Raw genomic sequence first — 55,669 nt, forward strand, 5'->3', positions numbered from 1 at the left:
GAGTACGCGATCATGCAGGCGTACGCCGAGGGCTTCGAGCTGCTCGAGGCCGCGGACATCGTGGACAACGTGCCGGAGACGTTCGAGTCCTGGCGCGAGGGCACCGTGATCCGGTCCTGGCTGCTGGACCTGATGGTGAACGCGCTCAAGGAAGACACCCACCTGGACAAGATCCGCGGGTACGCCGAGGACTCCGGCGAGGGCCGGTGGACCGTCGAGGCCGCGATCGACCACGCCGTACCGGTGCCGGCCATCGCCGCGTCGCTGTTCGCCCGGTTCGCGTCCCGGCAGGAGGACTCGCCGGCGATGAAGGCGATCGCCGCGATGCGCAACCAGTTCGGCGGTCACGCGGTGAAGGGTGCCGAGGCCGCCGACCCGTCGTACGCGACGCCGCCGATCAAGCACTGAGGTGTATGTCACCGCCCTGGGTCTGGTTGACTTCCGGTCCTACCCGCAGGCGGAGGTCCAGCTCACGCCGGGCGTCACGGCCTTCGTCGGACCGAACGGCCACGGCAAGACCAACCTGGTCGAGGCGATCCACTACACCGCGACCCTCGGTTCGCACCGGGTGGCGAACGACGCACCGCTGGTGCGGGCCGGTGCCAGCCGGGCGATCGTGCGTACCGAGATCCGCAGCCAGTACGACCGGGACGTGGTCGTCGAGCTGGAAATCAATCCTGGGAGGGCAAATCGGGCCCGGGTGAACCGATCACCGGTGCCGCGGCCGCGGGAAGTGCTCGGACTGCTCCGCACCGTGCTGTTCGCACCCGAGGATCTGGCCCTGGTGAAGGGCGATCCGTCCGAACGGCGCCGATTCCTGGACGAGTTGCTCACCCTGCGGTCACCGCGGATGGCCGGCGTCCGGCAGGACTACGACCGGGTGCTCAAGCAGCGGAACTCGCTGCTGCGCAGCGCGTCGATGGCCCGCCGGCAGAACCGTTCGAGCGCGGCCGAGGGGCAACTGCGCACGCTGGAAGTGTGGAACTCGCACCTCGCCCGGGCCGGCTCCGAACTGCTCGCGACCAGGCTCGAGTTGCTGGAATCCCTGCGCGCGCTGGTTTCCAGCGCGTACGACGCTGTTGCCCGAGGCAAGCATGATGCGCGGCTGGAGTACAAGTCGTCGGTCGTCCTCGAGCCCGGCGTGGTGTCGAGGGAGCAGTTGGCCGAGGTGCTGCTGAACGCGGTGAACGAGAAGCGGCAGGACGAGCTGGAGCGCGGGGTGTCGCTGGTCGGTCCGCACCGCGACGACCTCGTCCTCGGGCTCGGGGACTTGCCTGCGAAGGGGTATGCGAGTCACGGTGAGTCGTGGTCGTTCGCGCTCGCGCTGCGGCTGGCGTCGTACGAACTGCTCAGGGCGGATGGGGGTGAGCCGGTGCTGATCCTGGACGACGTGTTCGCGGAGCTGGACACCCAGCGCCGGGACCGGCTGGCCGAGCTGGTCGCTCCGGCCGAGCAAGTGCTGGTGACCGCGGCAGTGGGCGCTGACGTGCCCGCTGAGCTCAGTGGAGCGCGCTTCGACGTCGGTGACGGGGCCGTCAGCCGTGCCTGAACCCGGGAATTCCTCTGAGAGCGGCTTCGAGAGCGAGGCGGCTCCGGACCGCCCGGACGAACCTGAGCATGACAAGCAGGGGCTGGATCTGGCGAAATCGCTCGCCGGCCGGCTCAAGGGCATGAGCCCGGTCAAACCGGTCAAGCGACGCAAGCGTCCGCGGATCGACGGTGCGCAGATCAGTAGCGCCCGCCCGGACGACCGGGATCCGCAGAAGCTGACCAACACCCTCGGTCGGCTGATGCGCGACCAGGGCTGGGAGGTCGACGTCGCCGTCCACAGCGTGATGGCGCGCTGGTCGTCGATCGTCGGCCCGGAGATGGCCGAGCACTGCAAGCCGGAGACCTATCAGGACACCGAGCTCACCGTCCGCACCGACTCCACCGCCTGGGCCACGCAGCTCAAGATGCTCGCCCCGGACCTGGTCCGGCGTCTCAACGCGGAACTCGGCGAAGGCACCGTCACCCGCGTCAACGTGCAGGGCCCGCACGCTCCCAGTTGGCGCAAGGGCCCCCGCACGATCCGGGGCGGCCGCGGCCCGCGCGACACCTACGGCTGACCAAGCCACGAGCGAATTGCCGGAGCGACCCGGCGCTCCCCTAGGATCGGGCGCGATGCGCACGATCGTCGATGGATTCCGCGAGATGGTCCACCTGATCGGAGACACTTTCCGGCTCTGGTGGCGCAACCTGCTGCCCATGACGACCTGGTTCCTGGCCGGGTACGTCGGGTTCAAGCTGAGCATGTCCAGCGCGATCTGGCTGGCCGAGCACTCGCACTCGAGTATCGGCGTCGGCGTGTTCTCGGCCGGCGTACTGATGCAGATCGCCGCGTACGTCGGCATGATCCGGACCTGCGCGACGTCGCTGTACCGCTGGCGGGACGCGGCGAGCAACAAGGCAGAGGAGACCTCGGACCCGACCCAGCAGGGCCTGATGGAACTGCTGGCCGTCACGCTGCTGCCGCTGGTCGCGGTGTGGTCGGCCTGGGGCTATCTGGAGAACCAGGTCTCGCAGCTCACCGTGAGCAACCTGGTGGAACGTGGCATGCAGCCCGGGTCGGGGTTCTTCGACCTGGGCGGCGGCGCCTGGCACAAGTACCTGCCGGCGATCGTCATCCTGCTGGTGCTGCGCCGGGTGATCGAGGCGATCGACGACCGCTGGCCGAGCCGGCCGGCCAAGTTCGCCCAGGTCTGGGCCGAGGCCTTCTTCCTGCTGATCACCGTCGTGGTCACGCCGTTCGCGATCGAGGACGGCAAGCAGTGGTTCCAGGAGCGCACCTTCTGGTACTGGTCGGTGGACTGGTGGGGCGGTCTGAAGGACTTCTTCGCCGGGATCCACATCCCGATCCCGGCCGGTCTCGAGTTCCTCTGGGGCTTCTTCTGGGAGACGCTCTGGCCGCTGTTCAAACTCGGCGTCGCCGAGCCGCTGACCTGGCTGGCGATCACCACCGTGGTGTTCGGTCACCGGGTGCTGTCCGGCGGCGGGGTCGTCCGGGGCACCCGGCTGGAGCGTCGCTTCGGCGGTCAGGTCGAGATCGAGGCGCCGAAGAGCCGGATCGCGGCGCTCACCAACCGGGCGCCGAACCTGGTGCTCGGCGGGTTGCGGGAGAAGTTCTACCCGACGCTGAACGCGTTCCGGCTGCTCGTGCGGGTCGGGCCGGTGTTCCTGGGCGTGGTGTGCATGGTCTACACGTTCTGGCTGCTCGGTGAGGCGTGGGCGTTCGTCGGGATCCAGCGGGCGATCGGCATCCACGGCGAGCGCTGGGGCCTGATGAACCACGAGATCGCGGCGCTGATCAAGGACGGGATCTTCGAGTCGCTGCGGATCGCGCTGCTGGCCGCCGCCTTCGACCTCTGCATCTCGGTCAGTAGCGAGCGGCGGGCCGAGGCTGCGGCGGCGGAGGCCGCCGAGAAGGCGCAGAAGACCGCGCCGGCCTCTGCCTGAGCTGTCCTGAGCTGAGCAGCTGTCCTGTCAGGGAGTGATGAGGACCCGGCGGAAGCCTTCGCGGCTCTCGATGCTGACGCCGATGACATGCGGTACGGCCGAGACCGGGACGACGTAGATCTGGGCGACCTGACCCGGCTTGTTCAGCTCGAACTTGACGTCGTCGCCACCGAAGCAGGAGGTCGGCAGTTCCCAGTCGGAGGTGGTGGTGGCCGGCGCCCAGACGTTACCGCGATCGTCGAGCAAGTTCGCGCTGCAGCTGAAGCCGCCGTCCTTGAGGTAGAGGCCGTCGCGCGGGGTCGCGGTCAGCTTGGCGATCATCAGGATGCTGCCGGCCGGCGTGTTCATCCCGCCGATCTCTTCCTGCTCGTCGTCGACGATCCGCGTGTAGGGCTGCAGCGAGTCCAGCTTCCACTCGACATCGCCGATCGTCACCGGGCCGCCGTGATCGACGCGCTCGTTGACGTTGCCCTGGTTCCAGACCTGCTCCTCGTCACCGAGGTAGGTCCGGGTCAGCAGGTACACACTGCTCGCCAGCAGCGCCAGCAGCAGTGAGATCTGGGCGGCCATCCGGGTCGCTCGGTTCAGGCCCCTCATGACGACGCCACCCGAACCACCGGCTCCTGCAGCACGTACTGCGCCTCGGCGCCGTCGACGAGCTGCTGCGCGACCTCTTCACCCGGGATGCCGAGGTCGACCTCGACGTACGCGTTCAGCACGTTGTAGAGCATGCTCGGCCGGAGTTGCAGTTTGAGCCCCTTCAGGTCGGTCGGGTTCAGCTCGAAGACGACGGCACCGGTCTTCGCAAAGCCCGCGTTCGGGAAGTCGATGCCGGAGTCGTTCAGGCCGCCGATCGGCTCGTACACGGTGCCGCCGTCGGCGACCAGGGTGGCGCCGGCGTTCTGCGGCTTCGCGATGCCACGGACGGTGTCCCACTCGAGGGCGACGTACACGCCGTTGGTCTCGAGCGGCTTGTCGTCGTCGGAGCCGTCCTCCTCGACCACGGTCTTGGCGAACTTCATCCGGGTGATGGTCACGGTGGAATCGCCGTACTCGAGGTCCTCGCCGATCGTGCCGTGCACGACCTGCATGTTCTGTTCGTCGAACACCTGGTCCGGTGCGGCCAGCCGGGTGAGCCCGCCGAGCAGGACGAACAGCACGCCGACGGCCACGGTCGCGGGACGGTAGAGCTTCACTTGTCCTCCTGCTCCGTCGCGTCGACGACCGTGGGCTTCAGCTGTACGACGGCATCCGGCCGCGGGTTCTGCCAGTACGGATCCTCGTTCGCACCGAGCAGGCCGTTGTCGGACTCGTAGCGCTCACCCTGGATCCCGATCTCGACCAGGTCGGAGGAGAAGTCGGCCGGGACCTTGAAGGTGGTGAAGCAGCTCTCCGGGGGCAACCCGTAGACGACCACCCAGTTCAGCACCCCGTGGCACTCGCCGCCGTTGGACTCGACCAGGTCCTGCCCGCCACCCGGCACGAAGACCAGCAGCTTGCCCTGCAGGCTGTCACTGGTCTTCTCCTCCTCGTCGATGTTCTTCAGGTCGAAGTAGACCCTGAGCTCCGCCTCGGCCTCGCGGTACTCCGACTTCTTCCGGACCCTGATCTCGGCCTTCGTGACGTTGTACTCCCACTTGCCGGCCTCGACGGTCACGGGTGCGGTCAGGGTCGGCACCGTCCGGCCGACCTTCTCCTTCCAGCCGCCGGTGGCCAGGATCACCAGGGCGAGGACGACGACGAGGGCGATCGCGATCAGCCATTTGCGCCGGTGCCGGTGAATCACCCGGTCGGCGATCATGGCGTCGATGACGTCGTCGAGACTTTCCACGGCAGCGATCCTAAGGGGCCGTGGGTGCGCAACGGCCACCTGTCGGCCCGCCCTGTGAGTGGTCTGGACCGGTCGGCCGGGTCTCGGTGCTCAGACCGCCGATCACGAAATCCCCGGAGGCCACTGAGCGGCCGTGAGCGCTTTCTGGGCCCCCACCCGCGAGAGGGGACATGGCGACGAGGGAGAAAAGGCGCCCTATCCACAGTTTCAGGCGCCTGGTGGCCGGTTCTGCTTCGCTCGACAGGTAAGATGGACGGTGTAGGGCGAGCCGCACCTCTATTAACACTGTAGGGGGCGGTTTCCACTGTGCAGCGATGCCTTGCTCACGCGAGGTCCAAGGAGGACAACAGCCGGTGACCGACGAGCCGACCGAGATCGACGCCAACCAGTCCGCCGACCCCATCGGCACCGTCCTACCCGACAGTGAGATGCCCTCCAACGTCGTGGAGCGGGAGTACGACGCCAGCGCGATCCAGGTTCTCGAGGGCCTCGACGCGGTCCGGAAGCGTCCCGGTATGTACATCGGGTCCACCGGTGAGCGCGGTCTGCACCACCTCGTCACCGAGGTCGTCGACAACGCGGTGGACGAGGCGATGGCCGGGTTCTGCGACCGGATCGTCGTCACCATGCTGCAGGACGGCGGTATCCGGGTCGAGGACAACGGCCGCGGTATCCCGGTCGACATCGTCGAGTCCGAAGGCAAGCCGGCCGTCACCGTCGTACTGACCGTGCTGCACGCCGGCGGCAAGTTCGGCGGCGGCGGGTACAAGGTGTCCGGCGGTCTGCACGGCGTCGGTGTCTCCGTCGTGAACGCGCTGTCCACGCGCCTGAACGTCGACGTGAAGAAGAACGGCAAGGTCTACCACCAGTCGTTCACCGTGGGCGTGCCGGACGCGGATCTGGCCGAGCTCGATTCGTCGGACCCGAACGGTACGTCGGAGTCGACCGGTACGACGATCACCTTCTGGGCGAACCCGGACATCTTCGAGGTCACGACGTACTCCTACGAGACGCTGTCCACCCGGTTCCGCGAGATGGCGTTCCTGAACAAGGGCCTGGAGATCGTCATCCGGGACGAGCGGCCGGACCACACCGAGGACGGCAACCCGGTCGAGCAGTCGTTCAAGTACGAGAACGGCCTGGTCGACTACGTGAAGTACCTGACCGGGATCCGCGAGACCGTGCACCGCGACGTCATCTCGTTCGAGGCCGCGGCGAACGGTGAGAACAGCATGAGCCTCGAGGTCGCGCTGCAGTGGAGCGGCTCGTTCCAGGAGTCGGTGCACACCTTCGCGAACGCGATCAACACCCACGAGGGCGGCACCCATGAGGAAGGCTTCCGGGCCGCGCTCACCTCGCTGGTCAACTCGTTCGGTGAGGACCAGGGCATGATCAAGAAGAAGGAGGACCGGCTCACCGGTGACGACATCCGGGAGGGCCTGACCGCGATCCTCTCGGTCAAGCTGGCCGAGCCGCAGTTCGAGGGCCAGACCAAGACCAAACTCGGCAACACCGAGGTCAAGGGATTCGTCCAGCGGGTCGTGAACGACAAGCTCGGCGCCTGGTTCGAGCAGAACCCGGCCGAGGGCCGCGAGATCATCCGTAAGGCGACCGCCGCGGCGAGCGCCCGGATCGCGGCCCGGAAGGCCCGCGACCTGGCCCGCAACCGCAAGGGTCTGCTGGGCGGCGGCGGCCTGCCGGGCAAGCTGTCCGACTGCCAGTCGACCAACCCGGAGGAGTGCGAGGTCTACATCGTCGAGGGTGACTCGGCGGGTGGCTCCGCGAAGGGCGGCCGGGACCCGAAGTTCCAGGCCATCCTGCCGATCCGCGGCAAGATCCTGAACGTCGAGAAGGCCCGGATCGACAAGGTCCTGCAGAACAACGAGGTCCAGGCGATCATCTCCGCCCTCGGCACCGGGATCCACGAGGACTTCGACGAGGAGAAGCTCCGGTACCACAAGATCGTGCTGATGGCCGACGCCGACGTCGACGGCCAGCACATCCGGACCCTGCTGCTCACCCTGCTGTTCCGGTTCATGCGCCCGCTGATCGAGCGCGGTCACGTGTACGCCGCCCAGCCGCCGCTGTACAAGATCCGCTGGAGCAACGCGACCCACGAGCTGGCCTACACCGAGCGGGAGAAGGACGGCCTGGTCGAGGCCGGCGCCGAGGCCGGCAAGAAGTTGCCGAAGGAGAACGCGATCCAGCGGTACAAGGGTCTGGGTGAGATGAACGCCCAGGAGCTGTGGGAGACCACGATGGACCCGGCCAACCGGGTGCTGCTGCAGATCACCCTGGACGACGCGGTCCGCGCCGACGAGACGTTCCAGACCCTGATGGGCGACGACATCGAGGCCCGGCGCAACTTCATCCAGCGCAATGCCAAGGACGTCCGCTTCCTGGATATCTGACGGAGTTCGCCCGGCCGCTCCCCGGCCGGGACTCCGTCCGCATGACCACCCCGACGTACGACTGATTTGAACGGGACGAGCTTTTCATGACCGAGACCCCCACCTCGCCGGGCCACGACCGGATCGAGCCCCTCGATCTGCAGACCGAGATGCAGCAGTCGTATCTCGACTACGCGATGGCCGTCATCGTCGGCCGCGCGTTGCCCGAGGTCCGCGACGGCCTGAAGCCGGTGCACCGCCGCATCCTCTATGCGATGTACGACGGCGGCTACCGGCCGGACCGTGGTTTCTCGAAGTGCTCCCGCATCGTCGGTGACGTGATGGGTCAGTACCACCCGCACGGCGACTCGGCGATCTACGACACCTTGGTGCGGCTGGCGCAGCCGTGGGTGATGCGGGCGCCGATGATCCAGGGCCAGGGCAACTTCGGGTCGCCGGGTAACGACCCGGCCGCGGCGATGCGGTACACCGAGTGCCGGCTGGCTCCGCTGGCGATGGAGATGGTGCGCGACATCGACCAGGAGACGGTCGACTTCCGCCCCAACTACGACGGTCGCTCGCAGGAGCCGGTGATCCTGCCCAGCCGGTTCCCGAACCTGCTGGTCAACGGCTCCGCCGGTATCGCCGTGGGGATGGCGACCCAGATCCCGCCGCACAACCTGCGCGAGGTCGCCGCGGCCGCGAACTGGTGCCTGGAGAACCCGGAGGCCACCCAGGAAGAGGTCCTGGCCAAGTGCATGGAGTTCATCAAGGGCCCGGACTTCCCGAACGGCGCGCTGATCGTCGGCTACAAGGGCATCGATGACGCCTACCGCACCGGCCGGGGCTCGGTCGCGATGCGCGCGGTCGTCGACATCGAGGAAGACGCCAAGGGCCGGACCAGCCTGGTGGTCAGCGAACTGCCGTACATGGTCAACCCGGACAACCTGGCCCAGAAGATCGCCGAGCTGGTCAACACCGGCAAGATGACCGGTATCGCCGACATCCGCGACGACACCTCGTCCCGGACCGGCCAGCGCCTGGTGATCGTGCTGAAGCGTGACGCCCAGCCGCGCGTCGTACTGAACAACCTCTACAAGCACACGCAGCTGCAGGACACCTTCGGCTGCAACATGCTGGCCCTGGTCGACGGCGTGCCCCGAACGCTCAGCCTGGACCTGTTCATCACCCACTGGATCGACCACCAGATCGAGGTCATCCAGCGCCGGACCCGCTACCGCCTCCGCGAGGCCGAGAAGCAGGCCCACATCTACCGCGGCTACGTGAAGGCGCTGGACGCGCTGGACGAGGTCATCGCACTGATCCGCCGCAGCCCCGACGTGGACGACGCGCGCCAGGGCCTGATCAGCCTGCTGGACATCGACGAGGTCCAGGCTCAGGCGATCCTGGACATGCAGCTGCGCCGGCTGGCCGCCCTGGAACGTCAGAAGATCATCGACCGGCTGAACGAGCTCGAGGCCGTCATCGCCGACCTCGAGGACATCCTGGCCAGCCCGGAGCGGCAGCGCACCATCGTCAAGGACGAGCTGGCCGAGATCGTCGAGAAGTACGGCGACGACCGCCGTACGACGATCATCGCGGCCGACGGCGACCTGTCCGTGCAGGATCTGGTCCCGGACGAGGACGTCGTCGTCACCATCACCCGCGGCGGCTACGCGAAGCGGACCAAGACCGACCTGTACCGGACGCAGAACCGCGGCGGCAAGGGTGTCCGCGGCGCGCACCTGCGGGCCGAGGACGAGATCAGCCACTTCTTCGCCACCACGAACCACCACTGGATGCTGTTCTTCACCACCAAGGGCCGGGTCTACCGGGCCAAGGTGTGGCAGCTGCCCGAGTCCGCCCGGGACGCGAAGGGCTCGCACGTGGCCGGCCTGCTCTCGTTCCAGCCGGACGAGGACATCGCCCAGGTGCTGACGCTGCGCGACTACGAGCAGGCCGACTACCTGGTGCTCGCGACCAAGAAGGGCCTGGTCAAGAAGACGGCGCTGACCGACTACGACTCGGCCCGGCAGAGCGGCATCATCGCGGTCAACTTCCGCGAGGAGGACGACGAGCTGATCGGCGCCGACCTGGCCACCGCCGAGGACGACCTGCTGCTGGTGTCGCGGAAGGGACAGTCGATCCGCTTCACCGCGAACGACGAGCAGCTCCGCCCGATGGGCCGGGCCACCTCCGGCGTCACCGGGATGAAGTTCCGTTCCGGCGACGAGCTGCTGTCGATGTCGGTGATCCGGGCCGGTTCGGAGGAGGACATCCAGTTCGTCTTCACCGTGACCGACGCCGGGTACGCCAAGCGCAGCCGGGTGTCGGAGTACCGGCAGCAGGGTCGCGGCGGTCTCGGCATCAAGGCGGTCAAACTGAACGACGAGCGCGGTTCGCTGGTCGGCGCGCTGATCGTGGTCGACGAGGACCAGGTGCTGGCGATCAAGGCCAGCGGCCAGGTCGTCCGTAGCCGGGTGGACTCCGTGCCGGTCAAGGGTCGCGACACGATGGGCGTCCGGTTCGCCGGTGTCGGCGAGTCCGACGCGGTGGTCGCAATCGCCCGGAACACCGATCTGAGCCTGAACGGCAACGGCGACGAATCAGAGAGCGACGAAGCGGGTACCTCCGAAATTGCCCAGGATGTGGACGGATCGACAACCGAATCCACCCCTGAGAGCGTCCAGAATGATGACCAGCGTTCGACGGACGTCGACGGCGCGGCTACCGTCGAAGACGACGAAGCCGGCCAGGAGGGTAACTGATGACCAACCGCGCGAGGCCGACATGGCCCGACGGTGCGGCGGACAATCCCAAGACCCAGCGGCCATCGCAGGGCGGGAACAAGCAGTCCACTCCACCGGCCACCCCGGCCTCCAACGGTCGTTCCAGCGCCGCCCCCAGCGGTAACGGCCAGCAGAGATCAGGCGACTACCGTCCGCAATCGCGGCCTGGGGGTTCCCAGCCGGCCGGAGGGTCCCAGCCTGGTGGGGGTTCCCAGCCGAGGCCGGGTCAGTCTGGAGCGTCGCAGTCCGGGCCGGTACGGCCGCCGCAGCAGCCGCCGGTCCGTCCGGCTGCCCAGCCGGGATCCCGGCCGGCCAGTCCTGCGCCGGTCACTCCGAGTACGCCGGGACGCCCGGAGTCGTGGACGCCGGGTGCGTCGTCCGCCGGCGCGCCGTCAGTTGGTACGCCGTCCGCTGGTACGGCGGCTGCCGCTGGTGCTTCGTCGTACGGGCTGACCGGGAACAACTCGGCGAAGTCGGCTGCCGAGAGCCTCACCGACCGGGTCAGCGCGGCCCGGCAGGCGGTGATGGACAAGGCCACCTCGGTCAAGCCGGCGAAGCCGGAGAAGCACGCCAAGGCGGAGCACGCTGCCGTCCCCAAGGCCCAGAAGGCCCCGAAGACCTCGAGCCGGCCGCAGACCCGCAAGGCACGACTGCGGATGTCGCGGATCGACCCGTGGTCGGTGATGAAGACGTCGTTCCTGCTCTCGATCGCGTTCGGCATCGTCACCTGGGTCGCGGTGTTCATCGTCTGGTCCGCGATCGGTGCGGCCGGTGTGTTCGACAACATCAACAACACCGTCACCGAGGTGCTGGGTACGCCGGCGGCCGAGCCGTTCCGGATCGAGAACTACATCAACACCGGCAAGGTGATGGGTTTCACCACCCTGCTGGCCTGTGCGGACGTGCTCATCATCACCGCGCTGGCGACGCTCGGATCGTTCCTCTACAACATCGCCGCCACGCTGCTCGGCGGCCTGGAAGTTACCCTGGCATCGGAGGACTGACGGCTTGCCCGGTCTGCGGCCGGGCCCGGTGAGGGCCTGGCCGGAACCGGTTTGGGAGTAGGGCACCGAGTGCGGTAATCTCTCCCGGGTTCGACCCCGCAACGCGGGCCTATAGCTCAGACGGTTAGAGCGCTGCCCTGATAAGGCAGAGGTCACTGGTTCAAGTCCAGTTAGGCCCACCAAAACGATCGTGAACCCCGATCCGAGGAGTCCCGGTGCTGAAGAAGATCCTGCTGGTGCTGGTGGCCAGCATCGGTGGATACTTCGCGTACAAGAAGACCCAGCAGTCCCGCGCCGAGAAGGACCTCTGGGCCGAGGCCGTCGACCCGGTCACCCCGGGCCGCTGACCTCCCCCACGGGGGCGTAGCTCAACTGGCAGAGCACTGCCTTTGCAAGGCAGGGGTTAGGGGTTCAAGTCCCCTCGTCTCCACAAATTCTTGTGTTATTGGGGTCTTCCCCCGCGGTGCTTCGCGCGGCTCCTTCGTCGCCATGCTCCGCACCCACCCACCCGCGGACGGTGCGTGCTGTCGCGCTCTCCTGGCGCTGTCGCGCGGGTTGCGCTGACGCGCGGGTCGGCGGGCTTCCGCCCGCGTTGCGCGCTGCCGCGCGGTGAACGCTCCGTGGTACCGCGCACCTGTGGATCGTGAGCTGAGCCAACGACCGCTGGTCCGACTCGACGCATGGGACGTGTGAAGCGTGACCGAGCGGCCTGCTGCGTCGACAGGGCGATCGGTCCCAGCTGCCGGATCGGCGCGCTCGGGGTGTGGCCGGTGCTGCTCTATCCTCCGGGGATGGTCGCCTTCGAGGCCTGGTCGTTTCCGGTGCCGTGGTTTCTGCAGCATTCAGGCCTCGCGGTGGGCGCCATGGTCCTCCTTCTGGGGTTGACCTGTTTGCTGACCTGGCTTGATCCGATCATCCGTGCCCGGCAGGTGCCGCCTGTCCTCGCTGTGGCTGGTTGGGTCGCTATGGCCGCGGTTCCTACGCTGTTGAGGCTCTTTGGTGAAGGGGGTCCCGCAGCTCTCTTCATCTGGGGCGTAGCCGGCCTCTACGCCTTGTCGATCTTCGGAACGCTCGGGCGGCCGCTGCTGATCTTCTCCGACTTGCTGGAGGATGCCGAGTCCGAGGGATCGCGCATCTCGGCATCGGACTGGCGTCGGTCGCGGATCGGCCAGAGAGTCCTGATCTGTGGAATCTGCGCCGCCGTCGCAGTCGTGATGGCGACTGGTGGGTGATGTGCGTTTGTTGTCGGAGGGGTGGTGTTGGCTTGCGGCAGCGGCGGTGGAGGACTGACTGACGAGGAGGTGGCATGGCTACGTTTGGGCGGGCTGATGAGCTGCGGGGGGCGGAGTTTGTTGATGCGGATCTTCGGGGGGCTCGGTTTGTTGGGGCTGATCTGTCTGGGGTGGTGATGCGCGGGGTTGATGTGCAGGGGGTGGAGATCGACGGGCCTTGGCTCTTCGAGGGGGGTAGCTTCTTGCGGGTCAACGGGGTCGACGTGATCCCGTTCGTCGATGCCGAACTCAATCGGCGGTTTCCCGGGCGTGCGGAGCGGCGCGCTGGTGATCCGGAGGGTTTGCGCGCGGCCTGGGCTGTGCTCGAGAGCACCTGGGCGGCCACGCTGGAGCGCGTTGCGGCGATGCCGGCCGGCACGGTCGACGTGTCGGTGGATGACGAGTGGTCGTTCGCGCAGACGCTGCGGCACCTGGTCCATGCGACGGATGTGTGGCTGGGCCGGGGCGTTCTCGAGCTCGAACGGCCGTTCCACCCGATCGGTCTGACGTATACCAGCGCCGAGGACGACAAGGTGGAGAAGGTGGACAAGTCGATCTTCGTGACAGAGACACCGTCGTACGCCGAGGTGCTGGAGGTCCGGGCAGGGCGCGTCGCGATGGTGCGCGACTTCATTGCCACAGTCACTCCGGAGGTGCTGGCCGAGGCGCGCAAGAATCCCCACGATCCCAAGTTCCCCGAGACCGTCCTGTCGTGCCTGCACGTGATCCTCGGGGAGGAGTGGGAGCACCACCGGTTCGCCGTACGCGACCTCGACGCGATCGAGGCGAAGTACGACGCAGCAGCCGGTGACCCCAGCAATTGACCCAACGCCGGCCCAACGCCGCGGGTGACACTTGGGAGATGGAGCCGGTGCCTGCGTTTGCGAAGGATGGTGGGACGCATGCGTACTACGAGGCGCGGGCCGGCGAGTACGACGAGTGGTACCTGGGGCGGGGCCGGTTTGCGGAGTTGAACCCGCCGTGGTGGGAGGCGGAGGTTGCGCGGCTGGTGGAACTGGTCGGTGGGTTGCCGGCGGTGCGGACGCTTGATGTCGGGTGTGGGACTGGATTTCTGACCCGGCACCTTCGGGGAGTGACCGTCGGGCTGGATCGGAGTCCGGCGATGGCTGGGGTGGCGCGGGGGCGGGTGGCGGGCGGTCTGGTGATCGTCGGTGATGCGTTGCGGTTGCCGGCTGCCGACGGAGCCTTCGACCGGGTGCTGACCGGGCACTTCTACGGGCACCTGCCGACCGACGAGCGGGCGGCGTTTCTTGCCGAGGTACGACGGGTGGCGGACGAGTTGGTCGTGATCGACACCGCCCTCCGCCCCGGTGTCGAGCCCGAGCAGTGGCTGGATCGGACGCTCAACGACGGCTCCCGGCACCGGATCTACAAGCGCTACCTGACCAGCACGCAACTGGCCGGGGAACTCGGCGGCGAAGTCCTCTTCGAAGGCCGCAGCTTCGTCGCAGCCCGGGTCGACCTAGGCAGAGACAGAGGGTCAGCCTAGGCAGAGACAGAGGGTCAGCCTAGGCAGAGACAGAAGGGGTGCCCTTCCGGGTCGAGCATGACGCGGTGTTCGGTGGGACGTGGTTGGACGGCGGCGAGGGTGGCGCCGCATTCGATGGCCCAGTCGACCGCGACGTCCAGGTCGTCGACGCCGACGTCGAGGTGCATCGTCGAGGTCTGCTCGCCTTCGACGGCCGGCCAATGCGGTCGGCGGTAGTTGGTCTCGTAGTCGAAGTTCAAGGCTGGTTCGGCGACGCCCTCGGGTGGGCAGACCAGCGCGTAGCCGGCCTCCGGTGGTTCTCCCGGGCGTGGGCCTTCCTCCCGGATGTACGGCCAGCTGAGCAGCTTGGAGTAGAACCTGGCCAGCTCTCGGGGCCGTGCGGCCATGATCGTGAGCGCGCCGAGCCGGATCCGCGGTGGACTGTCCATCACAGGCAGAAGGGATGGCCGGCCGGGTCGGAATAGCACTGGGATGTGACCTCGTTCGGCGGCATGTGGATGGCTCCAAGTCGTTCGGCTCGTTGGATAGCGGGCTGGGCGCCGTCCGGGAAGCGGTAGTCGATGTGCAGCTGCGCCGGGTACGCCGGGTCAGGGAAACGCGTCGCCCGGAACTGGGCGCTGTGCTGAAATGCCAGATTCGGCAGATCGTCGTCATCGTCGAGGTCGAGCTCAACCCGGCCGGCCGAGTCCTCCAGCCGTTTCTGCACACCGAGGAAGCCTTCGTAGAAGCCGGCCAGCGAACGCGGGCTGTAGCAGTCGAACACCACCCGCTGCAGCTCGAGCAGGTCCCGATAGAACTCGGCCATCGCCCGAGACCGATCCTCCGGACATCCGGTATAGATCGTCATCGCGTCGCTGTCCCGAAGCAGATGCGCCACTGCAGCCTCCAGCCGTCAGGCACCCCAGGGCGATCTATCGTTCACCCGAGGTATCGAGACTGTCCAGGGATGTATGCATGAGCCGTGAGCCGTTCCCGCTGCTGAGCGAGCTGCCGCCAGAGCTGAAGAACGTCATTCTCGATTTCCACTGGGACGTGGAACTGCTGCACAGTCTGGACCTGCCAACGATCGAGCTGCCGGTCGCGGAGTTGGTGTGGCAGTTGCGGTTGCCGTTCTGGGCGTGGGGTGGCCGGCCGTTCCAGGTAACGCCGCTGGAGGTGGCCGCCGATCCAGAGGTCTATGCGGAGCAGTACGCGCGGACGATCGCGGCGGACCTGCGGTATCCGCTGGACGTCGTACGTCGGCCCGACGGCCGCATCACCATCCTCGACGGGGTGCATCGCCTGCTCCGGGCACACCTCGACGGGCGGGAGTCAGTTCTGGTGCGGGTGCTCGAGTGGGAGGAACTCGACGCGATTGCTGTTCGCTGTTGACGGGTGGGTGAAGGCCAGGAGCCGGGCAGCTTCCGCCTCGATGGCGTCGGTTTCGGTCAACGGGCGGAAGGGATGCACGGTCAGGACGGCGGCATCCTCGGCGGACCCGATGGTCCAGGTGGCGGCGACGGTGCCGTCGACGAGCACTGTCGCCGCGACGCCGGCGCCGATGCAGACCTGGCGGCGGATCTCGTCCGTCATGATCCGGGTGCGGTCGGCGTGGCCGAGCAGCGTCGCGTCGAACGCCGGGAGGAGCCGGATCGGCGCCGGCACATCCTCAGTTGGCAGCGGCCGGTCCGGCAGGTCGAACAGTTCGCGGCCCGACTCGTCGGCGTACACCTTCAAGGAAGGGCGCAGTTCGGCGAACACCTCGCGCAGCCCGCTCACGCCCGACCAGGTGCGGGCGTCGGCCACGCTCGCCGGCCCGAACGCGGTGAGATAGCGCCGGACCATCCGCCGAACATCCCCGGCCGAAAGGCTCACGTCCGGCAGAGCGAACGGCGTCGCACCGTAGACGTTCCACGTCCCGCTCGGCGCCGGGTGGATGAGCGGCTCCAGGTACTGCGCCGTCCAGCCGAGCGCGGTCGGATCGTCGACCGGCCATCGTTCGGCCAGCAGACGACCCAGTTCCGGCCGGGTCAGCGTCCGGCCGCCAGCCAGCAACTCCCGCGCCGCGACCACCAGCGCATCGAGATCCACCCCGGCGGTACGACGGCCGAACGCGTTGCGCTGCACACGACGCAACAGCGGCGCCAGCACCGGCCGGACGAACCGGAAGTCCGGAACCGACATCAGGTGCTGGGTGGCGCGCATCATCGTCGACCGCACCAACGACTGGTCCTCGATCGCCGCGGTCAGACTCGTGATCGTGAAGGACTTGAGCCGGCTCCACAGCGCCAGATACGGGTCGTTCGGATTCTGCGCGTTCAGACCGAACACCTGCTCAACCGCCGGCACCACCGCCAGATCCGTCCGCCGCAGCAACAGTTGCCGCTCGAGCAGCGCACGCCCCAGAACCCTCGAACTCACGACCGTCACGCCACCGACCCTAGGAGCAGTAGCGGCCAGAATCCGTCCTCTGCACCGGAACAACTCGTCCGGCAGCCGTGTTGGGGCTGGGTATGACGGTTGACATCGGGGTGATCCTTCCGACGTCGACGCCTGATCCTGGGCGGCCGATCTTGGGAGATGTCCGGGACAGTGCACGGTTCGCCGAGGAGGTCGGGCTGGATTCGGTCTGGTCGACCGATCACCTGATCGCGAGTGCGCCGATGCTGGAGAGCTCGGTGGTGCTGGCGACCGCGGCGGCGGTGACGGAGCGGATCACGGTGGGGTTCAACGTGATGCTGCTGGCGTTGCGGCCGGTCGCGTGGGCGGCGAAGCAGGTGAACACCTTGCAGCTCGTCTCCGGCAACCGGCTCGTGCTCGGCGTCGGGACCGGGAATCCGGCGCACGGCGACATCGGCTGGCGGGCCGCCGGTGTGTCCTTCGCGGACCGCGGCCGGCTGACCGACGAGGCGCTCGCCGTCCTTCCGGATCTGATCGCCGGTAAGCCGACGATCCTCGGCGACGGTCTGGAGGCGACGCTCGCGCCGGGCTCCGAGGTTCCCCCGATCGTTGTCGCAGGCAACGGGAAGGCAGCCTTCCGGCGAGCGGCCCGGTACGGCGACGGCTGGGCGACGATCGCGATGTCGCCCGACGAGGTCAAGACGAGCCTCGAGCAGATCAACCAGCAGCACGACCGGCCGGCACTCAAGGCAACGGTCGTCGCGCCGCAACTGGACGCCGATCCGCGGCGCGCGGCCGAGCAACTCGAGGCCTACGAAGAGGCGGGCACCGCCCGGGTGATCCTGGCACCGTCCGGCGACTGGCGCCGCGACTACGAGAACGCCGCCAAACTCCGCGCTGCGTAAGCCTCGAGCGTTCGGGCCGCCCAGCTGACTTGACTCTGACATTGATGTGAGGTTTTACGGTCTCGGTATGTCAGGAGCTGTGATTGTCGGGGCCGGGCCGGGCATCGGTGCGGCCGTGGCCAGGAGGTTCGCGCGGGCCGGGCTGGGTGTCGGGCTGATCGCGCGGTCGGAGACGACGGTGAAGGCGGTGGCGGACGGGATCACCGGTGCCGTCCTCGCGCTCACCGCGGACAGTACGGACGAGGTGGGCCTGCGGGCCGCGCTCGACCGGGTGGTCGAGGAGTACGGCGTACCGGACGTGGTGGTCTACAACGCGGCGATCATCCAGCCGGACGCCGTCGGAGACCTGACCGCTCGGCAACACCTGGACGCGTGGGCGGTGAACGTGGTCGGTGCGATCACCACGGCGGCGCACGTCGTACCGGCGATGGCTGAGCGTGGCAGCGGCTCGTTCATCATCACCGGCGGGATGCCGGAGCCGAAGCCCGGCTACGCGAGTCTGTCGCTGGGCAAGGCCGGCGTCCGGACGCTGGTGACCCTGCTCGACCAGCAGTACGGCGCTTCGGGCGTGCACGCGGCCAGTGTCACCGTCGGCGGTGCGGTCGCTCCCGGTACGGCGTACGACCCGGACGACATCGCCGAGCACTACTGGCAGCTCCACACCCAGCCGCGCGACCAGTGGGAACACGAGCGCAGTCACTGAGTGGACTGCCCAAGCCGGCCCGGAATGGATCTGTCGGTCGAGGGCGCGTCCGGTGAGACTTGTCGCTGTTCGCAACTGACGAGGATCGCCGATGTATGTTCCCGCGCACTTCGCCGCCGATGACGAGGCGGTACACGACCTGCTCGCCCACCACGGCGCCGCCGACCTGGTGACGATGACGCCGGACGGGCTGGTGGCGACCATGCTGCCGTTCGTCTACGACCGCTCGAGGAACGTGCTGCTCGGGCACTTCGCCCGCAACAACGAGCACTGGCGGCAGACCGTGATCGGGGAGGCGCTGGTGATCATGCGCGGTCCGGACTCGTACATCTCGCCGGCCTGGTACGCCTCCAAACGCGAGCACGGCCGGGTCGTGCCGACATGGAACTACCTGACCGCGCATGTCCACGGCACGATGACCGTGTACGACGATCCGGCCTGGGTCGAGGACGTCGTACGGCGACTGTCGGATCACCACGAAGCCGGCCGGGCGGAGCCGTGGTCGGTGGACGACGCACCGGAGAAGTTCGTGACCGGGCAGTTGCGCGCGATCGTCGGCGTCGAGATCGCGATCACGCGGGTCGAGGCGAAGTTCAAACTCAGCCAGAACCGGCCGGAGGCCGACATCGACGGGGTGATCGACGGGCTCCGCGCGTACGGCGACGAGCGGGGCGCCGATGCCGTCGCCCAGCACCGGCGCTAGGGACGCCGACTAGGACATCGGCGAGGGCTTCGAGGCGCCCCGCCAGGCTGCTGTGCACGAGTATCCGGCATGCAAATGATCGTTGCCCTGAGCACCTTTCTACCGTGACAGTTTGTGCACGGATTGTCACGGTGAGTTTGCGGGTCCGTGCAGATGTCCGGACAAGCCTGGCGAGCGCGGGATGGGTCGACAGATCGTCGTGTCAGGAAGCGACATCGACGAGGAAGACATCGAGTCAGCCGGTCGACCACGGGAGGCTCCGGACGCGTGCTCGAGACCTATCGCGGCATCCCACACCTGCTGGACACCTGGCTCGTCCTGACCGGAATGGCCCTACCGATCGCCCTCTCGTCGCTGCGGCGACGGGGTGACTTGGTCCCCCGGCTGGCGGCGTTCTGCCTGCCCGGCGCGTTCGCGCTGGTACTGGCGGCGACGCTCAGCCCGACCGTGCACCAGATCGGCCAGCTCGGCCAATGCGGCACCCACCTGACCACCACCGGTGGCCTGACCTCGATCCAGGGTCTGCTCAACGTCCTGCTGTTCGTCCCCGCCGCCGGAATGCTGACGCTGGCCAACGGGCGCCCGGCCGATGGGATCGCCGCCGGTATCGGGATGTCCGCGGCGGTCGAGGCGGTCCAGGCGCTGATCCCGCAGCTCGGCCGTTCCTGCCAGCTGCACGACCTGATCGCGAACCCCCTCGGCGCCTTCGCCGGCGTCGGCTTGGCCGCCGGCCTGCAGACCCTGACCCGCGGGCGTCGCCTGGTGGTGACCCGCCCGTACGTCGTCGAGCACGGTGCGATGCTCGTCGTCCGCGGCCGGCCCCCGGCCCGCCATCGCCGCGGCGAGCTGGTCCCGCGCCCGGTTCCAGTCTCGGTCCCGGTCACGAAACCGGCGAACGGACTCCGTCAGATCGCCCGGGCGCGGTGAGATTCTCACGGAGCGGGTACAAAGTTATCCGGATAGTTATCCACAGGCTGTGGATGAAACGGGGGATGCCGACACGATCACACGGAGATATCCACAGGCCCCATCAGTACGGTCAGGGCCTGACGTCCAGGCCCAGTGACGTGGCGATGACCATCGCCTGGGTGACGTCGACCCGGGCGTCCTTCAGCTCGACCGTGAGTGGGTCGAGGGTGGAGAGGTCGGATCCGCGCAGGTCGGCGGCGGTGAAGTCGGCGCGTTGGAGGGACGCGCCGGACAGATCGAGATCGCGCAGCACCGCCTTGGCCGCCCGGACGCCGGTGAGATCCGCCTCGCGGAGCTTCAGACCGGTCAGCTCGGTGCCGCGCAGGTCCGCGCCCGCGAGACCGGTGAACGACCAGTCGCCGCCGGACACCTTCATCAGGTTGTAGGTGCAGTCGTCGAAGAAGCTGCCGACCAGCTTGCACCGGGTGAACGTGGTGTCGAAGAACGAGCACCGGACGAAGGTGCAGTTCACGAACGCGGCGTCGGTGTGGGTCGAGGCGTTGAACCGGACGCCGCGGAAGGTGCACTCCTCGAACACCCCGCCACGGTTGTCCACCTCGGTCAGGTCGGAGTCGATGAACAGCACTCTGCGGTAGGTCTGGCCGGAGGGGTCCGTGTCGTCCCAGTCGCGGATCGTCGACTCGGTCGGCGTGGCCGGTCGTCCCGGTGCTGCCATGGCTCTCCCCTGTCGCTCAGGTGTTGAGTTGCCCACCCTGCCACGCCGTACCGACAGGCCGGGACGCCGCAGGCTGGTGCATTTGTGATCGTGACGACGGACAACCTTCGGCGGACCGACAACTACGGGCCGCACGATGGAGGGGTGACCGGAACTGAGCGGGTGATGGTGTTCGGCGCGGGAGGCTTCCTCGGCGCCAGGATCTGCGCACTGCTCGCCGACCGCGGCGTGGAGTACCGCGGTCTGAGCCGGAGCCGGGGTGAGCCGTACCGGTTGTGCGACCTCGCCGCGATGCATCCGTACGCGCTGGACACCCAGATCGGCATGTACAAACCGACCGTCATCATCAACGCGGCCGGCGCGACGCTGGGTGACGCCGCCACGTTGGTCCGAGCCAACGTGATCGCCGTCGAAGCCCTGCTCGCCTCGGCCCACGACAACGCCAGCCACGCGCGCTTCGTCCAGCTCGGCTCGGCGGCCGAGTACGGCGGCGCGCCGCAAGGAACCAGCCAGGACGAACAGACCGAACCCTGCCCGGCCGGACCGTACGGCATCACCAAGCTGGCCGGCTCCGAGCTGGTCCTCCGCGCCCAGCGCACCGGCGCCGACGCGGTCGTCCTGCGCGTCTTCGACGTGATCGGGCCCGGCGCACCCGAGAGCACGCTGACCGGCCGGGTCATTCGCGACCTCCGGTCGAGACACACGATCGAGGCCGGCTCGCTGGACGTCTGGCGAGACTTCGTCGACGTCCGCGATGTCGCCGAGGCGGTCGTGGCGGTGGCGCTCGTGGACGCCAAGCTGCCCGCGGTGCTGAACGTCGGGACCGGGCGCGCGAGTCTGGCCCGGGAGGTCGCCGGTCAGCTGTTCGAGCTGAGCGGTCAGCCGGCCAGGATCGTCGAGGAGGCTCAGCCGGACACCGTGCCCGGCGCGACCTGGCAGCAGGCCGACAGCACGCTGATCGGGAAACACCTCGGCTGGTCCCCGAAGATCTCCCTCGAACAGTCCCTCGCCGACAGTTGGGCTCGCAGCGGGTAGGAGACTGGGCGGGTGGAGATCCGCTCGATCAGTCAGCCCGCCCCCGACCGGCGACCGCCCGCGGTGAACGAGGATCTCGTGCTCAGCGGCCCCGACTTCGTCGTCGTACTCGACGGCGCCACCGCTGGGAGGGGCATCGACTCCGGGTGCCGGCACACGGTCGCCTGGCTGGTCCAGCGGCTCGGGCGCGCGCTCGCACTGCCGCTCCTGACCGGCTCGACCGCGCCACTGGCGGATCTGCTGGCCGACGCGATCGCCGCAGTCGTCGCCGAGCACGCCGACACGTGTGACCTCACCAACCCGGACAGCCCGTCCTCGACCGTCGCGATGATCCGGGTCGGATCGGACACCGTCGAGCACCTCGTCCTGGCCGATTCGCCGATCGTGATGAGATCACCGGCCGGTGCGGTGACGGTGCACAGCGACGATCGGATCGACCTGCTGCCGGAGTACACCTTCGAGGCGGTCCGCCGGCTGCGTAACCAGCCCGGCGGCTTCTGGGTGGCGAGCACCGAACCCAAGGCGGCTTACGAGGCAGTCCGGGGTACGACGGATCGCGCCGAGATCGAGCTGGTCGCCGTACTGTCCGATGGCGCGGCCCGATATGTCGAGCACTACGGGCACAGCTGGGCGGACCTGCTCGACGTGCTCACCACTGACGGCCCGCGCGAACTCGTGAATCGAGTCTGGGCGTACGACGAAGCCGCACACCCCGACACCTTCCGCGGGAAGCGGTACGACGACGCGACCGCCGTACTCGCCTATCTCTGATCCGGACCGTACGACGGGAAGGTCGGGCCGGGGTTGTTGTACCGAGGTGCGTACTGCGGTGGCTCGGGCGGTGGTGTCACGGCAGCCGCCGGCGGGATCGTCGCCTGGTCGTGTTGCCACTGAGTGACGCGGAGGAGCAGCAGGGAAGCGGTGACGCCGGCCGCGATCAGCAGCAGGGTCGCCACGGTGAAGCCGATGTTGACCGCCAGCGCGACCCGGACCATGAAGTCCTGCAGGTCGTAGATGTCGACGTAGTCACCGGTCGCGTCCGCGGTGTCGGCCGCGTCGACCAGCCGGACGACCCAGACGATGAAGGCGAGGAACGCGAGCCCGCCGCCGCCGATCAGGATGACCCAGAACCCGGTCCACGTCGCCCACCAGCCGTACAACAGCGTCCGGACCGGACCGCGCTTGGATGCCCCCGGTTGCTCCGGCGGCTCGCTCGCGACCGTCACGTCCTGCACGATCTGCAGCGGATACCAGAACTGCAGGAACGGACAGAACCACGACCCGACGATCCAGCCGGTCGCGTGCCGGTGCGGCCGCCCGTCCTGGACGACCGGCCGGGGCGCCAGCGGTGACCTGAGGAACTCGGTGTTCTCCCGCGCCTGCCACAGCCAGATCAGGAACGCGATCGCCGTCCCCATCAGCAGGTAGCTGACCGCGTTGAGCAGCGGCCCGGTGCCCGCGATCGACCCGACGGCCCGGTCGACCTCCTCCTCGGAGAGCAGCCCGTACACGAACCGCTTGACCTCGTCGTACGAGCGCCACATCAGCACCGACTGGATCACGGTGGCGACCGAGGTCAGCCCCATCAGCACGATGCTGACCAGCGCGATCTTCCGCAACGGCCGGTACCGCGGGGGCACCGGCTGGTAAGGCACCGGTTGATAGGGCCCCGGCCGATGCGGGACCGGATACGGCTGCCGGAACGGCTGTGGACCACCACTTGGCCCCGGGTACGGCTGCGTCACCTCTTTCACCCCCTTGCAGCCAAGTTAACCCAGCCCTGGGAGCGTTCAACCTGTTATCCACAGGTGAAAAGGTGCGACGCGCTACACGCCGGCGAAGGCATCCCGGACCGCGGGCAGCGCCAGCGAACGATCCGCCGCCGACAACCCGATCCGCGTCCGCCGATCCAGGACGTCGTCCTCGGTCAGCGCGCCTTCATGCTGAATGGCGAACCGCACCTCGGCGTACGTCGTCCGCAGCCCCGGCGCGATCGGCTCCAGCAACGAGAGTGGCCCCGCGATCACGTCCGGCGCCTCCACGCCGTACCGCTGCACGAACCGCGACGGCGCCCGCACCGCCGCCAACTGCACCCGGTCCGCCGCCCCGACGAGCGGAATCCGGTGCGTCAGGCACGGCCGTCGGACCGCCAGGGCAGACGCCGAAAGCGCCGTGTCGAGCGCGTCCTGCGCCATCCGCCGGTACGTCGTCAGCTTGCCGCCCACGATCGTGACCAGCCCGTCCGCACTCGTGATCACCGCGTGCCGCCGGGAGATGTCGGTGGTCTTGTCCTCGCCCCGGCGATGGGCGGTGTCGAGCAGCGGCCGCAGACCGGCGTACGTCCCGAGCAGATCGGACCGTGTCAACGGCACCTGCAAGGCCGAGCTGATGGTCGAGAGCAGGAAGTCGATCTCGGCCTCGGTCGCATGCGGTACGTCGCTCACCGGACCGGGCACCTCTTCGTCGGTCAGTCCGACGTACACCCGATCGTCCGGCGCGGGGATCGCCATCACCACGCGCCGCAGCTCCCCCGGCACCGGCAGGGTCAGTACGGCGGACAACCCGCCGAACGCGGACTGCGGCAGCACGAGATGCGAGCCGCGGCTCGGCCGGAGCTTGATCCCCGAGGCGACCTGGTCGGCCCAGATCCCGGCCGCGTTGATCACCACCGAAGCGTCGACCTGCAGCCGCTGCCCGGTCAGTTGGTCGACCAGTACGGCGCCTCGCCCGGTGACCTCGGTGGCTGCGACGCGGGTCAGCACGCGAGCGCCGTACAGAGCCGCGGTCCGAGCGATCGCGACCACCAGCCGCGCATCGTCGTACAACTGCCCGTCCCAGGTCAGGAAGCCGCCGCGCATCCTCTCGGGACGCAGCGTCGGCGCATACCGGAGGACCTCGGCCGAGCTGACCCGGCGGGAGTGTGGCAGGTAGTCGTCGCTGGTCCGCGCGACCGTGCGCAGGACGTCGCCGCCGAGGAACGCGCCGCGCAGCATCGCGGCCTGTGCGAATCTTGCCTGCGGCATCCACGGGGCGACCTGCGGCACCGGGTGGACCAGGTGGGGCGCCGTCGTCTTCATCAGGATGCCGCGCTCGACCGCGCTCTCGTACGCGATGCCGACGTGACCGGAGACGAGGTAGCGCAGCCCGCCGTGCACCAGCTTCGAGCTCCACCGGCTGGTGCCGAAGGCCAGGTCGTGCTTCTCCACCAGGGCAACGGTGAGGCCGCGGGCGGCCGCGTCCAGGGCAACGCCGGCGCCGGTGACGCCGCCGCCGATGACCAGGACGTCGATCGTGCCGACCGAGTCCAGCCACTCCAGTTCGCGGGTCCGGCGGGCCGCGTTCAGGCTGGCGTTGCCCACGCTGATCATGGCGTCAGGTACCTGGTGAGCATCACCCGCAGCTCCTCGTCGAGCTTCGGATACTCGTCGGCGGAAGCCATCACCGGCCCGGACACTGCCGAGGCCAGGGAGACGAGGATGATCTGCCGGGCCAGCCAGACCGGATCGCCGTCCCGGATCGACCCGTCGCCCTGACCGGCCTTGATGCCCTCCTCGACCAGCGCGAGATGCGCGACCGTGCTGCTGCCGCGGCGCTCGAGCAGGTACGGCGTGAGGAACTCGGGATCGAGCTCGATGATCTTCCGCATCAGCGGGTGCACCCGGGTCCTCGCGACCACCTCGACGACACCCTCGACCAGTCGGGACCGCCCGTCCACCGCGTCCGGCTGGAACGCGGACACGAGTGCGGTGGTCCACTCCCGGGTCATCAGGGCGGCGACCACGGCCTGCACGTTCGGCCAGCGCCGGTAGAGGGTCGCGCGGGACACCTCCGCGTGCCGGGCGATATCGGCCATCGTCATCCGGCGCATCCCGATCGCGAGCAGCAGCTCGTAGGCCGCGTCCAGGATCCGCTCCTCGCCGATCGCGTTCGCGGGCGTCGGACGGGTGCTGGTCTCGGGCCCTGTTTCCTGCGCGGACTCGCTGCTACGCTGAGACATCACACGTCAGAGTGTATCAGCGACTCCGGCGTCCCGGAACAGTCCGTGGGAGGTGGGAGCCAGGGGGTCTCACCTCCCACGGACGCTACCTCTCCAGCCCAGCGATCGGGAGCCCAGAATGACCGAGTCGGACCTGCCGGTGGTGCATCTCACGCCGGGCCGTTGGGGCGATCCCGCCCACCCGGTCGAGCTGCCCGCCGCCGCGGTCGGAGCACTGCAGCATCTCGGCGTACGACGACCTGCGACAGGGCCGGTGGATCCGGTCGACCGGCCCGGGCTGACCGACGAGCAACTCGACTTCCTGACCGACGTGGTCGGCGCCGAGCAGGTGAAGACCGACCTCGAGACGCGGTGGGGACACACTCGCGGCTACTCGACCCCAGACCTGCTCAAGCACCGTGCGGGTGACACGACCGACATGCCTGACGCTGTCGTCTACCCCGGGTCGCATGACGAGGTCCAGGCCTTGCTGACTGCCTGCTCATCGCATCACCTGGCGGTGGTCCCCTACTCGGGAGGTACGTCCGTCGTCGGCGGCCTCGCCGCGGATCGGCGCTTCATCACGGCCGACCTGCAACGGCTCGATCAACTGGTGGCGATCGACGAGGTCTCGCGGACGGCGACGTTGCAGGCCGGCGTCCGCGGTCCGGCCGCGGAGGCGTTGCTGGCGGAGCGCGGTTACACGCTCGGGCACTTTCCACAGTCGTATGAGGGCGCCTCGATCGGCGGGTACGCGGCCGCGCGGTCGAGCGGGCAGGCGTCGGCCGGTTATGGGCGGTTCGATCAGATGGTGGTCGGGCTGACGCTGGCGACGCCGCGCGGGACGATCGAGACCGGCCGGGCGCCGATGTCCGCGGCCGGTCCGGATCTGCGGCAGTTGGTGCTCGGGTCGGAGGGCGCGTTCGGGATCATCACGTTGGTCGTCGTACGGATCCGGCCGCGTCCGGCCGAGCGGCACTTCGAGGGCTGGCGGTTCGCGGACTTCTCGGCCGGGTTGACCGCGATCCGGCGGCTGGCCCAGGACGGTCCGCTGCCGACGGTGCTTAGGTTGTCGGACGAGGCCGAGACCGCGGTGAACCTGGCCGACCCGGACGTGTTGGGTGGCGGGTCGGGCGGCGTAGTGGCGATCGTCGGTTTCGATGGGCCGTACAACGCGACGACGGCTGAGGTGCTGACCGCAGCCGGTGGGCAGAACCTGGGTGAAGGTCCCGGAGAGACGTGGCGGGTCGGGCGGTATCGAGCGCCGTACCTGCGGGATCCGTTGCTGGACGAGGGCGCTCTGGTGGAGACGCTGGAGACGGCCGGCTTCTGGTCGAAGCTGCCGCAGTTGAAGGCCGCGGTGACGGAGGCGTTGGTGAAGTCGCTCACCGACCAGGGCACGCCGCCTCTTGTTCTCTGCCATATCTCGCACGTCTACGAGACCGGCGCATCCCTGTACTTCACCGTGATCTGCGCCCAGACGGACGATCCGGTGGCGCAATGGCGCACGGCGAAGGTCGCGGCGAACCAGGCGATCGCGGCTGCCGGCGGAACCATCAGCCACCACCACGGCGTCGGCACCGACCACCGGGACGCGTACGCGGACGAGATCGGTCCACTTGCGGTCGAGGCTTTGCAAGCGGTCAAGCAGGCCCTCGACCCCGACGGTGTGATGAATCCAGGGATCCTCTTGACTTCAAGTTGACTTGAAGTATGACAGTGACGCGCATGACTCCTGATTCCTCCAACCGTCCTGTCGCTCTCATCACCGGCGCGTCCGCCGGTCTCGGGCTGGCACTTGCGCACGGGTTGGCCGACCGCGGCTGGGCGCTGGTGATCGACGCCCGCGGCGCCGACGCACTCAAGGACGCGGCCGACGCCCTCGCCGGCCGCACCGATGTGGTCCCGTTGGCCGGCGACGTCACCGACCCTGAGCACCGCGCTGACCTGCTGGACGCCGTGACCGAGCTCGGCCGGCTCGACCTGCTGGTGAACAACGCGAGCTACCTCGGCCCGAGTCCGCTGCAGCCGCTGGGCGTGGCCGACATGGACGAGCTGCGACGCGTCTACGAAGTCGACGTGGTCGCACCGATCGCTCTCACCCAGGCACTGCTCCCAGAGCTCACCGCAGCATCCGGTGCGGTCCTCAACATCAGCTCCGACGCCGCAGTCGAGGCGTACGAAGGCTGGGGTGGCTATGGCTCCGCCAAGGCTGCTCTCGACCACGCCACTGCAGTGCTGGCCGCCGAGCACCCGTCGCTCGCCGTCTACGCCGTTGACCCCGGAGACCTTCGTACGGCGATGCACCAGGCGGCGTTCCCCGGTGAGGACATCTCGGACCGGCCGGAGCCGTCGACCGTCGTACCGGCGTTCCTGCAACTGCTGGACAGCCGTCCCAAGAGTGGTCGGTACCGTGCGGCGGAGTTCGCACCGGCGGTGACGTCGTGAGGGTGCACCCCCACACGAGGTTCGTCCTGCCCGACTCGCTGAACGCCACCGAACCACCCGAGGCAAGAGGGCTGTCGCGGGACCAGGTGAAGCTGCTGGTCGCGGAGGGGTCGACCACCACGCACACCCGCTTCGACCGGATCGGTGAGCACCTGAGACCTGGCGACCTCCTGCTCGTGAACACTTCCGGCACATTGCCCGCCGCAGTAGAAGGCTCGTGGATCACCGGCTCCGGTGTGGCACCTGTCGTCGTGCACTTCTCCACCGCTCTCGACGACGGCACCTGGGTCGTCGAGTTGCGCAACGGGAGTGCACCGATGTTCGGCGGTACGACGGGCGACCAGGTGGAGCTGCCGGAGGGCGTGCTGACGCTACTGTCGCCGTACCAGTCCAACTCGAACCGACTGTGGCGCGCCAAACCGCCGGTGCCCGACGTGCTGGGCTATCTGCAGCGTCACGGCCGGCCGATCACCTACAAGTACGTCGACCGGCGTTGGCCGCTCGCGTCGTACCAGACCGTTTTCGCGCGCGAGCCGGGTAGCGCGGAGATGCCCAGTGCGGCGCGACCGTTCAGCTTCGAGCTGGTGAGTCACCTCGCGTCCCATGGCGTGCTGATCGCGCCGATCCTGTTGCACTGCGGTGTGTCCTCGCTGGAGAGCCACGAACCACCCTTGCCCGAGCGGTACGACGTACCGGCGCACACGGCCCGGTTGGTGAACTGGGCGAAGGCCAACGGTGGTCGGGTGATCGCAGTCGGCACCACCGCTGTGCGAGCCGTCGAGTCAGCTGCCGCGGCGGACGGCTCCGTCACCGCGTCCCACGGCTGGACCGACCTTGTTCTCGGCCCGGACCACCCGGTCCGCGTTGTCGACGGCCTCATCACCGGCATGCACGCCCCGGAGGCCTCGCATCTGCTGCTGCTCGAGTCTGTCGTCGGCGGTGACACCGTCCAGCGTGCGTACGACGCCGCTCTGCACGAGGGCTACCTCTGGCACGAGTTCGGCGACAGTTGCCTCCTGATGTCATAAGTGGCACTCGGTGTCATGCGTTGCTCTCAGTGTCAGTAACTACACTCGGTGTATGACGATGGAAGGTCTTCGCGCTCGTGCGCGCGGGGCGGTTCGCGTTCAGTTGGCCGAGGTGGCGATCGAGCTGTTCATCCAGCACGGGTACGACGCGACGACGGTGGACGACATCGCGATCGCCGCCGGGGTGTCGAAGCGGAGTTTCTTCCGATACTTCCCGGCCAAGGACGAGGTGCTGTTCCACGGCCTGGATGACGTCGTCGAGAAGCTCGCGGCCGAGATGAGGTCGGCGGATGGGGACGACTGGGAGTGCCTGCGCCAGGTGCTGACCGAGTGGCACGAGCAGTTGTACGTCTCGGACCGCGTGCTCGAATTGGTCGAGTCGTCACCGGCGCTGCGGGCGCGGATGGTGGAGAAGCGCGACGAGTTGCGCCGTCAGGTGAGCGACGCGCTGCGAGAGCGGCCGGGGTCGACGCTGGACGCCTTCACGGCTGACCTGCTGACGGCCGCGGCGGCCGCCGTACTGGATGTCGCGGCGCAGGAATGGCTGCGCGTCGGTGGAGACCGGGCGGAGTTGATCCGGTGGGGATTCGAGGAGCTGTCGCCGGGTGGCCGGCGCTAGCAAGACGCCGGCCACCACTGCGGTGGATCAGCCCTGCTGGGCCGAGTCCGCGGGCTCGAGTTCTGCAGACTGCTTCGGATCGGCCGCGGTGGCCTCTTCGAGTGCGGTGAGGTCGCCTGGCGGGACGGTCGTCCGGTGGTCTTCGTTTCCGGGGCGGGCTCGTTTGTCGATCGCGCGCGGGCTCACCGCGACCACCCCACAGGCATGCAGAAGGTCATCCTGAATGTCCTTACCTCTCAAGGTCCCCCGTCGGGACGTCACTCGATTAGACGAGCATCAGGTGCCCAGCGTCATGCGTTGGAGAAAAACGATCAGAAATTGTGGCCTAGGCCGATTAGTTTCAGTTTGAACGGCCGTCGATGCGGTCCGGGTCGAGCAGGTCCGGCGTGATGAAGTCGTGCGGGAAGCCGAGGGTGAATCCGGTCGCCGCGTCGAGCCGCCGTACGGCGTCGTCCGGCAGCGCGAGGTCGATCGCGGCCAGGTTGTCCGCGAGTTGCTCCGGCGAACTCGCACCGGCCAGTGGATGGACCGCCCGCGAATGCACCCGCGTCCACGCCAACGCCACCTGTGCCGGCGTGGCGTCGAGTTGGGTGGCGACCTCGTGTACGGCGGTCAGCACGGCGCGCTCGCGGTCGGTACCGGCCGATTCCACCGGTTTCGTGAGCTTGCCGTGGGCAAGGGGTGCCCAGGCCGCCACCGTCATGCCGAACGCATCGGCCATCGGCAGCAGCTCCCGCTCGACGTCGCGCTGGAGCAGGCTGTACGGCACCTGCAGGCCGGCGAACCCGGACCAGTCCCGCCACTCGGCCAAGGTGTTGCCGCGAGCAACGAGCCAGGCCGGCGCGTCGGAGATCCCGGCGTACAGGATCTTGCCGGCCCGGACCGCGTCGTCGAGGGCGCGCAGCGTCTCCTCGATCGGGGTGTGCCGCTCCCAGTAGTGCACCCAGTAGACGTCGAGGTAGTCGGTCCGCAGCCGGCTCAGGCTGGACTCGAGCGCGAGCCGGAGGTTCTTCCGGTGGTTGCCGGTGGCATTGATGTCGGTCTTGTCCCGCGGCAGCGTGTACTTCGACGCGAGCACGAACCGGTCCCGGCGGCCGGTCAGGATGTCGCCGAGGATGTCCTCGCTCGCGCCGTACGCGTCGGCGGTGTCGATCATGTTCCCGCCCGCGTCGGCGTACCGGTCGACGATCGGCCGGGCCTGCTCGACGGACTGGAATCGCATCGCGCCGAGGAAGAGTTCGGAGACGCGCAGGCCGGTGGGTCCGAACAGTCGGTAGCGCATCAGCGCACGTACCCGTACAGGAAGGCGTGGACGCCGGTGGTGATGGCGTCCTTGATCTCGTCGGGGGTCATGGATCCTCCACGGTAGGACGGGTTGGCTCCGGAGATGAGCAGGGAGAAGTGCAGGGCGGCGCGCATCGGGTCATCGATCCGCAGCAGCCCGTCCGCGGCGAACGCGGCCAGCCGGTCGGCGAGAGCCCGCCGTACGGCGATCGGCCCGGCCTCCTGCCAGGCGTCGATCGCCTCGTGCGGGATGTGACCGGCCTCGGCGTTCACCTGGCGGACCAGCGCGGAGTGCTCGGCGTAGTCCGGCATCGGAGTCCGCCAGGCGATCCCGAACGCGACCAGGTCGGCCTCGAGGTCGGTGATCTCGGTCAGCTGCGCCTCGATGATCGCGAGCTGCGCGGCCGCGACCTTCGTCGCGCTTTCCTGGATCACCGCGCGGAACAGCCCGGCCTTGTCGCCGAAGTGGTTGTAGAGCGTCCGCGTCGAGACCCCGGCCGCGGCGGCGATCACGTCGATACTCGCCCGCGCGTAACCGTCTCGCGCGAACACGGTCAACGCGCCGGCCAGCACGTCCTGCCGCTTCCCTGCCCGTGGCACCGGACCTCCTGGCTGTGTCGTCTGGCGTAGGTACAACGATCGTTGTACTTTAGCGTACATGTTCACCGACGAAGAGCTCGGCTATCTGAAATCACAACCGCTGGCCCGGCTGGCGACGGTCGGCCCGGACGGGCAACCGGACGTCGTACCGGTCGGCTTCGAGTACGACGGCACGTACTTCTACGTCGGCGGGGTCGACCCCGCCAACACCCGGAAGGTCCGCAACGTGCGCGCCGGCCACGACCAGGTTGCCCTCGTCATCGACGACCTGGTCACCACCACCCCGTGGTCGCCGCGCTTCCTCCGCGTCTACGGCACTGCCGAGGTCGTGGACCACGCCGGCCAGTTCGGCCCGGGGGTCTACCTCCGCATCAAACCCACCACCAGCTGGAGCTGGCACCTGGACGGCCGCCCGGCCACCCACGACGAGGAAGACTTCGCTCCGACCCGGACCGCGCACACCGGCTGACTCAGGTGCGGGCCTTCTTGTTGCGGCGGCGTTTGGTGTCCTGGAGGAAGACCCAGGCGACGGCCGCGCCGGTGACGAATCCGCCGAGGTGGCCTTGCCAGGAGATGTTCGGGATGAGGAACGAGATGACCGCGGTGATCGCGACGTAGGCGAGGATCCAGGTGACGTCCATACCGCGGGCGCGGCTGATCACCAGCAGCGCGCCGACCAGGCCGAGGACGGCACCGGAGGCACCGAGGGTCGCCGAGACCGGGGCGGCCAGGAACCAGACCGCGACGCTGCCGCCGAGCGCGGACAACAGGTAGAGGATCACGTACCTGAGCCGGCCGAGCATCTGCTCGAGCGGCGGACCGACCTGGTAGAGCATGAACAGGTTCGCGAAGATGTGGAAGATCTGCAGGTGGGTGAAGGCCGAGGTGAGCAACCGCCACGGCTCGGAGTCCACCAGCACCGGGACCAGCACCAGGTCGTTCACGAGCTGGCTGCTGGCGGCCCGCACCGCGATGAACACCAGCACGTTGATCCCCAGCAGGACCATCGTGACGATCGGGGTGTTACCGCGCTGGACCCCGCCGAGTGACGTCCGGGTCCGCGGCACCGACTTCACGCCCTCGTTGAAGCAGCTCGGGCACTGGAAGCCGACCGCGGCACTGTTCATACACGCCGGGCAGATCGGCCGGTCGCAGCGCTGACAGCGCACCCCGGCGGGCCGATCCGGGTGCCGGTAGCAGACGGTCTCGGTCACGGAGGGCGGGTCCTTCCCCAATGAGAGAGAGTACGGGCCGGGCAATCGCCCGGCCCGCACCAGAAGAATCAGGCGTTCTTGCGCTCGATCACGACGTTGTTGATCACGATCGGGTCGATCGGCCGGTCGCCCGGAGCGGTCTTGGCGGTCGCGATCGCGTCCACGACCTTCTTCGACTCGTCGTCCGCGACCTCACCGAAGATGGTGTGCTTGCGGTTCAGGTGCGGGGTCGGCACCACGGTGACGAAGAACTGCGAGCCGTTGGTGCCGCGGCCGAACTGGATCCCGGCGTTCGCCATCGCCAGCAGGTACGGGCGGTCGAACTGCAGCTCGGGGTGGATCTCGTCGTCGAAGGCGAAGCCCGGCGAACCGGTCCCGGTGCCGAGCGGGCAGCCGCCCTGGATCATGAAGCCGTCGATCACCCGGTGGAAGGTCAGTCCGTCGTAGAACTTGGCGTTGCTGGGCTGACCGGTCTGCGGGTCGGTCCACTCCTTGGTGCCCTCGGCCAGTCCGACGAAGTTGCTCACCGTCTTCGGCGCGTGGTTGGGGAACAGCCTGATGACGACGTCACCCTTCGTCGTCTGCAGGGTCGCGTACAGCTCTTCGGCCACGGGTGTTCACTCCTCATCGGTTCCGGCTTACTCCTTCGATCCTGTCATGTCAGGCCAAGTCCGCCCGCACCGACCGGCCGGATGGTTGCGCCGGAGCGGTGCTGGGCACCGGGGTCGGGAGCGATGGATCGATACAAGCGGACCGGCCGGGACCCGGAGAGCGGGTTTGTCGGCTGGGTACGTCGTACGATGCAGACGAAGCCGGATTTGTCCAGAGTCGTACCAGTAGCGTCCATACCGCCGATGGGCCAGATGGCTGCCCCACCGAGGCGGGCGGCACCGAGGAGGGAACCGTGGGTTTGTCGAAGTCCAAGGGCCGGGTCGAGACCGCGAAAGGCCGGGTTCGGCCACTGGCCGAGACCGCGTCGGAGAAGATCGGGCCGGCTGTGGGCACCGCACGGGAGAAGGTGTCGCCGTACGCGGAGAAGGCCGTCGAGCGCGGCGCGCACTATGCCGGCGTGGCGGTCGAGAAGGCCGGACCGGTGATCGACGACGCGCTGGCCAAGGTCGGCCCGGCCACCGAGCACGCGGCCGAGAAGGCGCGCGAGCGGTTCAACGATGACGTGCTGCCGAAGGTGACCGCCGCGCTGGCGTCGCTGGCGGCCGCCGCCGAGCCGGTCGTCGAGGAGACCTCCCGCCGGAGCAGGGCCACCAAGGCCGCGCTCAAGGGTGAGATCGACGTGCCGCAGAAGAAGAGTCACCGGCTCCGCAAGGTCGTCCTGTTCCTGGGCTTCGGTGCCCTGGCCGCGGCGGCCGTGAAGAAGCTGCTGACCCCGCCGGAGCCGGCCTGGCAGTCGACCCCGACCAGCGGCCGCGACTACAGCTCCGCCCCGGCCGGTACGACGTCGCGCCCGAGCGAGACCAAGCCCGAGACCAAGCCGGAGCCGGCTTCGTCGAACGGCAAGACCGACGCCCCGAAGGCGGAGTCACCGAAGACCGACACCGCCAAGGACGCCGGCACCAGCACCAACACCAGCACCGGCACCGACGCCGAGGCCGAGGCCGACGCCGACCTGAACGCGACCGCGAACGGTGCCGCGAAGAAGAGCACCACGCCCCGGAAGTCGAGCAGCCCGAAGCCGTCCGACTCCTGACCTGACCACCGCAACGGCGAAGGCCGCGATCCCCAGGTGGGGTTCGCGGCCTTCGTTTGTCCGACGTCGCCTTGCGCGTGCGACGTTCAGTTCGGGTTCGGCTCGTGGGCTCGACCCTCGTGGTCGTCATCGTCGTGGTGCGGGCCGGCGATGGTGTAGCGGCCGGCCGACAACAACTGCGTGGCGTACCGGTGCGTGATGCATGGATAGGTGCCGCCGCAGTGCTGGCAGACGGCGTCGTTGCGGTGCAGCCAGGGCACGATGCCGAACCGCTTGATCCAGGTCAGCGGCTCGCGGTCGGGGGCGTGCAGTTTCAGGGCCGAGCGGGCGGCACTCTGGATCTCGGGTGCGGACCAGTCCTCGGCGCTCTTGTCCATCAGGGCGCTCAGGTCGGGGTGGAGGTGTGCGGTCGAGCGAACTTTATTCATCTATGCGTCTTCCGGGGGGCAGGGAGGTACGCGGGCCGATCGTCTCGATGAAGCGTCCGCTTCAAACGTGACGGTCTGATCGCTGTTAGCGACCCTAGCCCTCCAGTAGCCCACACCGCGCCTTCGCACGCGTCGCCCGGTGTCAGATCTTCGTCAGGTTTCAGAGCGTGCCGTGTTCGACACAGTTCCCACCCCACCGCCCCGGTCAGGCGGGGACACCTTTCGCATCAGGTCCACAGGGTCTCGATGGTGATCCGCGCCTCGAGTTCGAGCAGGTGCCGCTTGAGCGGGATGCCACCGCCGAAGCCGACCATCTTCCCACCGGCGCCGACGACCCGGTGACAGGGCACCACGACGGCGATCGGGTTCCGGTTGCAGGCGACGCCGACGGCCCGGGCCGCGCCCGCGTCCCCGACGATCTTCGCGACCTCGCCGTACGTCTGCATCTCGCCGTACGGGATCCGGGTCAGTTGGGCCCAGACGGCGCGCTCGAAGTCGGAGCCGCCGCGGACCGACAGCGGGACGGTGAACTCCTTCAGTTCGCCGGCGAAGTAGGCCTTCAACTGCTCCTGGGTCTCGGTCAGCAGCGGGTCCTGCTCCAGGTGCTGGTCGACCCGGCCGAAGTTCAGCCGGCACAGGCCGACGTCGTCCACAGCCAGGGACAAGTCACCGATGGGTGAGTCGATCACGGACCAGCGCATACGCCAATCCTCGCCCTCGCCACCGACACTTTTCTCGCGGATTCACGACACCAACCGAGGCCGACACAATCTTTCCGACCACCTGTTGTCCTCGCCTCGTCACGCGGTGTTGTGCTATTTCTGACACATGCCGACCCAGCCTCCGCTGGACCGCTGGTTCAGCTCCGAGCGGGGGATGGGCCTGGCCGCATCGATCCTGGTCGGGACCGTCACCGCGACCACCTGGGCGACCGCCTGGTCGGACTGGTACTCGTACCAGACGGTGCGAAAGTACGCCGAGGATCCGGACCGGCTGGCCGAGGCCGACCTGATCTCGGGTTCGCTCGGCATCGTCGCCGCGCTGGCGTTGCTCGCGGCCGCGGTGGTGTTCATCGTCTGGCTGTGGCGGGTCCGGTGGAACGCGGAGATGTTCTGCCGTGGCGAGCACCGGTTCACCCGCGGCTGGGTTCTCGGCAGCTGGATCTGCCCGGTGGTGAACCTCTGGTACCCCAAGCAGGTCGTCGACGACATCGTCGCCGCCAGCGATCCGCGGACACCGCCGCAGACACCGACCCTGCGCGACATCCCGGGCACCCGGCTGGTCTGGGCCTGGTGGCTCACCTGGGTCGCCGGTCTGGTGTCGGGCAACGTGGTGCAGCGCGGCATCCTGGTCGCCGCGACCGAGCCGGGTCAGCTGCGGACGAACGTCGTACTGTCCACGATCTCCGCATTGTTCACCACCGCGGCCGCCGTCCTGGCGGTGATCCTGATCGAGCGGATCGACGAGCTGCAGACGAAGCGGGCCTGGGTGCCGTGGTGGGCGGCGGGGCAGTCGGAGACCGGATTCCAACCTCCTGCGCGGTAAACCACCCCGTCACGGACGGTCGAATCGGTCGTTACAAGAGGTGATGGGCGTACGAAAAGAACACGTTAAGTCGACACCCTCCGTGCTGGACCCGGCTCCACACGGGTACTTACTTCGTGGTATCAATGTGGCTCGGTCATGCGGGGGCAGGATTTGGCCGAAACGCCGAACAGACGGAGTTCCAGCAACGCGAGGGACGCGAGACGTGAGCCACCCGCAGCCAACATTGTCTGCTGTCCAAGACCATGAAGAAGAAGAGTGGCAGCCACACGCAGCTGAGGAGTTCCAGCAGGTCGGGACGGTCGGAAAGATCGCCGTCGGGCTCCTCGGAGCGTCGACACTCACCCATCTGCTCTCCACCTGGTCCGACTGGAACACGTACTCCGTCGTCAACAGCTACCTCGGCGGGATGCCGAACGTCGATGACGCGGACCTGAACCGCGCCGACGCCATCGCCAAGGTCACCGCGGTCCCGAACGTCGTCATCTCGGTCGCCGCCGCCGTCGTCTTCGTCATCTGGCTCTGGCGGGCCCGGGTCAACTCCGAGGTGTTCTGCCAGGCCGACCATCGCCGCAGTCACGGCTGGGTGCTGGCCAGCTGGTTCTGCCCCGGCCCCAATCTCTGGTACCCGAAGCAGATCGTCGACGACGTCTGGCTGGCGAGCGATCCGAAGACCCCGGTGTACGCCGACGACCTGCGCCGATTCAGGACTCCCACCCTCACCTCCGTGTGGTGGGTGACCTGGGTCGGCGCTCTCGCGTTCGACGTGGTGGTCCGCCGGTTCCTGATGTGGATGGACGCGACCGTCGGGTCGCTGCGCGGTATCGCCCTCGCCGGTACGGCGTCCCTGCTGCTGACCGCGGCCTCGGCGGTCGCGGCGACGCTGGTGATCCGCAAGATCAACGCGATGCAGACCAACCGCGAGTGGGTCCCGTGGTGGGACCAGCGCGGGCCGAAGCTCACCGCGGTTCCGTCGTACGACGTCCAGCAGGTTCCCTCCTACGCCAACGACGACACCGACGAGCAGGTCGCGATCAGCGAGCCGATCGCGGCGCCCGTGCGGCAGCTCGAGCGGCAGCCGGAGCTGCAGATGGCCGGTGGCGGCCCGGCTCCGAGCCCGTTCGCTCCTGCCCCGGCCGCCGGTCCCGGCTTCCCGGGTGACGGCGCGGCCGCGGGCGGATTCCCCAGCGGCGGCAGCCCGTTCGGTGCCGGCCAGGCGCCCGCCGCGTTCGGCGGTGCACCCGCCGGCTTCGGTGGCGCACCCGCCGGCTTCCCTGGCGCACCCGCCGCTTTCGGTGGTGACAGCCCCGTCGAGGAGCCGCCGAAGTGGAGCCCGTTCGCTCCGGTCGTGGAGAGCTGGCAGGACGACAAGGACAACGGCCCCGCGACCGAGCAGTTCGACGCTGTCACCTCGTGGCAGGAAGAGAAGCAGCCGGTCGAGGAGAGCACCAGCTACGAGAAGACGAGCTGGAGCGACTACCTCAACACCGGGAACGACGACCTACTGTCGACCCAGGCCCCGTCGAGCAGCTGGCTGGACCAGACCCCGCCGCTGACCGTCGTCGAGCCGGAGCCGTACTACCAGCCGTCCCAGCCGGCCGCGTCCTACCTGCCGGAGGAGCCGGCCGCCTCCTACCAGCCGCCTCAGCCGGTCGCCGAGGCGCCGTCCTGGGCGAGCAGCTACTCCGAGTCCTACTCGTACGAGACCTCCGACTACCTGACCTCGACGTCCGCCCCGGCGGAGGTCGAACCAGCACCCGCACCCGAGCCTGAGCCCGCGCCCGTTGCGCGCGCTGGCCGCCGGGCCGCTCGGGTCGCGGTGGACAGCCCCTCGGCGATCCAGTCCGCGGTCTCCCCGCATTCCGTCCAGGCCCCGTCGGACCACACTGTGTACGCGCCGTCGGAGCACACGGTGCACGCGCCGTCCGAGCACACGATGCCGTCGTCGCCGGTGTCGGGTTCGTCCGGCTACTACGAGCCGGCGCCCGTCATCTCCCAGCAGGACGACTTCCTGACCCCGTCCAAGCCGCTGCCGACGGTCCCGACGTACGGCCCGGAGCCGTCGTACTCCGACAACAGCTACTCGCCGGAGCCGACCTACAGCTCGTACGACGACTCGTCCTCGAGCTACCAGCCGTCGTACGACTCCAGCCCGGAGTACACGTCGTACGGACAGTCGGACTACTCGAGCGCCACCAGCTACGAGTCCACGGACTACAGCTACGGCAGCAGCTCGACCTCCTCGGAGTACAGCTACGACTCGACGTCGTACGACTCGTACAGCCCGACCTCCTACAGCGGGTCGGAGTACAACAGCGTCGAGCCGACGTACGAGAGCTACAGCCCGAACTACGCGACCGAGTCCTACAGCTCCCCCTCCTCCGACTACAGCAGCAACAGCTACTACGCGCCGGAAGAGCAGCAGCAGCCGGAGTACCAGCAGCAGTCGCCGTACAGCTACGAGCAGCAGGCTCCGGAGCAGGACGACCAGACCAGCACCACACCGCGTACGCACCCGCGCCGCCGCTGGGTCTGATCGAATAGGCGTTATGACCTTCGCCTTTTCGACGCTCGGCTGCCCCGGAGCGTCTCTCGACCATGTCCTGGAACTTGCCAAAGGCAACGATATCTCCGGCCTGGAGTTGCGGGCCGCGGACGAGGAGTTCACCAACACCGGACTGACCGCGGCGCAGCGGCGTGAGCTGCGGACCCGGATCGAGGACGCCGGCCTGGAGATCCTCGCGGTCAGCAGCTACGTCAAGCTCTGCGCCGTCGAGGAGCAACCGCTCGAGGCCCACCTCGAACTCGCCGCCGACCTCGGTGCCCGCGGCGTCCGCGTCTTCCCCGGCGACCCTGACGCAGGGACAGCCACCGACCCAGGTACGACGGACGGCCCGACAGCCGGCGAGATCCGCGCCCTGGACCGGGTCACCTCTGCCCCCAGGGATGTCCACATCCTGTTGGAAACCCATGACTCGCACTCGGCCGGCCGGAAGATGGCCGCGCTCTGCACGTTGCTCGACACCGACGTCCCCGGCCACAGCGCGAAGGTCATCTGGGACAGCGCGCACACCTGGAGCCACGGCGAGACGCCGGCGGAGGCCTTCGAGCTGCTGAAGCCCTGGCTCGAGTTCGTCCAGATCAAGGAGACCGACTCCCGGCAGAAGTACCGCCCGGTCGCCGTCGGCACCGGCGACTTCCCGATCCAGGACCTGCTCGAAACGCTCGAGGGCACCGACTACCCGCTGTCCCTCGAGTGGGAGCTCAAGTGGCACCCGCACCTCCCGCCGCTGGAGGAGACGCTGCCGGCCGTGCGTTCCTGGGTCACAGCCTGACCTGGGATCAAGGGAGCGGCGCGGTGAGATACCGGGTCAGCGTCGGGCCGAGCCAGGCGACGACATCGTCGTGCGACAGCGTCGCGACCGGTCCGATCTCGAGGATGTAGCGGCACAACGCGAGCCCGAGCGCCTGACTGGCGACCAGACCGGCCCGGACCGCCGGTGCGTCGACCGCAAGCTCGCGCAGCGTCGGTGCGAGCTGTGACACGAACAACTGCCGCATCCGGTCGGCCGCAGCCTCGTTGGTGACCGCCGCGCGCAGCAGCGCCCGGAGCGTGTCGTCCCCCTCCCACCGGGTCAGGAAGTGCCCGATCAGCGCCTCCCCCAACTCTTCCCGCGGTACGCCGCTGAGGTCGGGCAACCGGAGATCGAACTCGGCGGCAGCGGCGAACAGCTTCTCCTTGTTGCCGTAGTACCGCATCACCATCGCCGGGTCGATCGCCGCGTCCGCCGCGATCGCCCGGATCGTGGCCCGCTCGTATCCGTCCGCGCCGAACCGCTCCCGGGCCGCCGCGAGGATCGCCGCCCGGGTCCGATCGGACTTCCGTTCCGTCATGCCCCGAGCATATGCCAACACTTGTTGACTTTTGCAATCGGCCTGCCTACAGTAAAAGTCAACAAGCGTTGATAAATCGGAGAGAGGGAGCGACGATGACTCCGAAGCAGGCAGATGTCGTAGTGGTGGGTGCGGGTCCGGTCGGGCTCGCGGTGGCGGCCGGGCTGCGGCTGCACGGGCACTCGGTGGTGGTGGTCGACCGGCAGGCCGAGGGGTCGAACACCTCGCGAGCCTCCGTCATCCACGCCCGGACCCTGGAGATGCTCGAGCGGATCGGCGTCACCAAGCGCCTGGTCGAGCTCGGCCTGGAGTTGCAGGACTTCGCGATCCGCGACGGCGACCGCCGGCTCGTCCCGGTGAGCTTCCGCGACCTGCCCACCGACTACCCGTTCACGCTGATGATTCCGCAGTGGCAGACCGAGCAGATCCTGCTCGAGCGGCTCGAGGAGCTCGGCGGGACGGTCCTCCGCCCGTACGCCGCTGTCGGCCTGACCCAGTCCGCGGCCGGTGCCGAGGTGACGCTGGACAGCGGTGACGTGATCAAGGCGCAGTACGTCGTGGCCGCCGACGGCATGAACAGCACGATCCGCGAGCTCGCCGGGCTGAAGATGCCGGGCAACACGTTGCAGCTGTCGTTCAGCCTGGTGGACGTCCGGGTCGAAGGGTTGCCGGCCGAGGAGGTCTCGCTGTCGTTCGCGACCGCGGGTCTCCTGGTGATCGCGCCGCTGCCGGACGGATCGTTCCGCCTGGTCGCGTCCGTGGACGAGGCGCCCGAGCATCCGGATGCCGAGTACGCCCAGCGGTTGCTCACGGCACGCGGGCCGAAGAAGAACTCGCCGAAGGTGACCGAGGTGATCTGGGGTTCGCGGTTCCGGATCCACGAACGGGTCGCGGACACCTATCGCGACGGCCGGGTGCTGCTCGCGGGCGACGCCGCGCACACCCACAGCCCGGCCGGCGGTCAGGGGATGAACCTGGGTCTCCGCGACGCGATCACTCTCGCCGACGCGCTGTCCACTGCGCTGAGCCAGGGCAACGAGTCGGATCTCGACGCCTACTCGACCAACAGTCGCGCCGAGGCCATCCGGGTCGTCGGACTCGCGCACCGGCTGACCCGCCTGGCCAATGTGCCACGACCGGTCCGGCCGCTGCGCAACGCTGTACTCGGACTGGCCGGCAAGCTGCGGAAGACGCAGGCCGGGCTGGCCAAGCAGCTGGCCGGCTTCCCGGATCGCTGAGCACGAAGGTTGTCCCTCGCTGATCGCCCGACTGCTTCCCCGGACCGGGGCTGAGCCCTACCCTCCAGTTACCGCATGCGACAACTCAACTACTGGAGGTCATCGTGTTCCGCCCCAACCGATGGACTCGCATCATCCCCCTGGCCCTGGCGGCTGTCCTCGCCGTCGGTGCCGTCAACCAGGTGCAGGCCTCGGCGCCGCCGGACCGGAAGGCAGTTGCCGCCGAGTCCGGCGAGCTGATCCAGTTGCTCCGGGTCGACACCGCGACCCAGGCCGACCGGAAACGGCTGGCCACCCTCGATCTCGATCTGGCCGAGTCGTCCGGGCCCGGCTATACCGATCTGGTTGCCTATGGCAACAGTGACCTCCGGTTGCTGCGACTGGCCGGGTTCAGCTGGTCGGTGATCGAGGGCGACCTGGTCGGCGCCGACCGCGAGCGGGAGAAGGCCGACGCCGAGTATGCCCGGGCCGTCGCGGCCAAGAAGGTCGCCGCCACGTTGCCCAGTGGACGTACGGCGTACCGGCAGTTGGCCGACTACAACAACGATCTGGCCAGTCTCGCCCAGCAGTATCCGACCAAGGCGAAGCTGTTCACGCTGAAGGAGAGCTCGCTGGAGAACCGGACGATCCGCGGCCTCGAGATCAGCCGGAACGTCAGCACCAGCGACGGTAAGCCGGTGTTCCTGATGATCGGACTGCATCACGCGCGGGAGTGGCCGTCGGGTGAGCTGACCATCGAGTTCGCCTACGACCTGTTGAAGAACGACGGCGTCGACAGCCGGATCACGAGCATCCTGGACAAGTCTCGCGTCGTCGTCGTACCGGTGGTGAACCCGGACGGCTTCACGCTGAGCCGGACGCTCGGGTACGAGTTGAAGCGGAAGAACTGCCGGATCGTCAACGGACAGCTGCCGACCAGCGGTCAATGTGCGCAGTCGTCGAACCAGTCCCGCGGTGTCGACCTGAACCGGAACTACTCCGGTTTCTGGGGTCCCGGTGCGTCGAGCAGCCTGACCTCGGAGACCTATCGGGGTGCGAGCGCGTTCAGCGAGCCCGAGTCGCGCAACATCCAGGCGCTCGTGTCGCAGCACCAGGTGACCACTCTGATCACCAACCACACCTACTCGAACCTGGTCCTGCGTGAGCCGGGGTACGCCGGTGCGCCGAAGACGCCGGACGAGACGATCTACAAGGCACTCGGCGACCAGATGGCCGCGCAGAACGGGTACCGCAGCCAGTACAGCTACCAGCTCTACGACACCACCGGCGTCACCGAGGACTGGTCGTACTACGCGACCGGTGGACTCGGTTTCACCTTTGAGCACGGGGCGAACAGCTTCCACCCGGCGTTCTCGAACGTGGTGAACTACTACTACGGTTCCGGCAGTACGGCGGGTAAGGGCAACCGAGCGGCGTACCTGCTCGCGGCCGAGAGCACGATCAACCCGGCCCGGCACTCGGTCATCACCGGGTCCGGCCCGGCCGGCGCCGTACTGCGGTTGAAGAAGTCCTTCACCACCAAGACCTGGAACGGGACACAGCTGCCCGATGTCCTCGAGACCACGATGGTGGTGCCATCAGGTGGCACGTACACCTGGCACACGAACCCGTCGACCCGGCCGATCGTCGTCCAGGCAGGCGGGACGGAGTCGTGGATGCTGACGTGTGAGCGTCCGGACGGTCAAGTGCTGGAATCACGAGCGATCACAGTTGCCCGCGGAGGGAGTGTGACCGCGGACCTGGTCGGCTGTAAGGCAGCCTTCTAGCCGGCCGTCGACTCCCGGATCTCCAACGTGTACGGGACGCTGAGGTCGCGACGAGCGGCCTCGGCGTTCCCCGCGATGCGCTCGAGCAACAGGCCGACCGCGTTCTCGGCCAGCCACTCCTTGTCGGGTGAGATCGTGGTCAGCGACGGCGAGTGGTAGCGACCGTCCTCGATGTCGTCGAACCCGACCACCGCCACGTCGTCCGGCACCGACAACCCGGCATCGGCCAAGGTACGCAACGCACCCAGCGCGAGCAGATCGTTGAAGCAGAACACGGCATCCGGCGGCTCGGGCAAGGCCAGCAACTCCCGCATCGAGGCCGCGCCGTCCGGTCGGTGGTACCCGGTGCCCGCGAGCTCCAACGCGGGATCATGCGGCAGACCGGCCGCCTTGAGCGCCTTCCGATATCCCTTCCGTCGTACGGCGCCAGTGCCCGCGCCACCGCCGACACCGATGGCGGCGATCCGGCGCCGGCCGATCGAGATCAGGTGAGTGGTCGCGTCGAAGGACGCCTTGACCGAGTCGACCGCGACATGGTCGAAGGTGCCTCCGGCGGGCCGTTCGCCCAGCAGGAGCAGGGGTTTCGCGGTACCGGCGGTGCCGATCTTCGTCGGTGCGGTGGTGATCGGCGAGAAGATGATGCCGTCGATCAGTTGCCCCCGCATCCCGTCCAGGACCAGTTTCTCGGCCGCGGACTCACCCTCGGTCTGGTCGATCAGGACGGTGATGCCACGCTTCTTCGCGGCCCGGCTGATCGCCGCGCCGAGCTCGGCGAAGTACGGCGAGGCCATCTCCGGGATGGCGAGTGCGATGAAATCCGACCGGCCCTTGCGCAGCGAACGGGCGCTCACGTTCGGCCGGTAGTCCAGCGCCGCGATCGCGGCCTCGACCTTCGCCCGGGTCTGCGAGGTGATGTGTGGGTAGTCGTTGATGACGTTCGACACCGTCTTCACCGACACACCGGCGCGCGCCGCCACATCACTCAGCCTGGTCGTCATCCGTACCTCCGTCTCACCCAACGTTTCCTGAGTGTGCCACGGTTGGGACGAAACAGAACTCGTTGCCTTCCGGATCGGACAGCACGGTCCAGTGCGGCAACTCCCGGACGACGGACGCACCGGCCTTGAGCAGCGACGCGAGGTCGTCGCCCTCGCCGGTGACGTCGAGATGGATCCGGCCCACCGGCTTGAGCTCGGCGGCCGGCGTGATCCAGACGTGGAACCCGTCACGCGCCCCGAGCAGGACGGACTCGTCCTCCTCCAGGGAGTGCGAGGCCAGCGCCTTGACGTCGTCCGGGTGCACGGGCAGGCCGGTGGCCAGGCTCCAGAACGGCGCGAGCAGGTACGGGTCGTGACAGTGGATCACGACGGACTGGATTCTCGGCATGTCCCCCAGTGTGCGGTGGCTGAGCCCTTTACAGGTGATGTCAATCGTTGTAGAAATCCAGGTTAAACGATGTAAAGACTGCCGGGAGGCTTTGTGGCGCGACTTGTGGTGGATCCGGCGTTCGTCGTCGGGGCGCTCGATCGGCGGCTGTTCGGCTCGTTCGTCGAGCACATGGGACGCTGCGTCTACACCGGCATCTACCAACCCGGGCACGCGACGGCGGATCCGGACGGCTTCCGCCAGGACGTGCTGGAGCTGGTCCGCGAGCTCGGGGTCACCACGATCCGCTACCCCGGCGGCAACTTCGTCTCCAACTACGACTGGGAGGACGGCGTCGGGCCGAAGGAGCAGCGGCCGCGCCGCCTCGACCTGGCCTGGCGGGCGATCGAGCCGAACCAGTTCGGCACCGACGAGTTCATGGCCTGGTCGCACAAGGCGGACGTCGAGCCGATCTGGGCGGTGAACCTCGGCACCCGCGGGATCAAGGAAGCCGTCGAGCTGCTGGAGTACTGCAACCTCCCGGCAGGCACCGAGCTACCCGACCGCCGGGTCGCCAACGGCACCCCGGAGCCGCACGACATCAGGGTGTGGTGCCTCGGCAACGAGATGGACGGACCCTGGCAGATCGGCCACAAGACGGCCGAGGAGTACGCCCGCCTCGCCGAGGAGACCGCGAACGCGATGCGCCGGGTCGACCCCGGTCTCGAGCTGGTCGCCTGCGGTTCGAGCAACGCCGGGATGCCGACCTTCGGCGAGTGGGAGCGCGTCGTCCTGGAGCGCACCTACGACCTGGTCGACCACATCAGCCTGCACGCGTACTACGAACCCAAGGACGGCGACCAGGCCAGCTTCCTGGCCGCGTCCGAGGAGATGGACCGGTTCATCAGCTCCGTCGTCGCGACCGCCGACCACGTGAAGGCGCTCAAGCGCAGCGACAAGGAGATGACCTTGTCGTTCGACGAGTGGAACGTCTGGTACCAGCAGAACTTCCCCGGCGAGCTCGGCCTCGACATCCGTGAGGTCGGCCCGCTGATCGAGGACACCTACACCGTCGACGACGCGGTGGTGGTCGGCAGCCTGCTGATCACCCTGCTCCGGCACGCCGACCGGGTGAAGATCGCTTGCCTCGCGCAACTGGTCAACGTGATCGGCCCGATCCGCACCGAACCGGACGGCCGCGCCTGGCGGCAGACCATCTTCCATCCGTTCGCCCTGACCGCTCGGTACGCCGGACCCACGGTCCTGCGGACCGCGGTCAGCGGCGGACCCGACATCGACACCACCGCGTTCGGCCGCATCCCGGCGCTGTGGAGCACCGCGACGTACGACGAAAGCACCGGTGACCTCGTGATCTTCGTGGTGAACCGGAGCGAGTACGACAAGGTCGACCTGGAGGTCCCGTTGGCCCCTGGGTACCGGGTGATCGAGCACCTGGCTCTCTATGACGACGACCGGGCCGCGGCGAACACCGCCGACGACCCGGACCGGGTGGTGCCCCGTGCGGTCGACGGCACCGAAACCGTCGACGGCATCTGCACCACCACGTTGCCCCCCGCCTCATGGCACCTACTGCGCCTGTCCCTGTAAGAGGGCCCTCTCCCCTGGAGGAACATCGTGAACACCATCAGCCGACGCCTCGTCATCGGCGGTATCGGCGCAGCCGGTGCCGCCGGCATCCTCGCCGGTTGCGGCGAAGGATCAGCCGGCAAGGCCGGTGCCGGTCCCGCGACCGGCGACGGCGGCGCCAAGGGGTACGACGGCCCGAACGTCGAACTCGACTTCTGGAACGGCTTCACCGGCGGTGACGGCCCGTTCATGCGCAAGCTGGTCGACCAGTTCAACGCCGAGAACGCCAACATCAAGGTCAAGATGACCGTGATGCAGTGGGCGGACTACTACACCAAACTGCCCACCGCGGTGAGCAGTGGCCGTGGTCCCGCGGTCGCGATCATGCACGTGGACTCGCTCGCGACCAACGCCGCACGCAACGTGATCGAGCCGCTGGACGACGTGGCCAAGTCACTCGAGCTCAAGCAGGAAGACTTCTCCGAGGTCGTCTGGAAGGCCGGGGAGTTCAACGGCAAGCGGTACGGCATCCCGCTGGACGTCCACCCGCTGGGCTTCTTCTACAACAAGACGGTGATGAGCCAGGCCGGCCTGGACCCGGCCAAACCGCCGACGAACGCGGACGAGTACGCCGCGGCCCTCGACGCACTGAAGGGCAAGGGCATCCAGGGCCACTGGGCCACGCCGTTCCCGTTCACCGGTGTCCTCACCGTGCAGGCGCTGCTCTGGCAGTTCGGCGGAGACCTGTTCAACGACGACTCGTCCAAGGCGATCTGGCACGAGGAGGGCGGCGTCAAGGGCCTCAGCTGGTTCGTCGACCTGGTGAAGAACGGGCACAGCCCGAAGAACGTCGGCCAGGACGCGGACAACATCGCCGTGATGAACGGCAAGAACGCCTTCGTCTGGAACGGCATCTGGAACATCAACACGTTCAAGGAGAAGAAGGGCCTGGAGTGGGGTGTCGCCCCGCTGCCCACCATCGGTGACAAGAAGGCCGCCTGGGCCGGGTCGCACCAGTTCGTACTGCCCAAGCTGAAGACACCGGATCAGAACAAGTCCACGGCGGCGCGGGTGTTCGTGAACTACATCAGCCAGAAGTCGCTGGAGTGGGCCAAGGGCGGCCAGGTGCCCGCTCGCAAGCAGGTGCGCGAGTCGGCCGAGTTCAAGGCGCTGCCGGAGCAGGCAGCGCTGGCGACCCAGATCGACGACCTGCACTTCCCGCCTGCGGTACCGGGGATCGGTGACGCGCTGAACGAGCTGAACAAGGCCGTCAACGAGGCCGTGCTGCTGAAGGCCGAGCCGGCCAAGGCCCTCTCGGATGCCGCCGCGCGGGCGGACAAGATCCTGGAGGCCAACCGCAAGAAGTACGGCGCGTAGTCGTGGCCGTTCAGGCCGACGCGGGTGCGATCCGCAGACGTCGCACCCGCGCATCGACCGGGGTGCGTGGGCACGGCCGGGCCACGCCGTACCTGTTCCTCGCGCCGTATCTCACGCTCTTCCTGCTGTTCGTCATCGGGCCGGCCATCTTCGGATTCTGGATGAGCCTGCACGACTGGGACTTCCAGCTGCCCGGGAAGCCGTTCGTCGGTCTGCAGAACTACAAGGACCTGTTCGACCCGGTGTCGGCGACGGCCGAGCCGTTCTGGCACGGCATGCGGGCGACCGGGATCTTCACGGTTGCGTCGGTGCCGTTCCTGGTGGGTCTCCCGCTGGCCCTCGCCGTACTGCTGAACCGGAAGTTCCCGGGCCGGACGTTCTTCCGGGCCGTGTACTTCGCGCCGTTCGTCCTCGGTGTCGCCGTGATCGGCCTGATGTTCCGCTACATCCTGGACACCAGCTTCGGTCTGCTGAACGCTTTCCTCGGGTTGTTCGGCATCCCCGACATCGGGTGGACGAACGACCAGCCGTACGCGTTCATCGCCCTGGTCGCGGTGACCGTGTGGTGGACGGCCGGCTTCAACGCCATCATCTTCCTGGCCGGACTGCAGGACATCCCGGCCGAGCAGTACGAGGCGGCCGAGCTGGACGGGGCGAACACCTGGCAGCAGTTCCGCAACGTCACCCTGCCAGGACTGCGCCCGGTCACCGTCTTCATCGTCACGATCACCGTGCTGGCCAGTGCCAACATGTTCGGCCAGTCGGTGCTCATCACCCAGGGCGGTCCCGGTGACACGACCGCGACCGCGCTGATGGTGATCACCGACACCGGGTTCAGTCAGTTCCGGATGGGGCAGGCCACCGCGATGAGCTACCTGCTCGCGTTGTGCCTGGCGATCATCTCGGTGCTCAATTTCATCCTGCTCAGGGAGCGCAAGTCATGAGGCGCCGACCGTCAGCCGCGTTTTGGATCCTGGTGGTCCTGCTGACCGTGCTGGTCATCCTTCCGCTGCTGTGGATGGTGATCACCTCGTTCAAGACCATCGGTGAGTCGCAGTCCGATCCGCCGACGCTGCTCCCGCAGGACCCGACCACCCGGGCGTACGGCGAGATCCTCACCACCGGTGGTCAGAACCCGGTGCTGCGCTGGGCACTGAACAGCTTCGCCGCGGCCGCCCTGCACGCGTTGGTGGTCGTGGTGGTCGCGTCGATGGCCGGCTACGCCCTGGCCCGGATGAACTTCCGGTTCAAGAACGCGATCTTCAGCGTGATCCTGCTGACGCTGTTCGTGCCCGGGTTCGTCTTCCTGATGCCGAACTACCTGCTGATGGACAACCTGGGCTGGCTGGACACGTTGGCCGCACTCATCGTCCCCGGCGCCGCGGGCGCGTTCGGCGTCTTCTTCATGCGGCAGTTCTTCCTGGCCATCCCGAAGGAACTCGAAGAGGTCGCGCTGATCGACGGCGCGAACTCCTGGACCATCTTCACCCGGATCATCCTGCCGAACGCCAAACCGGCGCTCGCCACCCTGACCGTGCTGTCGTTCCTGACGAACTGGAACGACTTCATCTGGCCGCTCTTCGTGCTCTTCAGCCCGGAACGACTGACCCTGCCGGCCGGCCTGACCCTGCTGCAGGGCGCCTACACCACGGACTACCCGGTGATCATGGCCGGCGCGACCGTGGCCGCCGTACCGGTGCTGATCCTCTACGTGTTCGTCCAGCGGTACGTGATCGAAGGTGTCGCGCGCAGCGGCATCAAAGGTTGACATCCATCTGAGAGGGGACCCGCCTGTGCCTTCCAAACTGATCGCCGCAGCGCTTGCTGTGGCCGCGGTGGCTGCCGGTACGTCGGCCGCCACCGCGGCACCACCTGGTCCGACCACGACCAACGCCATCTCGTCGAGCTTCGCCGACACCTTCGCCGACCCGTCGATCATCCAGGGCCGGGACGGCTACTGGTACGCGTACGCCACCTCCGACCCGCTGGTCGCGAACGGCCCGTTCGGCCTGATGCACATGGCCCGGACCAAGGACTTCAGTTCCTGGGAGTACCTCGGCACCGTCTTCAACGACCAGACCAAGCCAGCCTGGGCGGCACCCGGGTCGTTCTTCTGGGCGCCCGACATCCGCTACTTCGACGGCAAGTACGTCATGTACTTCACCGTCACCGACACCGCGGCCAACCCCGGTGGCGATCCCGCGATCGGCGTGGCCACCGCCCCGACCCCGGCGGGACCGTGGACTGCCACCGACGGCCCGGTCGTCACCCCCAAGCCGGACGGCAACGGCGGCTACTTCGGCACCATCGATCCGGCCCTGCTCACCGCCGCCGACGGCAAGCGGTACCTGTTCTACGGCGGGTTCTACGGCGGCATCTCCGTCACCGAAGTGACCGCCGACGGTCTGCACGCGGTCGGCGAACCCACCCAGGTGACGATCGGCGACCGCTACGAAGGTGCGTACGCCGTCTACCGCGACGGCTGGTACTACCTGATGGGCTCGTCGATGAACTGCTGCGCCGGCCCGACCACCGGCTACTCGGTCTTCGCCGGCCGATCCCGCTCGCCCCGCGGACCGTTCCTGGACGCCGACGGCGCCTCGCTGAACGAGTCCCGGGTCGGTGGTACGACGGTCATCACGCAGAACGGCAACAAGTGGATCGGCCCCGGCCACCACGCGTTCATGACCGACGCGGCCGGGCAGGACCACATCGTCTACCACGCGATCGACCGCGGCACGCCGTGGCTGACCGACCCGTTCGGGATCAACCGGCGGCCGATGCTGATCGACCGGATCGACTGGATCAACGGCTGGCCGCGGACCCGGGCCGGTCTCGGTCCGTCCGAGGGACCGGTGCCGGCGCCGACGACCGGATCGGGTCTGGGCATCTCCTCGACCGACCCGGCCGGCGGACTGCTCGGTGCTTCGCGGCAGCCTGGTGACACGCTCGGTGGACCGACCGCTTCGATCTCCGGTGCGGCGCGGACGCGGCAGCCGGCTCCTGGTGGGTCGCTGCGGGTCGAGGCCGACGTGCGGCTCAGCGACTCGTTCACCACCGTGCTCGGCAACCAGGTGATCGCCACCGTCTCGCGCAACAAGTTGACCATCGTGGCCGGCGGCCGAACTGCGTCGGCCACACTCCCGGCTGACTTCGACCGGACCCAGTGGAACAAGCTGATCGTGCAGGTCTCCGGCTCGACAGTGACGGCCCGGATCAACGACGCCGGTCTGGGTGACGTGTACGCCGAGGCCCAACTCGCCGTACCCGGTCTTTCGGTGACGTCCGCGCCGGTGCGGTGGCTCGGGTCGGCTGAGGTGGACAACCTGACGGTGCGGCCGGTTGCTGCTCCGGTCCGACGGTTGGCCGACGTACCTACGACGGGGAAGCTGCTCGCGGGTGACAACTTTGATGGTGACCTGGGCCCGGCGTGGTCGTGGGTGCGCCAGGACGACAAGGCGGTCGTTGCTGACGGCAAGTTGTCGTGGCCGTTGCAGAACGCGGACCTGGTCGGCGGCGGGAACACCGCCGGGCTGCTCTTCCTCACCACGCCTTCGACGGACAGCTGGATCGCGGAGACCAAGCTGCACTTGGACCTCGGTGAGGGCGACATCCGCAACTACCAGCAGGCCGGGATGATCGCGTACCTGAACGACAGCGACTTCGCGCGGCTCGGAAACGTCGCGATCTGGCGGACCCGGCAGACCGAGTTCGGTCGTGAACTGGTGGTTCGGCCGTCGGACGGTGCGACCAACTACGGCGCCGCCGCGATCGGCCGCTCGGCACCGACGCTGTGGATGCGACTCGCCTACAACAAGAACGCCGCCGGCGAGCACGTGTACCGCGCCGCAACGTCGGTGGACGGCAAGAACTGGACCTGGGGCGCCTCCTGGGTGCTGCCCGCCAAGGCCCAGCTCGGCCTGTACGCGCACGGCGAATTCACCGGCGCCGCAGTCCCACCGGTAGCCACGTTCGAATACCTGCGGTTCTACGAGAGCAATTGAGATGAGACGTCGGCTGGGGTTCCTGCTGCTGTTCCTGTTGTTAAGTGGCTGCAGCGACCCCAGCCGTGCGTCGTCGGAGGGAACGACCATGGGCTTCAGCAATCCGGTCTACGATCAGAATTTCGCGGACCCGCAGGTGATTGCCGTGGACAACGGCTACTTCGCCTTCGCGACGAACGGTGCGCTCGGTAACGTGCAGACGCTGAAGTCGGCCGACCTGGTGTCGTGGGAACAGGTCGGCGACGCGTTGCCGTCGCTGCCCTCGTGGACGTCGCCGGGCAAGGTGTGGGCGCCGGAGGTCGCCGTACATGCGGCTGATCGGTACGTCATGTACTACACGACGTCCGACGACGCGTCCGGTCGGCAGTGCATCGGTGTCGCGGTGGCGGCTGCGGCCGCGGGTCCATATGTCGACAAATCGTCCAAGCCGTTGATCTGTCAGGAAGCCGAGGGTGGGTCGATCGACGCGTCGCCGTTCCAGGACTCGTCCGGGAAGCGCTGGCTGTACTGGAAGAACGACGGCAACGCGATCGGTGTCGACACCTGGATCTACGTCTCCGAACTCTCCCCCGACGGCCTCACCCTGGTCGGTCCCACCCACCGCCTGATCAAGCAGGACCTCGAGTGGGAGGGCAACCTGGTCGAGGCGCCGTACCTGGTGGAACGCAACGGAAAGTTCCACCTCTTCTACTCCGCCAACGCCTACGACAAGGAAACGTACGCCGTCGGCCACGCCCTCTGCACCACCCCCACCGGCCCCTGCACCAAGTCCGGCGACCCCATCCTCACCAGCTCGAACGACGCCGCCGGCCCGGGCCACAACATGGTCCTCCGCAAAGACAACCGCGACTGGTTCATCTACCACGCCTGGGACCCAGCCGCCGTAGGCGTAGACCCACCCGGCCGCACGATGTGGCTCTCAGAACTGACTTGGTCCGGCGACGTCCCTGCCGTCCAACCCCCACTGAAAGACAACCCGAACCGCCCGTAGAACACCACGCCGGCGACGCGCTTCGCTCCTGCGTCGCTCGCTTGCCCCGGCTCCCACCCGCCCTCCTTTGCGCGTGCTATCGCTCGCTTCAATCGACAGCCCCGTGGACCCGCCCGCCCCGATCACTCGATCGACCGTGGAACGCGGGGGCGTGAGCTGCTGGGACCCGACGCGGTGAGTGGCCACGGTCGGTGTAGCGGGATCGTTGGCGCGCACGCAACCCGACCTTCGAGTCTGACCCTTGCCGTTGCCCGTCTCGCGGAGCTGAATGGGGTTGGGGAGATAAGGGGGTAGGGGATGTTTCGGCGGGGTTTGGTTTGTGGCGGGCTTGCGGTGGTCTTGGGGGCGGTGGGGTTTGTGCCGTCTGGGAGTGCGGTGGTGGAGGACGCGGCCCTTGTGTGCACGATGGATATCGGGTCGGTGACGGCTGCTGGGGATCACACCTATCGGCGGGTCTCGGCTGGTTCGCCGCCGACGATGGTTGTGGTTCCCGGGCGAGTTGGCACGGGGATCTACTCGGCCGGGCAGGTGCGGCTCAGCACCACGTTTGTGGCGGAGCCTGACCTTGGGACGTTCTGGCACATCGTCGGGTGGGTGGTGCAGGGCGGCGCGTTGTACCGCAGCGGCTACTCGGTGCTCAGCGGTCAGCCGACGGATCCGCCATTTCTGACCCGGATCGGCGGCGGGTGGACGGACTTCAAGGCGGTCGAGGAGGCGGAGTACGACGAGGTGGAGCACGCGCCGCCTGTTCGCACCTACGAGTACGGGCTGCGTAACGACGGCCTGCTCGTCCGTTGGCAGAACAACAACGACGTGTGGCGTCGGAACGCCGGTGGGGCCGGGTTCGAGGCGGTCAAGGTGATGGCGTTGATCAGCAAGACGCGGACCTACGACACCTTCCTGGCAACAACTCGAGGCGGCGGGCTCTACACGATCCGTATCAGCACAGCTGTGCCGGCGAACTTCACGGTGACGAGGGTGCGCAACTCGACCTGGCAGGTGTTCGAGACCCTGCTCGCGGTGAAGTGTGGGGTGTACGGCACCTTGTTGCTCGGGATCGACAAGGACACTCAGTCCGGCTACTTGTACGCCGTCGGCCACGCGAACGGTCTGTCCACGGTGATCCAGGGCCTCGGCAAGGTGCAGGGCACGTTCCCTGATCCGGTCAACTTCCGCTGGCGTTTCGACTTCGATCCGCTCAACGGCGCGTGACATAACCTTTCGGGCCTGGTGCGCATCTAGGTATTTGAAGCCTGAGATCGAGCACCGGGGACGACCATGAGACGAAGCATCTTCATCGCCGCGTGGGCTGTTCTGGTGGCGGCGGGGTTCAGTGTGCCTGCGGGCGCGGTCGTGGAGGGATCGGCCGCGGTCTGTCGGGTGTATGCCGGGTCGGTGACGGCGGATGGTGGTCACCGAGGGGCGGCGAGTTCTAGTACGCCCGGTGGGACTACCGCCGGCGTGTTCGAGGCGGGGAAGGTGCGGCTCGCGAGCACGTTTACGGTGAATCCGAACGTGGCGGGTGCTGACCTCTCAGGGTGGGTGTTGCAGGCGCACTCGTTGTACCTGCGGAACTACTCGATCACCACCGATGGTTTGATCGACCCAGGCTGGCCGAACGAGTTGCAGCGGATCGGTGGCGGCTGGGCGAACTTCACCGCGCTCGAGGTCTCGCAGTACGACCCGGCCGGTGCGCTCAACCGGACGACGGCGTACGGGCTGCGGAGCGACGGCGTGCTGTTCCGCTGGAACGTCGTGCACCGAGCCTGGAGTCGCACCGGGTCTGCCCCGGGATTCGCCTCGGTCAAGTCGATGACGTTGATCAGCAAGACGCGGACGTACGACACGTTCCTGGCGAACACCCGAGGTGGTGCGCTCTACACGATCCGGATCCCCACCGCGGCGCCGATGAAGCCGATCGTCAAGCCGGTCCGCACGAAGACCTGGCAGGGATTCGAGAAGCTGGTCGCCACCAAGTGTGGCCAGTACGGGACCCTGCTGCTCGGGATCGACAAGGACACCCAGGCCGGATACCTGTACGCCGTCGGACACGCGAACGGTACGGCCACGGTCATCCAGGGGCTCGGCAAGGTCGAGGGCACCTTCGACGATCCGGTCTACCACCGCTGGGGCGCCGTGCCCGCTCTCGACCCACTCAACGGTGAGTGACGCGGTCCAACACCCCGGTCAGGATGCCGAGGGCTTTGCGGAGGTCCGCGTCCGAGGGAGTCGCGTAGCCGATGACCAGCCCGGGTAGGCCGGGGGTTGAGCGGCGGTACTCGGACAGTGGAGCGATCACCACTCCGGCCGCACGCGCGTCCGCGGTCACCTGGCGATCGTCGACGTACTCCGGCAGCAGCAAGGTGATGTGGAGGCCGGCGTCCTGACCGATGATCTGGCCGTACGGCGCCAGCACCGAGCAGGTGTGGATGCGGCGATCGGCGTACAGGCGGCGACCGCGGCGGACGGCCTGGTCGAGATAGCCGTCGCTGAGCATCGCGAGCAGGGCGGCCTGCATCGGCCAGCCCGGCCAGTCGCCCGAGTCGGCGCGGAAGGTGGCGAGCCGGTCGATCATCCCGTCGGAGGCGACCAGCCAACCGAGCCGAAGTGACGGGCTGAGGGTCTTCGACAGCGTGCCGAGGTGGACGACCCGATCCAGGTCGAGTTGCGCGAGGGCGGGCAGCGGCGCGACGTCGTACCGGAACTCGCTGTCGTAGTCGTCCTCGATCAGCATCGCCCCGGTCCGGCGCGCCCACCGGATCAGTTCGTTGCGCCGGGCAACGGGGAGCCGACCGCCGAGCGGGTACTGGTGCGACGGCGTGACGTACGCCGCCGGGACGTCATCGGTGAGGGCCCCGACCTGCAGCCCGTCCTCGTCCACGGGTACGTCGACGATCTCGAGCCGATGGTCCCGAGCGGCCACGACCGCGTTCAGGTAGC

The 55,669-nt window shown here is 68.2% G+C and carries 59 protein-coding genes and 2 tRNA genes (2 of these 61 only partly in view); 39 read left to right on the forward strand and 22 right to left on the reverse strand.

The window, feature by feature from the left end; translation table 11 throughout:
- The 4 genes in view from gnd to ACGFIF_RS35560 are tightly spaced (at most 55 nt apart) and all read left to right on the forward strand, a layout consistent with a single transcriptional unit that may run on beyond the window.
- Positions 1–408 carry the end of a phosphogluconate dehydrogenase (NAD(+)-dependent, decarboxylating) gene (gene gnd / locus ACGFIF_RS35545; protein ID WP_393160520.1) on the forward strand. The gene continues 516 nt to the left of window position 1, outside the view, so 408 of the gene's 924 nt are visible here — the last part of the coding sequence; the start codon falls outside the window, past its left edge; it ends in the stop codon at positions 406–408.
- A gap of 1 nt (position 409) precedes the next feature.
- On the forward strand, positions 410–1,549 hold the full coding sequence (recF, locus tag ACGFIF_RS35550; protein WP_393160522.1) for a DNA replication/repair protein RecF: 1,140 nt from the start codon (positions 410–412) through the stop codon (positions 1,547–1,549).
- A complete protein-coding gene (locus ACGFIF_RS35555; RefSeq protein ID WP_393160525.1) occupies positions 1,542–2,108 on the forward strand; it encodes a DUF721 domain-containing protein in 567 nt (188 codons plus the stop codon). The genes recF and ACGFIF_RS35555 overlap by 8 nt, the downstream gene beginning before the upstream one ends.
- A gap of 55 nt (positions 2,109–2,163) precedes the next feature.
- Entirely contained in the window at positions 2,164–3,495 is a 1,332-nt protein-coding gene (locus ACGFIF_RS35560) for a hypothetical protein (protein ID WP_393160527.1), read from the forward strand.
- 27 nt (positions 3,496–3,522) lie between these two features.
- Here ACGFIF_RS35560 and ACGFIF_RS35565 read toward each other — a convergent pair whose 3' ends face one another.
- Genes ACGFIF_RS35565 through ACGFIF_RS35575 form a run of 3 tightly spaced genes read right to left on the reverse strand, consistent with a single transcriptional unit; the run spans position 3,523 to position 5,326 of the window.
- Positions 3,523–4,092 carry a hypothetical protein gene (locus ACGFIF_RS35565; RefSeq protein ID WP_393160529.1) on the reverse strand — a complete coding sequence of 190 codons (570 nt, stop codon included), beginning with the start codon at positions 4,090–4,092 and terminating at the stop codon, positions 3,523–3,525.
- Positions 4,089–4,691, reverse strand: coding sequence for a hypothetical protein (locus tag ACGFIF_RS35570; RefSeq protein WP_393160531.1), 603 nt, complete (start codon positions 4,689–4,691; stop codon positions 4,089–4,091). The genes ACGFIF_RS35565 and ACGFIF_RS35570 overlap by 4 nt, the downstream gene beginning before the upstream one ends.
- Positions 4,688–5,326: a hypothetical protein gene (locus ACGFIF_RS35575; RefSeq protein WP_393160533.1), complete on the reverse strand. Its 639-nt coding sequence runs from the start codon at positions 5,324–5,326 to the stop codon at positions 4,688–4,690. The genes ACGFIF_RS35570 and ACGFIF_RS35575 overlap by 4 nt, the downstream gene beginning before the upstream one ends.
- A gap of 314 nt (positions 5,327–5,640) precedes the next feature.
- Between ACGFIF_RS35575 and gyrB the strand changes: the two genes are divergently transcribed.
- Together gyrB and gyrA are read left to right on the forward strand one after the other, a co-directional pair.
- The gene (gene gyrB, locus ACGFIF_RS35580; RefSeq protein ID WP_393160535.1) at positions 5,641–7,737 is read left to right on the forward strand and encodes a DNA topoisomerase (ATP-hydrolyzing) subunit B; all 2,097 of its coding nucleotides are present in this window, start codon (positions 5,641–5,643) and stop codon (positions 7,735–7,737) included.
- 149 nt (positions 7,738–7,886) lie between these two features.
- A complete protein-coding gene (gyrA, locus tag ACGFIF_RS35585) occupies positions 7,887–10,484 on the forward strand; it encodes a DNA gyrase subunit A (RefSeq protein ID WP_393160760.1) in 2,598 nt (865 codons plus the stop codon).
- A 247-nt stretch (positions 10,485–10,731) separates the two neighbouring features.
- On the opposite strand, the gene ACGFIF_RS35590 is transcribed toward gyrA, so the two are convergent.
- Positions 10,732–11,037 (reverse strand): hypothetical protein, encoded by a 306-nt coding sequence (locus ACGFIF_RS35590; RefSeq protein WP_393160537.1) that lies wholly within the window; start codon positions 11,035–11,037, stop codon positions 10,732–10,734.
- Here ACGFIF_RS35590 and ACGFIF_RS35595 point away from each other — a divergent pair.
- The 7 genes from ACGFIF_RS35595 (at position 11,030) to ACGFIF_RS35625 (ending at position 14,290) form a co-directional block, all read left to right on the forward strand.
- Positions 11,030–11,509, forward strand: coding sequence for a DUF3566 domain-containing protein (locus ACGFIF_RS35595; protein WP_393160539.1), 480 nt, complete (start codon positions 11,030–11,032; stop codon positions 11,507–11,509). The two genes, ACGFIF_RS35590 and ACGFIF_RS35595, sit on opposite strands and share 8 nt — an antisense overlap.
- Before the next feature lie 105 nt (positions 11,510–11,614).
- Positions 11,615–11,691 (forward strand) — tRNA-Ile (locus ACGFIF_RS35600).
- A gap of 33 nt (positions 11,692–11,724) precedes the next feature.
- Positions 11,725–11,856 (forward strand): DLW-39 family protein, encoded by a 132-nt coding sequence (locus ACGFIF_RS35605; RefSeq protein ID WP_233712472.1) that lies wholly within the window; start codon positions 11,725–11,727, stop codon positions 11,854–11,856.
- Positions 11,857–11,866: 10 nt separating this feature from the next.
- Positions 11,867–11,939, forward strand: a tRNA-Ala gene (locus ACGFIF_RS35610).
- A 361-nt stretch (positions 11,940–12,300) separates the two neighbouring features.
- Positions 12,301–12,741: a hypothetical protein gene (locus tag ACGFIF_RS35615; RefSeq protein ID WP_393160542.1), complete on the forward strand. Its 441-nt coding sequence runs from the start codon at positions 12,301–12,303 to the stop codon at positions 12,739–12,741.
- A 74-nt stretch (positions 12,742–12,815) separates the two neighbouring features.
- A complete protein-coding gene (locus ACGFIF_RS35620) occupies positions 12,816–13,604 on the forward strand; it encodes a DinB family protein (protein WP_393160544.1) in 789 nt (262 codons plus the stop codon).
- 38 nt (positions 13,605–13,642) lie between these two features.
- A complete protein-coding gene (locus ACGFIF_RS35625) occupies positions 13,643–14,290 on the forward strand; it encodes a class I SAM-dependent methyltransferase (RefSeq protein ID WP_393160546.1) in 648 nt (215 codons plus the stop codon).
- A gap of 14 nt (positions 14,291–14,304) precedes the next feature.
- Here ACGFIF_RS35625 and ACGFIF_RS35630 read toward each other — a convergent pair whose 3' ends face one another.
- Positions 14,305–14,718 carry a VOC family protein gene (locus tag ACGFIF_RS35630; protein WP_393160548.1) on the reverse strand — a complete coding sequence of 138 codons (414 nt, stop codon included), beginning with the start codon at positions 14,716–14,718 and terminating at the stop codon, positions 14,305–14,307.
- On the reverse strand, positions 14,718–15,167 hold the full coding sequence (locus ACGFIF_RS35635; RefSeq protein WP_393160550.1) for a VOC family protein: 450 nt from the start codon (positions 15,165–15,167) through the stop codon (positions 14,718–14,720). The genes ACGFIF_RS35630 and ACGFIF_RS35635 overlap by 1 nt, the downstream gene beginning before the upstream one ends.
- A gap of 77 nt (positions 15,168–15,244) precedes the next feature.
- Here ACGFIF_RS35635 and ACGFIF_RS35640 point away from each other — a divergent pair, with 77 nt between their 5' ends.
- Positions 15,245–15,661, forward strand: a complete 417-nt coding sequence (locus ACGFIF_RS35640) for a ParB N-terminal domain-containing protein (RefSeq protein ID WP_393160552.1) — start codon at positions 15,245–15,247, stop codon at positions 15,659–15,661.
- Here ACGFIF_RS35640 and ACGFIF_RS35645 read toward each other — a convergent pair.
- Positions 15,602–16,699 (reverse strand): winged helix DNA-binding domain-containing protein, encoded by a 1,098-nt coding sequence (locus ACGFIF_RS35645; RefSeq protein WP_393160554.1) that lies wholly within the window; start codon positions 16,697–16,699, stop codon positions 15,602–15,604. The genes ACGFIF_RS35640 and ACGFIF_RS35645 overlap by 60 nt on opposite strands.
- Positions 16,700–16,782: 83 nt before the next feature.
- Here ACGFIF_RS35645 and ACGFIF_RS35650 point away from each other — a divergent pair, with 83 nt between their 5' ends.
- The 4 genes from ACGFIF_RS35650 (at position 16,783) to ACGFIF_RS35665 (ending at position 19,907) form a co-directional block, all read left to right on the forward strand.
- Positions 16,783–17,574: an LLM class flavin-dependent oxidoreductase gene (locus tag ACGFIF_RS35650; RefSeq protein ID WP_393160556.1), complete on the forward strand. Its 792-nt coding sequence runs from the start codon at positions 16,783–16,785 to the stop codon at positions 17,572–17,574.
- Between the two features lie 67 nt (positions 17,575–17,641).
- The gene (locus tag ACGFIF_RS35655) at positions 17,642–18,277 is read left to right on the forward strand and encodes an SDR family NAD(P)-dependent oxidoreductase (RefSeq protein ID WP_393160558.1); all 636 of its coding nucleotides are present in this window, start codon (positions 17,642–17,644) and stop codon (positions 18,275–18,277) included.
- Positions 18,278–18,368: 91 nt separating this feature from the next.
- A complete protein-coding gene (locus ACGFIF_RS35660) occupies positions 18,369–18,980 on the forward strand; it encodes an FMN-binding negative transcriptional regulator (protein ID WP_393160560.1) in 612 nt (203 codons plus the stop codon).
- Between the two features lie 267 nt (positions 18,981–19,247).
- On the forward strand, positions 19,248–19,907 hold the full coding sequence (locus ACGFIF_RS35665) for a VanZ family protein (protein WP_393160562.1): 660 nt from the start codon (positions 19,248–19,250) through the stop codon (positions 19,905–19,907).
- Between the two features lie 112 nt (positions 19,908–20,019).
- On the opposite strand, the gene ACGFIF_RS35670 is transcribed toward ACGFIF_RS35665, so the two are convergent.
- The gene (locus ACGFIF_RS35670) at positions 20,020–20,625 is read right to left on the reverse strand and encodes a pentapeptide repeat-containing protein (protein WP_393160564.1); all 606 of its coding nucleotides are present in this window, start codon (positions 20,623–20,625) and stop codon (positions 20,020–20,022) included.
- 144 nt (positions 20,626–20,769) lie between these two features.
- Here ACGFIF_RS35670 and ACGFIF_RS35675 point away from each other — a divergent pair, with 144 nt between their 5' ends.
- A complete protein-coding gene (locus ACGFIF_RS35675) occupies positions 20,770–21,660 on the forward strand; it encodes an NAD-dependent epimerase/dehydratase family protein (protein ID WP_393160566.1) in 891 nt (296 codons plus the stop codon).
- A gap of 12 nt (positions 21,661–21,672) precedes the next feature.
- The gene (locus ACGFIF_RS35680) at positions 21,673–22,431 is read left to right on the forward strand and encodes a protein phosphatase 2C domain-containing protein (RefSeq protein WP_393160568.1); all 759 of its coding nucleotides are present in this window, start codon (positions 21,673–21,675) and stop codon (positions 22,429–22,431) included.
- Here ACGFIF_RS35680 and ACGFIF_RS35685 read toward each other — a convergent pair.
- From ACGFIF_RS35685 to ACGFIF_RS35695, 3 genes are all read right to left on the reverse strand, one after another.
- Positions 22,422–23,315 (reverse strand): DUF4328 domain-containing protein, encoded by an 894-nt coding sequence (locus ACGFIF_RS35685; protein ID WP_393160570.1) that lies wholly within the window; start codon positions 23,313–23,315, stop codon positions 22,422–22,424. The genes ACGFIF_RS35680 and ACGFIF_RS35685 overlap by 10 nt on opposite strands.
- A gap of 171 nt (positions 23,316–23,486) precedes the next feature.
- Entirely contained in the window at positions 23,487–25,028 is a 1,542-nt protein-coding gene (locus ACGFIF_RS35690) for a glycerol-3-phosphate dehydrogenase/oxidase (RefSeq protein ID WP_393160572.1), read from the reverse strand.
- Positions 25,025–25,657: a TetR/AcrR family transcriptional regulator gene (locus ACGFIF_RS35695; protein WP_393160574.1), complete on the reverse strand. Its 633-nt coding sequence runs from the start codon at positions 25,655–25,657 to the stop codon at positions 25,025–25,027. Before ACGFIF_RS35695 ends, ACGFIF_RS35690 begins: the two co-directional genes overlap by 4 nt.
- 118 nt (positions 25,658–25,775) lie before the next feature.
- Between ACGFIF_RS35695 and ACGFIF_RS35700 the strand changes: the two genes are divergently transcribed.
- From ACGFIF_RS35700 to ACGFIF_RS35715, 4 genes are read left to right on the forward strand one after another with little or no spacing between them, the layout of a single operon-like run.
- Positions 25,776–27,341, forward strand: coding sequence for an FAD-binding oxidoreductase (locus ACGFIF_RS35700; protein ID WP_393160576.1), 1,566 nt, complete (start codon positions 25,776–25,778; stop codon positions 27,339–27,341).
- A gap of 23 nt (positions 27,342–27,364) precedes the next feature.
- The gene (locus ACGFIF_RS35705) at positions 27,365–28,084 is read left to right on the forward strand and encodes an SDR family NAD(P)-dependent oxidoreductase (RefSeq protein ID WP_393160578.1); all 720 of its coding nucleotides are present in this window, start codon (positions 27,365–27,367) and stop codon (positions 28,082–28,084) included.
- Positions 28,081–29,112: an S-adenosylmethionine:tRNA ribosyltransferase-isomerase gene (locus tag ACGFIF_RS35710; RefSeq protein ID WP_393160581.1), complete on the forward strand. Its 1,032-nt coding sequence runs from the start codon at positions 28,081–28,083 to the stop codon at positions 29,110–29,112. Before ACGFIF_RS35705 ends, ACGFIF_RS35710 begins: the two co-directional genes overlap by 4 nt.
- A 52-nt stretch (positions 29,113–29,164) precedes the next feature.
- Positions 29,165–29,731: a TetR family transcriptional regulator gene (locus tag ACGFIF_RS35715; protein ID WP_393160583.1), complete on the forward strand. Its 567-nt coding sequence runs from the start codon at positions 29,165–29,167 to the stop codon at positions 29,729–29,731.
- A 27-nt stretch (positions 29,732–29,758) separates the two neighbouring features.
- Here ACGFIF_RS35715 and ACGFIF_RS35720 read toward each other — a convergent pair whose 3' ends face one another.
- The 3 genes from ACGFIF_RS35720 to ACGFIF_RS35730 form a co-directional block, all read right to left on the reverse strand.
- Positions 29,759–29,917, reverse strand: coding sequence for a hypothetical protein (locus ACGFIF_RS35720; protein ID WP_393160585.1), 159 nt, complete (start codon positions 29,915–29,917; stop codon positions 29,759–29,761).
- Between the two features lie 154 nt (positions 29,918–30,071).
- Positions 30,072–31,013: an aldo/keto reductase gene (locus ACGFIF_RS35725; RefSeq protein WP_393160587.1), complete on the reverse strand. Its 942-nt coding sequence runs from the start codon at positions 31,011–31,013 to the stop codon at positions 30,072–30,074.
- Positions 31,013–31,615 carry a TetR/AcrR family transcriptional regulator gene (locus ACGFIF_RS35730; RefSeq protein ID WP_393160589.1) on the reverse strand — a complete coding sequence of 201 codons (603 nt, stop codon included), beginning with the start codon at positions 31,613–31,615 and terminating at the stop codon, positions 31,013–31,015. Before ACGFIF_RS35730 ends, ACGFIF_RS35725 begins: the two co-directional genes overlap by 1 nt.
- 58 nt (positions 31,616–31,673) lie before the next feature.
- Between ACGFIF_RS35730 and ACGFIF_RS35735 the strand changes: the two genes are divergently transcribed.
- Complete coding sequence (locus ACGFIF_RS35735; RefSeq protein WP_393160591.1) at positions 31,674–32,084, forward strand: PPOX class F420-dependent oxidoreductase; 411 nt, start codon at positions 31,674–31,676, stop codon at positions 32,082–32,084.
- Position 32,085: 1 nt separating this feature from the next.
- Here the strand turns inward: ACGFIF_RS35735 and ACGFIF_RS35740 are convergent, their stop codons facing one another.
- Positions 32,086–32,829 carry a rhomboid family intramembrane serine protease gene (locus ACGFIF_RS35740; RefSeq protein WP_393160593.1) on the reverse strand — a complete coding sequence of 248 codons (744 nt, stop codon included), beginning with the start codon at positions 32,827–32,829 and terminating at the stop codon, positions 32,086–32,088.
- Positions 32,830–32,897: 68 nt separating this feature from the next.
- A complete protein-coding gene (locus ACGFIF_RS35745; protein WP_393160595.1) occupies positions 32,898–33,440 on the reverse strand; it encodes a peptidylprolyl isomerase in 543 nt (180 codons plus the stop codon).
- A gap of 293 nt (positions 33,441–33,733) precedes the next feature.
- Here ACGFIF_RS35745 and ACGFIF_RS35750 point away from each other — a divergent pair, with 293 nt between their 5' ends.
- A complete protein-coding gene (locus ACGFIF_RS35750) occupies positions 33,734–34,534 on the forward strand; it encodes a hypothetical protein (protein ID WP_393160597.1) in 801 nt (266 codons plus the stop codon).
- A gap of 86 nt (positions 34,535–34,620) precedes the next feature.
- Here ACGFIF_RS35750 and ACGFIF_RS35755 read toward each other — a convergent pair whose 3' ends face one another.
- Together ACGFIF_RS35755 and ACGFIF_RS35760 are read right to left on the reverse strand one after the other, a co-directional pair.
- Positions 34,621–34,962, reverse strand: coding sequence for a hypothetical protein (locus ACGFIF_RS35755; RefSeq protein WP_393160599.1), 342 nt, complete (start codon positions 34,960–34,962; stop codon positions 34,621–34,623).
- 227 nt (positions 34,963–35,189) lie between these two features.
- Positions 35,190–35,663 (reverse strand): methylated-DNA--[protein]-cysteine S-methyltransferase, encoded by a 474-nt coding sequence (locus tag ACGFIF_RS35760; RefSeq protein ID WP_393160601.1) that lies wholly within the window; start codon positions 35,661–35,663, stop codon positions 35,190–35,192.
- 127 nt (positions 35,664–35,790) lie between these two features.
- Here ACGFIF_RS35760 and ACGFIF_RS35765 point away from each other — a divergent pair, with 127 nt between their 5' ends.
- From ACGFIF_RS35765 to ACGFIF_RS35775, 3 genes are all read left to right on the forward strand, one after another.
- Positions 35,791–36,507, forward strand: coding sequence for a DUF4328 domain-containing protein (locus ACGFIF_RS35765; RefSeq protein WP_393160603.1), 717 nt, complete (start codon positions 35,791–35,793; stop codon positions 36,505–36,507).
- A 205-nt stretch (positions 36,508–36,712) separates the two neighbouring features.
- Entirely contained in the window at positions 36,713–39,043 is a 2,331-nt protein-coding gene (locus ACGFIF_RS35770; RefSeq protein WP_393160605.1) for a DUF4328 domain-containing protein, read from the forward strand.
- 13 nt (positions 39,044–39,056) lie between these two features.
- Entirely contained in the window at positions 39,057–39,842 is a 786-nt protein-coding gene (locus ACGFIF_RS35775; protein WP_393160607.1) for a sugar phosphate isomerase/epimerase family protein, read from the forward strand.
- 7 nt (positions 39,843–39,849) lie between these two features.
- Here the strand turns inward: ACGFIF_RS35775 and ACGFIF_RS35780 are convergent, their stop codons facing one another.
- On the reverse strand, positions 39,850–40,401 hold the full coding sequence (locus tag ACGFIF_RS35780; RefSeq protein ID WP_393160609.1) for a TetR family transcriptional regulator: 552 nt from the start codon (positions 40,399–40,401) through the stop codon (positions 39,850–39,852).
- 95 nt (positions 40,402–40,496) lie between these two features.
- On the opposite strand from ACGFIF_RS35780, the gene ACGFIF_RS35785 reads away from it, so the two are divergent.
- Together ACGFIF_RS35785 and ACGFIF_RS35790 are read left to right on the forward strand one after the other, a co-directional pair.
- Complete coding sequence (locus tag ACGFIF_RS35785; RefSeq protein WP_393160611.1) at positions 40,497–41,639, forward strand: FAD-dependent oxidoreductase; 1,143 nt, start codon at positions 40,497–40,499, stop codon at positions 41,637–41,639.
- A 104-nt stretch (positions 41,640–41,743) separates the two neighbouring features.
- Positions 41,744–43,405, forward strand: a complete 1,662-nt coding sequence (locus tag ACGFIF_RS35790; protein WP_393160613.1) for a M14 family zinc carboxypeptidase — start codon at positions 41,744–41,746, stop codon at positions 43,403–43,405.
- Here the strand turns inward: ACGFIF_RS35790 and ACGFIF_RS35795 are convergent.
- Together ACGFIF_RS35795 and ACGFIF_RS35800 are read right to left on the reverse strand one after the other, a co-directional pair.
- A complete protein-coding gene (locus ACGFIF_RS35795; protein ID WP_393160615.1) occupies positions 43,402–44,403 on the reverse strand; it encodes a LacI family DNA-binding transcriptional regulator in 1,002 nt (333 codons plus the stop codon). The two genes, ACGFIF_RS35790 and ACGFIF_RS35795, sit on opposite strands and share 4 nt — an antisense overlap.
- A 13-nt stretch (positions 44,404–44,416) precedes the next feature.
- Positions 44,417–44,791 (reverse strand): VOC family protein, encoded by a 375-nt coding sequence (locus ACGFIF_RS35800; RefSeq protein ID WP_393160617.1) that lies wholly within the window; start codon positions 44,789–44,791, stop codon positions 44,417–44,419.
- 93 nt (positions 44,792–44,884) lie between these two features.
- On the opposite strand from ACGFIF_RS35800, the gene ACGFIF_RS35805 reads away from it, so the two are divergent.
- From ACGFIF_RS35805 to ACGFIF_RS35840, 8 genes are all read left to right on the forward strand, one after another.
- Positions 44,885–46,378, forward strand: coding sequence for an alpha-N-arabinofuranosidase (locus ACGFIF_RS35805; RefSeq protein ID WP_393160619.1), 1,494 nt, complete (start codon positions 44,885–44,887; stop codon positions 46,376–46,378).
- A gap of 27 nt (positions 46,379–46,405) precedes the next feature.
- Positions 46,406–47,734 carry an ABC transporter substrate-binding protein gene (locus tag ACGFIF_RS35810; protein WP_393160621.1) on the forward strand — a complete coding sequence of 443 codons (1,329 nt, stop codon included), beginning with the start codon at positions 46,406–46,408 and terminating at the stop codon, positions 47,732–47,734.
- Positions 47,735–47,736: 2 nt separating this feature from the next.
- The gene (locus tag ACGFIF_RS35815; protein ID WP_393160623.1) at positions 47,737–48,678 is read left to right on the forward strand and encodes a carbohydrate ABC transporter permease; all 942 of its coding nucleotides are present in this window, start codon (positions 47,737–47,739) and stop codon (positions 48,676–48,678) included.
- Complete coding sequence (locus ACGFIF_RS35820) at positions 48,675–49,502, forward strand: carbohydrate ABC transporter permease (protein WP_393160625.1); 828 nt, start codon at positions 48,675–48,677, stop codon at positions 49,500–49,502. Before ACGFIF_RS35815 ends, ACGFIF_RS35820 begins: the two co-directional genes overlap by 4 nt.
- Positions 49,503–49,527: 25 nt before the next feature.
- Positions 49,528–51,738: a family 43 glycosylhydrolase gene (locus ACGFIF_RS35825; protein ID WP_393160627.1), complete on the forward strand. Its 2,211-nt coding sequence runs from the start codon at positions 49,528–49,530 to the stop codon at positions 51,736–51,738.
- A 1-nt stretch (position 51,739) separates the two neighbouring features.
- Positions 51,740–52,729, forward strand: coding sequence for a glycoside hydrolase family 43 protein (locus ACGFIF_RS35830; RefSeq protein ID WP_393160629.1), 990 nt, complete (start codon positions 51,740–51,742; stop codon positions 52,727–52,729).
- A gap of 420 nt (positions 52,730–53,149) precedes the next feature.
- The gene (locus tag ACGFIF_RS35835) at positions 53,150–53,941 is read left to right on the forward strand and encodes a hypothetical protein (RefSeq protein WP_393160631.1); all 792 of its coding nucleotides are present in this window, start codon (positions 53,150–53,152) and stop codon (positions 53,939–53,941) included.
- A gap of 66 nt (positions 53,942–54,007) precedes the next feature.
- Entirely contained in the window at positions 54,008–54,898 is an 891-nt protein-coding gene (locus ACGFIF_RS35840) for a hypothetical protein (RefSeq protein WP_393160633.1), read from the forward strand.
- Here the strand turns inward: ACGFIF_RS35840 and ACGFIF_RS35845 are convergent.
- Positions 54,885–55,669 carry the 3' portion of a PLP-dependent aminotransferase family protein gene (locus ACGFIF_RS35845; protein WP_393160635.1) on the reverse strand. 592 nt of this gene lie beyond the right edge of the window, so the window shows 785 of its 1,377 coding nt (coding positions 593–1,377); its start codon lies beyond the right edge, outside the window; it ends in the stop codon at positions 54,885–54,887. The two genes, ACGFIF_RS35840 and ACGFIF_RS35845, sit on opposite strands and share 14 nt — an antisense overlap.

This window comes from Kribbella sp. NPDC049174 (assembly GCF_043197365.1).
Taxonomy (GTDB): domain Bacteria; phylum Actinomycetota; class Actinomycetes; order Propionibacteriales; family Kribbellaceae; genus Kribbella.

Coding starts and splice junctions, on each gene's coding strand:
- ACGFIF_RS35560 (WP_393160527.1), top strand. CDS start 2,164: ATGCGCACGATCGTCGATGGATTCCGCGAGATGGTCCACCTGATCGGA.
- ACGFIF_RS35565 (WP_393160529.1), bottom strand. CDS start 4,092: ATGAGGGGCCTGAACCGAGCGACCCGGATGGCCGCCCAGATCTCACTG.
- gyrB (WP_393160535.1), top strand. CDS start 5,641: ATGCCTTGCTCACGCGAGGTCCAAGGAGGACAACAGCCGGTGACCGAC.
- gyrA (WP_393160760.1), top strand. CDS start 7,887: ATGCAGCAGTCGTATCTCGACTACGCGATGGCCGTCATCGTCGGCCGC.
- ACGFIF_RS35595 (WP_393160539.1), top strand. CDS start 11,030: ATGGACAAGGCCACCTCGGTCAAGCCGGCGAAGCCGGAGAAGCACGCC.
- ACGFIF_RS35615 (WP_393160542.1), top strand. CDS start 12,301: ATGGTCGCCTTCGAGGCCTGGTCGTTTCCGGTGCCGTGGTTTCTGCAG.
- ACGFIF_RS35620 (WP_393160544.1), top strand. CDS start 12,816: ATGGCTACGTTTGGGCGGGCTGATGAGCTGCGGGGGGCGGAGTTTGTT.
- ACGFIF_RS35625 (WP_393160546.1), top strand. CDS start 13,643: ATGGAGCCGGTGCCTGCGTTTGCGAAGGATGGTGGGACGCATGCGTAC.
- ACGFIF_RS35630 (WP_393160548.1), bottom strand. CDS start 14,718: ATGGACAGTCCACCGCGGATCCGGCTCGGCGCGCTCACGATCATGGCC.
- ACGFIF_RS35640 (WP_393160552.1), top strand. CDS start 15,245: ATGAGCCGTGAGCCGTTCCCGCTGCTGAGCGAGCTGCCGCCAGAGCTG.
- ACGFIF_RS35650 (WP_393160556.1), top strand. CDS start 16,783: ATGACGGTTGACATCGGGGTGATCCTTCCGACGTCGACGCCTGATCCT.
- ACGFIF_RS35655 (WP_393160558.1), top strand. CDS start 17,642: ATGTCAGGAGCTGTGATTGTCGGGGCCGGGCCGGGCATCGGTGCGGCC.
- ACGFIF_RS35660 (WP_393160560.1), top strand. CDS start 18,369: ATGTATGTTCCCGCGCACTTCGCCGCCGATGACGAGGCGGTACACGAC.
- ACGFIF_RS35670 (WP_393160564.1), bottom strand. CDS start 20,625: ATGGCAGCACCGGGACGACCGGCCACGCCGACCGAGTCGACGATCCGC.
- ACGFIF_RS35690 (WP_393160572.1), bottom strand. CDS start 25,028: ATGATCAGCGTGGGCAACGCCAGCCTGAACGCGGCCCGCCGGACCCGC.
- ACGFIF_RS35695 (WP_393160574.1), bottom strand. CDS start 25,657: ATGTCTCAGCGTAGCAGCGAGTCCGCGCAGGAAACAGGGCCCGAGACC.
- ACGFIF_RS35700 (WP_393160576.1), top strand. CDS start 25,776: ATGACCGAGTCGGACCTGCCGGTGGTGCATCTCACGCCGGGCCGTTGG.
- ACGFIF_RS35705 (WP_393160578.1), top strand. CDS start 27,365: ATGACTCCTGATTCCTCCAACCGTCCTGTCGCTCTCATCACCGGCGCG.
- ACGFIF_RS35715 (WP_393160583.1), top strand. CDS start 29,165: ATGACGATGGAAGGTCTTCGCGCTCGTGCGCGCGGGGCGGTTCGCGTT.
- ACGFIF_RS35725 (WP_393160587.1), bottom strand. CDS start 31,013: ATGCGCTACCGACTGTTCGGACCCACCGGCCTGCGCGTCTCCGAACTC.
- ACGFIF_RS35735 (WP_393160591.1), top strand. CDS start 31,674: ATGTTCACCGACGAAGAGCTCGGCTATCTGAAATCACAACCGCTGGCC.
- ACGFIF_RS35755 (WP_393160599.1), bottom strand. CDS start 34,962: ATGAATAAAGTTCGCTCGACCGCACACCTCCACCCCGACCTGAGCGCC.
- ACGFIF_RS35760 (WP_393160601.1), bottom strand. CDS start 35,663: ATGCGCTGGTCCGTGATCGACTCACCCATCGGTGACTTGTCCCTGGCT.
- ACGFIF_RS35765 (WP_393160603.1), top strand. CDS start 35,791: ATGCCGACCCAGCCTCCGCTGGACCGCTGGTTCAGCTCCGAGCGGGGG.
- ACGFIF_RS35775 (WP_393160607.1), top strand. CDS start 39,057: ATGACCTTCGCCTTTTCGACGCTCGGCTGCCCCGGAGCGTCTCTCGAC.
- ACGFIF_RS35780 (WP_393160609.1), bottom strand. CDS start 40,401: ATGACGGAACGGAAGTCCGATCGGACCCGGGCGGCGATCCTCGCGGCG.
- ACGFIF_RS35785 (WP_393160611.1), top strand. CDS start 40,497: ATGACTCCGAAGCAGGCAGATGTCGTAGTGGTGGGTGCGGGTCCGGTC.
- ACGFIF_RS35795 (WP_393160615.1), bottom strand. CDS start 44,403: ATGACGACCAGGCTGAGTGATGTGGCGGCGCGCGCCGGTGTGTCGGTG.
- ACGFIF_RS35800 (WP_393160617.1), bottom strand. CDS start 44,791: ATGCCGAGAATCCAGTCCGTCGTGATCCACTGTCACGACCCGTACCTG.
- ACGFIF_RS35820 (WP_393160625.1), top strand. CDS start 48,675: ATGAGGCGCCGACCGTCAGCCGCGTTTTGGATCCTGGTGGTCCTGCTG.
- ACGFIF_RS35830 (WP_393160629.1), top strand. CDS start 51,740: ATGAGACGTCGGCTGGGGTTCCTGCTGCTGTTCCTGTTGTTAAGTGGC.
- ACGFIF_RS35840 (WP_393160633.1), top strand. CDS start 54,008: ATGAGACGAAGCATCTTCATCGCCGCGTGGGCTGTTCTGGTGGCGGCG.